Source organism: Polynucleobacter sp. 31A-FELB, from assembly GCF_018882405.1.
Classification (GTDB): Bacteria; Pseudomonadota; Gammaproteobacteria; order Burkholderiales; family Burkholderiaceae; genus Polynucleobacter.
The window spans coordinates 56,073-111,344 of sequence record NZ_JACVOO010000002.1; the positions used below are offsets into that span (position 1 = coordinate 56,073).

General features: G+C 46.5%; 62 protein-coding genes (2 of these 62 running past the window's edge). 42 read left to right on the forward strand and 20 right to left on the reverse strand.

Features of this window, described 5'->3' with window-relative positions:
- On the forward strand, window positions 1-294 hold the final stretch of the coding sequence (locus ICN30_RS01850; protein ID WP_216229693.1) for a complex I NDUFA9 subunit family protein. 615 nt of this gene lie to the left of the window's left edge; only the last 294 of its 909 coding nucleotides appear in the window; its start codon lies off the left edge, out of view; its stop codon occupies window positions 292-294.
- A 4-nt stretch (window positions 295-298) separates the two neighbouring features.
- Window positions 299-1,438: a polynucleotide adenylyltransferase gene (locus ICN30_RS01855; protein ID WP_216272828.1), complete on the forward strand. Its 1,140-nt coding sequence runs from the start codon at window positions 299-301 to the stop codon at window positions 1,436-1,438.
- A 4-nt stretch (window positions 1,439-1,442) separates the two neighbouring features.
- On the opposite strand, the gene ICN30_RS01860 is transcribed toward ICN30_RS01855, so the two are convergent.
- A complete protein-coding gene (locus tag ICN30_RS01860) occupies window positions 1,443-2,630 on the reverse strand; it encodes a class I SAM-dependent methyltransferase (RefSeq protein WP_216272829.1) in 1,188 nt (395 codons plus the stop codon).
- A 25-nt stretch (window positions 2,631-2,655) separates the two neighbouring features.
- On the opposite strand from ICN30_RS01860, the gene ICN30_RS01865 reads away from it, so the two are divergent.
- The 12 genes from ICN30_RS01865 (at window position 2,656) to ICN30_RS01920 (ending at window position 16,662) form a co-directional block, all read left to right on the forward strand.
- The gene (locus ICN30_RS01865; protein ID WP_370623610.1) at window positions 2,656-3,477 is read left to right on the forward strand and encodes an SDR family oxidoreductase; all 822 of its coding nucleotides are present in this window, start codon (window positions 2,656-2,658) and stop codon (window positions 3,475-3,477) included.
- A 14-nt stretch (window positions 3,478-3,491) separates the two neighbouring features.
- Window positions 3,492-3,887: a dihydroneopterin aldolase gene (locus tag ICN30_RS01870; RefSeq protein WP_216229696.1), complete on the forward strand. Its 396-nt coding sequence runs from the start codon at window positions 3,492-3,494 to the stop codon at window positions 3,885-3,887.
- A gap of 29 nt (window positions 3,888-3,916) precedes the next feature.
- Complete coding sequence (ttcA, locus tag ICN30_RS01875; RefSeq protein WP_215386946.1) at window positions 3,917-4,825, forward strand: tRNA 2-thiocytidine(32) synthetase TtcA; 909 nt, start codon at window positions 3,917-3,919, stop codon at window positions 4,823-4,825.
- Window positions 4,822-6,297, forward strand: a complete 1,476-nt coding sequence (gene glmU, locus ICN30_RS01880) for a bifunctional UDP-N-acetylglucosamine diphosphorylase/glucosamine-1-phosphate N-acetyltransferase GlmU (RefSeq protein ID WP_216229697.1) — start codon at window positions 4,822-4,824, stop codon at window positions 6,295-6,297. The genes ttcA and glmU overlap by 4 nt, the downstream gene beginning before the upstream one ends.
- On the forward strand, window positions 6,297-8,129 hold the full coding sequence (gene glmS / locus ICN30_RS01885) for a glutamine--fructose-6-phosphate transaminase (isomerizing) (RefSeq protein ID WP_216229698.1): 1,833 nt from the start codon (window positions 6,297-6,299) through the stop codon (window positions 8,127-8,129). The genes glmU and glmS overlap by 1 nt, the downstream gene beginning before the upstream one ends.
- Before the next feature lie 157 nt (window positions 8,130-8,286).
- The gene (locus ICN30_RS01890) at window positions 8,287-8,703 is read left to right on the forward strand and encodes a MarR family winged helix-turn-helix transcriptional regulator (RefSeq protein ID WP_216135427.1); all 417 of its coding nucleotides are present in this window, start codon (window positions 8,287-8,289) and stop codon (window positions 8,701-8,703) included.
- Window positions 8,704-8,738: 35 nt separating this feature from the next.
- A complete protein-coding gene (locus ICN30_RS01895; RefSeq protein ID WP_216229699.1) occupies window positions 8,739-9,149 on the forward strand; it encodes a DoxX family protein in 411 nt (136 codons plus the stop codon).
- A gap of 24 nt (window positions 9,150-9,173) precedes the next feature.
- A complete protein-coding gene (locus tag ICN30_RS01900; protein ID WP_216135421.1) occupies window positions 9,174-9,731 on the forward strand; it encodes a flavodoxin family protein in 558 nt (185 codons plus the stop codon).
- Window positions 9,732-9,761: 30 nt separating this feature from the next.
- The gene (locus ICN30_RS01905) at window positions 9,762-10,625 is read left to right on the forward strand and encodes a pirin family protein (protein WP_216229700.1); all 864 of its coding nucleotides are present in this window, start codon (window positions 9,762-9,764) and stop codon (window positions 10,623-10,625) included.
- A 149-nt stretch (window positions 10,626-10,774) separates the two neighbouring features.
- Window positions 10,775-12,310 (forward strand): efflux transporter outer membrane subunit, encoded by a 1,536-nt coding sequence (locus ICN30_RS01910; RefSeq protein WP_216229701.1) that lies wholly within the window; start codon window positions 10,775-10,777, stop codon window positions 12,308-12,310.
- Between the two features lie 169 nt (window positions 12,311-12,479).
- The gene (locus ICN30_RS01915; protein ID WP_215291894.1) at window positions 12,480-13,619 is read left to right on the forward strand and encodes an efflux RND transporter periplasmic adaptor subunit; all 1,140 of its coding nucleotides are present in this window, start codon (window positions 12,480-12,482) and stop codon (window positions 13,617-13,619) included.
- 7 nt (window positions 13,620-13,626) lie between these two features.
- Window positions 13,627-16,662, forward strand: coding sequence for an efflux RND transporter permease subunit (locus tag ICN30_RS01920; RefSeq protein ID WP_215289534.1), 3,036 nt, complete (start codon window positions 13,627-13,629; stop codon window positions 16,660-16,662).
- Between the two features lie 67 nt (window positions 16,663-16,729).
- Here ICN30_RS01920 and ICN30_RS01925 read toward each other — a convergent pair whose 3' ends face one another.
- From ICN30_RS01925 to ICN30_RS01935, 3 genes are read right to left on the reverse strand one after another with little or no spacing between them, the layout of a single operon-like run.
- Window positions 16,730-17,392, reverse strand: coding sequence for a glutathione S-transferase family protein (locus tag ICN30_RS01925; protein WP_216272831.1), 663 nt, complete (start codon window positions 17,390-17,392; stop codon window positions 16,730-16,732).
- Window positions 17,393-17,414: 22 nt separating this feature from the next.
- On the reverse strand, window positions 17,415-17,903 hold the full coding sequence (locus ICN30_RS01930) for a flavin reductase family protein (protein ID WP_216272833.1): 489 nt from the start codon (window positions 17,901-17,903) through the stop codon (window positions 17,415-17,417).
- Window positions 17,904-17,924: 21 nt separating this feature from the next.
- Window positions 17,925-18,227 carry a hypothetical protein gene (locus ICN30_RS01935; RefSeq protein WP_216272836.1) on the reverse strand — a complete coding sequence of 101 codons (303 nt, stop codon included), beginning with the start codon at window positions 18,225-18,227 and terminating at the stop codon, window positions 17,925-17,927.
- 87 nt (window positions 18,228-18,314) lie between these two features.
- Here ICN30_RS01935 and ICN30_RS01940 point away from each other — a divergent pair, with 87 nt between their 5' ends.
- A complete protein-coding gene (locus ICN30_RS01940) occupies window positions 18,315-19,298 on the forward strand; it encodes an MDR family oxidoreductase (RefSeq protein WP_216272839.1) in 984 nt (327 codons plus the stop codon).
- 14 nt (window positions 19,299-19,312) lie between these two features.
- Here ICN30_RS01940 and ICN30_RS01945 read toward each other — a convergent pair whose 3' ends face one another.
- Window positions 19,313-19,489, reverse strand: a complete 177-nt coding sequence (locus ICN30_RS01945) for a DUF1289 domain-containing protein (protein ID WP_216272841.1) — start codon at window positions 19,487-19,489, stop codon at window positions 19,313-19,315.
- 22 nt (window positions 19,490-19,511) lie between these two features.
- On the opposite strand from ICN30_RS01945, the gene ICN30_RS01950 reads away from it, so the two are divergent.
- Window positions 19,512-20,597, forward strand: coding sequence for an MBL fold metallo-hydrolase (locus ICN30_RS01950; RefSeq protein ID WP_216272843.1), 1,086 nt, complete (start codon window positions 19,512-19,514; stop codon window positions 20,595-20,597).
- Here ICN30_RS01950 and ICN30_RS01955 read toward each other — a convergent pair.
- Window positions 20,509-20,958, reverse strand: coding sequence for a PhaM family polyhydroxyalkanoate granule multifunctional regulatory protein (locus ICN30_RS01955; protein WP_216272845.1), 450 nt, complete (start codon window positions 20,956-20,958; stop codon window positions 20,509-20,511). The genes ICN30_RS01950 and ICN30_RS01955 overlap by 89 nt on opposite strands.
- 78 nt (window positions 20,959-21,036) lie before the next feature.
- Here ICN30_RS01955 and ICN30_RS01960 point away from each other — a divergent pair, with 78 nt between their 5' ends.
- Together ICN30_RS01960 and metH are read left to right on the forward strand one after the other, a co-directional pair.
- Window positions 21,037-22,101 (forward strand): homocysteine S-methyltransferase family protein, encoded by a 1,065-nt coding sequence (locus ICN30_RS01960; RefSeq protein WP_216229708.1) that lies wholly within the window; start codon window positions 21,037-21,039, stop codon window positions 22,099-22,101.
- Window positions 22,098-24,845, forward strand: coding sequence for a methionine synthase (gene metH / locus ICN30_RS01965; protein ID WP_216229709.1), 2,748 nt, complete (start codon window positions 22,098-22,100; stop codon window positions 24,843-24,845). The genes ICN30_RS01960 and metH overlap by 4 nt, the downstream gene beginning before the upstream one ends.
- A gap of 21 nt (window positions 24,846-24,866) precedes the next feature.
- Here the strand turns inward: metH and ICN30_RS01970 are convergent, their stop codons facing one another.
- Entirely contained in the window at window positions 24,867-25,184 is a 318-nt protein-coding gene (locus tag ICN30_RS01970; RefSeq protein WP_216229710.1) for a DUF1840 domain-containing protein, read from the reverse strand.
- Window positions 25,185-25,219: 35 nt separating this feature from the next.
- On the opposite strand from ICN30_RS01970, the gene argS reads away from it, so the two are divergent.
- The 3 genes from argS to ICN30_RS01985 are packed head-to-tail and all read left to right on the forward strand — an operon-like array spanning window position 25,220 to window position 28,271.
- Window positions 25,220-26,947 (forward strand): arginine--tRNA ligase, encoded by a 1,728-nt coding sequence (gene argS / locus ICN30_RS01975; protein WP_216272847.1) that lies wholly within the window; start codon window positions 25,220-25,222, stop codon window positions 26,945-26,947.
- A gap of 50 nt (window positions 26,948-26,997) precedes the next feature.
- Window positions 26,998-27,612, forward strand: a complete 615-nt coding sequence (locus tag ICN30_RS01980; RefSeq protein WP_216272849.1) for an SPOR domain-containing protein — start codon at window positions 26,998-27,000, stop codon at window positions 27,610-27,612.
- Window positions 27,609-28,271 carry a thiol:disulfide interchange protein DsbA/DsbL gene (locus tag ICN30_RS01985; protein WP_216272852.1) on the forward strand — a complete coding sequence of 221 codons (663 nt, stop codon included), beginning with the start codon at window positions 27,609-27,611 and terminating at the stop codon, window positions 28,269-28,271. Before ICN30_RS01980 ends, ICN30_RS01985 begins: the two co-directional genes overlap by 4 nt.
- Window positions 28,272-28,280: 9 nt before the next feature.
- Here ICN30_RS01985 and ICN30_RS01990 read toward each other — a convergent pair whose 3' ends face one another.
- From ICN30_RS01990 to ICN30_RS02010, 5 genes are read right to left on the reverse strand one after another with little or no spacing between them, the layout of a single operon-like run.
- Window positions 28,281-29,057 (reverse strand): SDR family oxidoreductase, encoded by a 777-nt coding sequence (locus ICN30_RS01990; protein ID WP_216272854.1) that lies wholly within the window; start codon window positions 29,055-29,057, stop codon window positions 28,281-28,283.
- Entirely contained in the window at window positions 29,054-30,349 is a 1,296-nt protein-coding gene (locus tag ICN30_RS01995; protein ID WP_216272856.1) for a cyclopropane-fatty-acyl-phospholipid synthase family protein, read from the reverse strand. Before ICN30_RS01995 ends, ICN30_RS01990 begins: the two co-directional genes overlap by 4 nt.
- Window positions 30,346-31,131, reverse strand: coding sequence for a DUF1365 domain-containing protein (locus ICN30_RS02000; protein WP_216229715.1), 786 nt, complete (start codon window positions 31,129-31,131; stop codon window positions 30,346-30,348). The genes ICN30_RS01995 and ICN30_RS02000 overlap by 4 nt, the downstream gene beginning before the upstream one ends.
- Window positions 31,132-32,520, reverse strand: coding sequence for an FAD-dependent oxidoreductase (locus ICN30_RS02005; RefSeq protein ID WP_216229716.1), 1,389 nt, complete (start codon window positions 32,518-32,520; stop codon window positions 31,132-31,134).
- Window positions 32,520-33,098: a glutathione peroxidase gene (locus ICN30_RS02010; protein WP_216229717.1), complete on the reverse strand. Its 579-nt coding sequence runs from the start codon at window positions 33,096-33,098 to the stop codon at window positions 32,520-32,522. Before ICN30_RS02010 ends, ICN30_RS02005 begins: the two co-directional genes overlap by 1 nt.
- A 90-nt stretch (window positions 33,099-33,188) precedes the next feature.
- Between ICN30_RS02010 and rfaE2 the strand changes: the two genes are divergently transcribed.
- Entirely contained in the window at window positions 33,189-33,680 is a 492-nt protein-coding gene (rfaE2, locus tag ICN30_RS02015; RefSeq protein ID WP_216229718.1) for a D-glycero-beta-D-manno-heptose 1-phosphate adenylyltransferase, read from the forward strand.
- Here rfaE2 and ICN30_RS02020 read toward each other — a convergent pair.
- Both ICN30_RS02020 and ICN30_RS02025 read right to left on the reverse strand, forming a co-directional pair.
- Window positions 33,677-34,498 (reverse strand): type III pantothenate kinase, encoded by an 822-nt coding sequence (locus ICN30_RS02020; RefSeq protein ID WP_216229719.1) that lies wholly within the window; start codon window positions 34,496-34,498, stop codon window positions 33,677-33,679. The two genes, rfaE2 and ICN30_RS02020, sit on opposite strands and share 4 nt — an antisense overlap.
- Complete coding sequence (locus ICN30_RS02025; RefSeq protein ID WP_216272858.1) at window positions 34,495-35,295, reverse strand: biotin--[acetyl-CoA-carboxylase] ligase; 801 nt, start codon at window positions 35,293-35,295, stop codon at window positions 34,495-34,497. Before ICN30_RS02025 ends, ICN30_RS02020 begins: the two co-directional genes overlap by 4 nt.
- A gap of 46 nt (window positions 35,296-35,341) precedes the next feature.
- Between ICN30_RS02025 and ICN30_RS02030 the strand changes: the two genes are divergently transcribed.
- The 7 genes from ICN30_RS02030 to ICN30_RS02060 are packed head-to-tail and all read left to right on the forward strand — an operon-like array spanning window position 35,342 to window position 40,039.
- A complete protein-coding gene (locus ICN30_RS02030; protein ID WP_216229721.1) occupies window positions 35,342-36,436 on the forward strand; it encodes a VanZ family protein in 1,095 nt (364 codons plus the stop codon).
- A 12-nt stretch (window positions 36,437-36,448) separates the two neighbouring features.
- Window positions 36,449-36,757: a ferredoxin gene (locus tag ICN30_RS02035; protein ID WP_216229722.1), complete on the forward strand. Its 309-nt coding sequence runs from the start codon at window positions 36,449-36,451 to the stop codon at window positions 36,755-36,757.
- Window positions 36,758-36,780: 23 nt separating this feature from the next.
- Window positions 36,781-37,497 (forward strand): alpha/beta hydrolase, encoded by a 717-nt coding sequence (locus ICN30_RS02040; RefSeq protein ID WP_216229723.1) that lies wholly within the window; start codon window positions 36,781-36,783, stop codon window positions 37,495-37,497.
- 25 nt (window positions 37,498-37,522) lie between these two features.
- Window positions 37,523-37,792 (forward strand): YbeD family protein, encoded by a 270-nt coding sequence (locus tag ICN30_RS02045; RefSeq protein WP_114654086.1) that lies wholly within the window; start codon window positions 37,523-37,525, stop codon window positions 37,790-37,792.
- 9 nt (window positions 37,793-37,801) lie between these two features.
- Window positions 37,802-38,446 carry a lipoyl(octanoyl) transferase LipB gene (gene lipB, locus ICN30_RS02050; protein WP_216229724.1) on the forward strand — a complete coding sequence of 215 codons (645 nt, stop codon included), beginning with the start codon at window positions 37,802-37,804 and terminating at the stop codon, window positions 38,444-38,446.
- A complete protein-coding gene (gene lipA, locus ICN30_RS02055; protein ID WP_216229725.1) occupies window positions 38,443-39,459 on the forward strand; it encodes a lipoyl synthase in 1,017 nt (338 codons plus the stop codon). The genes lipB and lipA overlap by 4 nt, the downstream gene beginning before the upstream one ends.
- Complete coding sequence (locus ICN30_RS02060) at window positions 39,452-40,039, forward strand: hypothetical protein (protein WP_255533055.1); 588 nt, start codon at window positions 39,452-39,454, stop codon at window positions 40,037-40,039. The genes lipA and ICN30_RS02060 overlap by 8 nt, the downstream gene beginning before the upstream one ends.
- Before the next feature lie 25 nt (window positions 40,040-40,064).
- On the opposite strand, the gene ICN30_RS02065 is transcribed toward ICN30_RS02060, so the two are convergent.
- Window positions 40,065-40,319, reverse strand: a complete 255-nt coding sequence (locus ICN30_RS02065; RefSeq protein ID WP_015422110.1) for an accessory factor UbiK family protein — start codon at window positions 40,317-40,319, stop codon at window positions 40,065-40,067.
- Between the two features lie 261 nt (window positions 40,320-40,580).
- Between ICN30_RS02065 and ICN30_RS02070 the strand changes: the two genes are divergently transcribed.
- The 8 genes from ICN30_RS02070 (at window position 40,581) to ptsP (ending at window position 48,086) form a co-directional block, all read left to right on the forward strand.
- Window positions 40,581-41,405 carry a TorF family putative porin gene (locus ICN30_RS02070; protein WP_216229726.1) on the forward strand — a complete coding sequence of 275 codons (825 nt, stop codon included), beginning with the start codon at window positions 40,581-40,583 and terminating at the stop codon, window positions 41,403-41,405.
- Window positions 41,406-41,430: 25 nt separating this feature from the next.
- Complete coding sequence (locus tag ICN30_RS02075; protein ID WP_011903792.1) at window positions 41,431-41,769, forward strand: P-II family nitrogen regulator; 339 nt, start codon at window positions 41,431-41,433, stop codon at window positions 41,767-41,769.
- 13 nt (window positions 41,770-41,782) lie between these two features.
- Window positions 41,783-43,246 carry an ammonium transporter gene (locus ICN30_RS02080; RefSeq protein WP_216229727.1) on the forward strand — a complete coding sequence of 488 codons (1,464 nt, stop codon included), beginning with the start codon at window positions 41,783-41,785 and terminating at the stop codon, window positions 43,244-43,246.
- A 105-nt stretch (window positions 43,247-43,351) separates the two neighbouring features.
- Window positions 43,352-44,650 carry a glutamate--cysteine ligase gene (gshA, locus tag ICN30_RS02085; protein WP_216272860.1) on the forward strand — a complete coding sequence of 433 codons (1,299 nt, stop codon included), beginning with the start codon at window positions 43,352-43,354 and terminating at the stop codon, window positions 44,648-44,650.
- A gap of 25 nt (window positions 44,651-44,675) precedes the next feature.
- Entirely contained in the window at window positions 44,676-45,617 is a 942-nt protein-coding gene (gene gshB / locus ICN30_RS02090) for a glutathione synthase (RefSeq protein WP_216229729.1), read from the forward strand.
- 2 nt (window positions 45,618-45,619) lie between these two features.
- Window positions 45,620-46,054 (forward strand): PTS sugar transporter subunit IIA, encoded by a 435-nt coding sequence (locus ICN30_RS02095; RefSeq protein ID WP_216229730.1) that lies wholly within the window; start codon window positions 45,620-45,622, stop codon window positions 46,052-46,054.
- An 8-nt stretch (window positions 46,055-46,062) separates the two neighbouring features.
- Complete coding sequence (locus tag ICN30_RS02100; protein ID WP_015422104.1) at window positions 46,063-46,332, forward strand: HPr family phosphocarrier protein; 270 nt, start codon at window positions 46,063-46,065, stop codon at window positions 46,330-46,332.
- Between the two features lie 2 nt (window positions 46,333-46,334).
- Window positions 46,335-48,086 (forward strand): phosphoenolpyruvate--protein phosphotransferase, encoded by a 1,752-nt coding sequence (gene ptsP, locus ICN30_RS02105; protein WP_216229731.1) that lies wholly within the window; start codon window positions 46,335-46,337, stop codon window positions 48,084-48,086.
- 4 nt (window positions 48,087-48,090) lie between these two features.
- Here ptsP and ICN30_RS02110 read toward each other — a convergent pair whose 3' ends face one another.
- Genes ICN30_RS02110 through gpmA form a run of 3 tightly spaced genes read right to left on the reverse strand, consistent with a single transcriptional unit; the run spans window position 48,091 to window position 51,003 of the window.
- The gene (locus tag ICN30_RS02110; RefSeq protein WP_216229732.1) at window positions 48,091-48,843 is read right to left on the reverse strand and encodes a molybdopterin-synthase adenylyltransferase MoeB; all 753 of its coding nucleotides are present in this window, start codon (window positions 48,841-48,843) and stop codon (window positions 48,091-48,093) included.
- Window positions 48,844-48,865: 22 nt separating this feature from the next.
- Entirely contained in the window at window positions 48,866-50,299 is a 1,434-nt protein-coding gene (locus ICN30_RS02115; RefSeq protein WP_216229733.1) for a S41 family peptidase, read from the reverse strand.
- A gap of 14 nt (window positions 50,300-50,313) precedes the next feature.
- A complete protein-coding gene (gpmA, locus tag ICN30_RS02120) occupies window positions 50,314-51,003 on the reverse strand; it encodes a 2,3-diphosphoglycerate-dependent phosphoglycerate mutase (protein ID WP_216272862.1) in 690 nt (229 codons plus the stop codon).
- A gap of 22 nt (window positions 51,004-51,025) precedes the next feature.
- Here gpmA and ICN30_RS02125 point away from each other — a divergent pair, with 22 nt between their 5' ends.
- Genes ICN30_RS02125 through ICN30_RS02140 form a run of 4 tightly spaced genes read left to right on the forward strand, consistent with a single transcriptional unit; the run spans window position 51,026 to window position 53,304 of the window.
- A complete protein-coding gene (locus tag ICN30_RS02125; protein ID WP_216272864.1) occupies window positions 51,026-51,439 on the forward strand; it encodes a rhodanese-like domain-containing protein in 414 nt (137 codons plus the stop codon).
- Between the two features lie 17 nt (window positions 51,440-51,456).
- Window positions 51,457-51,711, forward strand: a complete 255-nt coding sequence (grxC, locus tag ICN30_RS02130; RefSeq protein ID WP_216272866.1) for a glutaredoxin 3 — start codon at window positions 51,457-51,459, stop codon at window positions 51,709-51,711.
- 22 nt (window positions 51,712-51,733) lie between these two features.
- On the forward strand, window positions 51,734-52,255 hold the full coding sequence (gene secB / locus ICN30_RS02135; protein WP_216272868.1) for a protein-export chaperone SecB: 522 nt from the start codon (window positions 51,734-51,736) through the stop codon (window positions 52,253-52,255).
- 26 nt (window positions 52,256-52,281) lie between these two features.
- Window positions 52,282-53,304 (forward strand): NAD(P)H-dependent glycerol-3-phosphate dehydrogenase, encoded by a 1,023-nt coding sequence (locus ICN30_RS02140; RefSeq protein WP_216272870.1) that lies wholly within the window; start codon window positions 52,282-52,284, stop codon window positions 53,302-53,304.
- A 5-nt stretch (window positions 53,305-53,309) separates the two neighbouring features.
- Here the strand turns inward: ICN30_RS02140 and trmL are convergent, their stop codons facing one another.
- Together trmL and ICN30_RS02150 are read right to left on the reverse strand one after the other, a co-directional pair.
- Window positions 53,310-53,780 carry a tRNA (uridine(34)/cytosine(34)/5-carboxymethylaminomethyluridine(34)-2'-O)-methyltransferase TrmL gene (gene trmL, locus ICN30_RS02145; protein WP_216272872.1) on the reverse strand — a complete coding sequence of 157 codons (471 nt, stop codon included), beginning with the start codon at window positions 53,778-53,780 and terminating at the stop codon, window positions 53,310-53,312.
- Window positions 53,773-54,351, reverse strand: a complete 579-nt coding sequence (locus ICN30_RS02150) for a ComF family protein (protein WP_255533057.1) — start codon at window positions 54,349-54,351, stop codon at window positions 53,773-53,775. The genes trmL and ICN30_RS02150 overlap by 8 nt, the downstream gene beginning before the upstream one ends.
- Window positions 54,352-54,557: 206 nt before the next feature.
- Here ICN30_RS02150 and ICN30_RS02155 point away from each other — a divergent pair, with 206 nt between their 5' ends.
- Window positions 54,558-55,272, forward strand: the 5' portion of a protein-coding gene (locus ICN30_RS02155; RefSeq protein WP_255533058.1) for a methyltransferase domain-containing protein. Its footprint extends 89 nt past the window's final position; only the first 715 of its 804 coding nucleotides appear in the window; it begins with the start codon at window positions 54,558-54,560; its stop codon lies off the right edge, out of view.

Sequence of the window (55,272 nt, forward strand, 5' to 3'; positions counted from 1 at the left end):
ATGCCATCAACCATTCATCAATCTTATGATTTGGTGGGGCCCACCGTTTACACCATGAAAGAAATTGTGGAATTTGCTGCACATAAGGTCAACACAAAATGCGCGATCATTCCTGTGCCTGCTTTTGTTGGCTATCTTCAAGCTTTGGCTTTTGAGTTCCTGCCCGTTCCAACCCTGATGTCTCGCGACAATATTGCTTCAATGCAGTTGCCAAATATCTTGCCACTGAATGGTGTGGATGCTTTGACTAAAGTTTTTGGTATCAGCCGCCGCACCCTAGAAGGCATGAAATAAGCTCATGAAGATCTACGCTGTTGGTGGCGCCATTCGGGATACCCTCATGGGTTTGCCGGTGCATGACATTGATTATGTGGTGGTTGGTTCTAGCGTAGAAGAGATGATTGCCCAGGGCTATCGTCCAGTGGGCAAAGATTTTCCAGTGTTCTTGCATCCAGATACCCAGGCTGAATATGCCTTAGCTCGCACAGAGCGTAAGACGGGCAAAGGCTACAAGGGCTTTATGTTTTATGCCGACCCGACCGTCACGCTAGAGCAAGACTTAGAGCGTCGTGATCTGACTATTAATGCAATGGCGCAAGAGGTTGGTGCTGATGGCAAATGGGTGGGACCTATTTTGGACCCCTACAACGGTCAGCAAGATCTAGCGGCTAGAGTATTTCGTCATGTGTCCGATGCATTTGCTGAAGATCCTTTGCGTCTATTGCGTATCGCGCGTTTTGCAGCGCGCTTTCCAGAATTTACTGTTGCGCCAGAAACCATGGCTGCTTTGCAGGCTATCGTTCAATCCAATGAATTATCAGCGCTCTCAGCTGAGAGAATCTGGCAGGAGTTGGCCAGAGGCTTTACTGCCGATAAGCCCATGCGAATGTTCCAAGTTCTACTAGATGCTGATGCAGCCAGGGTATTGCTGCCGGCAACGCTGACATCCCATTTGGCTAAAGAAGAATTCCGCGGGCAACTCATTGCACATTTGCATGCAGCAGACAACCGTATCGAAGATCGATGCGGCGTCACTCTCATGCATTTACCTGCCAGTGAAATTCGCTCGTGGGCAGAGTGCGTCAAGATGCCAAATGAGGTGCGTGATTTCAGTGAAATATTTAGTGAGCTTAATGTACTCATCGAGAAATCGGTCAACGATGTAGGTATTAGCTATCAGCCTGCAGATATATTGGCCTGGTTTAATCGTGCAGACGTTTGGCGTAAGCCTGAGCGTGGAAATGCTTTGTTGAATTTAGCAAAGCGTATTGGCTTGAATGTCAGCGCTTTAATTTCAGCAATGCAAAATGCTCAATCGCTCAACACGGCCTCAATTATTGAAAGTGTTCCTGCAGACCAGAGATCTAACGGTGAAAGAATTCGCAGTGCAGTAGATGCTGCGCGACTCTTAGCTATTACTACAGCCGTAAGCATTTAAAAACTTACAGCCGATTTCTGCCCCGAAGGCCCGGTAGGTCTTCTAAGACGTGGTCTGGCAATACCTCAGACAGTTTCTTTGAGAATGCAAAGACTTTGAATAGCTCGCCCATCTCCGCTTCAGATAATAGTTTTTGCAGCGAGTTCGAAATAGGTAAGAAGGTTTCTGGGTTGCTAGGGTCGCCAATCTCCAATGCAATATCGCCAATGCCCGCATCTAGCAAATAAGATGCCTGATTGCTGAGATAGACATCATCAACTTCTTCCTCGAGTGCACTGCGGGCAATCTGCGACCATTCCACATGCGTTGTTAAATCACATAGTCCCGGAAGGTGAAATGGATCTTGAATAGCATGATGGCGATGATGCGCCATGAGCGTGCCCTCTAGGCGTTGTGCATGGTAATACTCGCTCTCCGGAAATCCGTAATCAAAAGTGAGGAAGAGTCCGGTATCGAGATGCTTGGCTACTTGGCGCATCCAAGCATTTGCGGGCGCATGTAATTCAGTAAGGTAGCCTTCAGAAAAGTTTCCGGTGAGTAAGGTCTCTGGAAGCAGTGACTGCTCAACGGGTTGTCCTGTTGACCAAGCAAGCTTGCCATCAATTACAGCGACGCCTTGTTGATACCAAAAGCCATTTTGAAAAATGATGGCGTCACAAGGGATGGCATCAATTACCTCGTTGGCCAGAATGATGCCCTTGAAGTTGCTAGGTAAAGAGCTTAACCAATTGCATTGAGTAGATAGAGCTAGTTTCTCGGTAAGTTGCTTGAGGCGTTCTTCTTGTCTTTGAGCTAGGTCTGGCGAGATCTCGATGATGTCATAGTGATCTAAGGAAAATTCAAGATCGTGAAGTCGGGTAAGAATGGATTCAGCCAACTTACCGGTCCCGGCGCCAAACTCCAGAATCTGGGTAGGAAGCCCTTGAGCTTCAAGGCCCTCCAGAATCGGTAAAAGGGTTTCTACGATGGCAGCGCCAAATAGGGGGGAGAGCTCTGGGGCTGTCGTGAAATCACCGCCAGTACCCAATTTGTGGGCTCCAGCGCTGTAATAACCCATACCTGGCTCATATAAAGCCATTTCCATATACCTTGAAAAGGGCATCCAGCCGCCATTAGAGGCGATTTCGCCCATTATTTTTTGGCTAAGAAGCTCGGTATGAGCCGTTTCAAGGCTGGTCAAGGTAATATCCATAGCTCGCTAGTCTAAGAGAATTTAAGTGAACTTGAGTTCAAACCTACAACCTCAGCAAAATAAAGCAGTTTTAGTGACCGGCGCTGCCAAGCGTCTTGGCCGAGAAATTGCCTTGGAATTTGCTCGTCAGGGCTGGGATATTGCGATTCATTATGGCAAGTCTGCCGCAGATGCCCAGGCTACCGTTGCGGAAATCCAGGGCTTAGGGCGTAAGGCCGTGGCATTTAAGGCTGATCTCGCTAGCGAAGTAGAAATTCATTCTCTGTTTGCCGCAGTTGTTGCTGAGTTTCAAGACCTCGAGTGTCTCGTGAATAGCGCTTCAATCTTTGAATATGATCGCGCTAATTCAGACACCCCGCTCAGCGGTAAAAGTTTGCAAGACCACATGCAAGTCAATTTGGCTGCACCTATCTTGCTGTCTCAATTAATGTTTGACTATCAAAAGAGCCAGACAAAGAAAGCAAGCGAGAGTAATTTATCAATTCCCTCGGTAATTCAGCTGCTCGATCAAAAATTGATTAATCTCAATCCAGATTATTTGTCTTACACATTATCTAAAGCTGCACTACTCACTTCAGTTGAGGTGTTAGCAGTAGATTTTGCTCCGCACTTACGGGTGATTGGTTTGGCTCCCGGTATTACGCTGACTTCAGGCGATCAAACTGAATCAGGTTTTACTAAGGCGCATCAGATGACGCCATTGGGTAAGTCATCAACACCAAGTGATATTGCAAAAGCAGCCGTATTTTTAGCAAGCTCAAATGCGATCACTGGCACCACCTTATATGTGGATGGCGGACAACATCTATTGCCATCATCACGCGATGTGATGTTTAAAACAAACTAAAAGTTAAAAAATTTATGCACGCTATTCTTTCTCATCCCGCTTTAGTTGATTGCCGTCGCTTATTTCTGCGTGACTATGAAATCTATATCAATATCGGTGTGCATGATTTTGAGAAGAAGGCTGAGCAGCGCGTCATTCTCAATGTTGATCTCTACATTCCTTTGAATATGAACACTCCTTCTAAAGACTTGTTGGAAGAGGTTGTGGATTACGACTTCATGCGTGAAACCATTAAGGCACGGTCTTCCCAGGGTCATATCCACTTACAGGAAACCTTCTGCGACGACATCGTGACTGCGATGCTCTTGCATCCGAAGGTCATTGCGGCTCGCGTTAGTACAGCTAAGCCTGATGTCTATCCAGATTGCCACTCTGTTGGCGTTGAAGTATTTCGGATTAAGCAGGCTTAAAGAGAAATTTCGGAAAAGATTTAGTAGCCATGAGTGATATTCGTAAAGTCGTCTTCGAAGAAAACAAGCTTGAGAAAAAGCTCTGCCGTTTAGTTGGCCAAGCAATTGGTGACTTTGGCATGATCGAAGATGGTGACAAAGTAATGGTTTGTCTATCGGGTGGTAAAGATAGTTATGCCATGCTCGATATTCTATTGAAGTTGCGCGAGCGTGCCCCAATTGATTTTGAAATTGTTGCTGTCAATTTGGATCAAAAGCAACCAGGATTCCCAGCAGAGATTTTGCCGAACTATTTAAAAGCTTTGGGTGTTCAGTACCACATTGAAAACCAAGATACCTATAGCATTGTCAAGCGTGTCGTTCCAGAAGGAAAAACGACTTGTGGTCTTTGCTCTCGATTGCGTCGTGGCATTTTGTATCGTGTTGCAGATGAGTTGGGTGCTACCAAGATTGCTTTAGGTCATCATCGTGATGACATCTTAGAAACATTGATGTTGAATATGTTCTTTGCTGGCAAGCTCAAGGGTATGCCGCCAAAGTTGCGATCTGATGATGGCAAGCATATTGTCATTCGTCCCCTCGCATATGTTCCTGAAAAGTTACTTGAACGTTACGCAGTAGATATGAACTTCCCAATTATTCCGTGCAATCTCTGTGGCAGTCAGCCCAATCTCCAGCGCGGTGCCATGAAAGAGATGCTGCGCGAGTGGGAGAAAAAGCACCCAGGGCGTGTCGAGAATCTATTTCGCTCAATGCACCATATCGTGCCATCCCATTTAATGGATGGAGAGGCCTTTGATTTCAAGAATCTCGAGATTTCTACAGAGCTGTCGGGTATTGCTGCCAGATCGGCTGGTGACAAAGCGATTGATGAGACAGAAATCGATGAAATAGCCTGCGGAACGCTGATTCAGGGGTCTTATAATCCCTCTTTATGAACATCGTTATTTTGGCTGCTGGGCAGGGAAAGCGGATGAAGTCCGCATTACCCAAGGTTCTCCAAACCTTGGCCGGGAAACCCCTTCTCCAGCACGTTCTCAATACCGCTCTAGATCTACAAGGCAAGAGCGCTAAAACTGGCCCCATCGTTGTTGTTGGTCACGGCGCAGCCGATGTTAAAGAGTTTCTTCAAGCAGTCGGCGAGCAAGATTCTCGCTTCGGCAAAGTGGGCACTGCACTGCAGGCCGAGCAAAAAGGAACAGGACACGCTTTATTACAAGCACTGCCTAAGCTAGATGTAAATGAACCTACTTTGGTTCTCTATGGTGATGTGCCACTTACAAGTAAAAAGACGCTCTCTAAATTAGCTAAATTGGCTGATGGTGTGCGTGGTCAAGATTCTGCATTAGCACTTCTGACTCAAAATCTCAGCAATCCAACGGGCTATGGTCGTATCGTGCGAGATATCGACGGCTCTGTAAAGGAGATTGTTGAAGAAAAAGATGCATCGCCAGAGCAAAAGCGTATTCAAGAAATCAATACCGGCATCATGGTTCTACCAACCAATTCACTCAAGAAATGGTTGAAGTCTTTGCGAGCGAGCAATGCCCAGGGTGAATACTATTTAACTGATGTCATCGCGATGGCGGTTAAAGATGGTGTGCCCATTCGCACTGCGCAAGCTGATGCTGAATATGAAACTGTTGGCGTTAACAGTCGCGATCAGTTGGCTGCTTTAGAGCGCGTGCATCAATTAAACCAAGCAAACGTACTAATGGATGCCGGTGTTTCATTGGCTGATCCAGCACGCATTGATATTCGCGGAACGTTGGAGTGCGGTACCGATGTCTTTATTGATGTGGGTTGTGTATTTGAAGGTTGCGTAACTTTAGCTGCGGGCACAAAAGTTGGCCCGTACTGCATCATTCGCAATAGCGTGATTGGTAAGAATGTCACTATTCACCCATACAGCCATATTGACGGTGCAAAAGTTGGCGCAAGTTCGCTGATTGGGCCTTATGCTCGCTTACGCCCAGGTGCTGACTTGGCGAATGATGTGCACATTGGTAATTTTGTAGAAGTGAAGAACAGCAAGATTGCCGCCAATAGCAAAGCTAATCACTTAGCTTACGTTGGCGATTCCATTGTGGGCTCTAGAGTCAATATCGGTGCAGGTACGATTACTTGTAACTACGATGGTGTGAATAAGCACCAAACCATTATTGAAGATGATGTCTTCATTGGTTCGGACACTCAGTTGGTTGCCCCAGTGCGTGTTGGTCGTGGCGCCACATTGGGTGCAGGCACGACTCTGACTAAAGATGCGCCCCCTAATCAACTTACCGTGTCGCGCGCTAAGCAAATCTCTTTACAGTGGCAACGCCCAGTAAAGAAGGAAAAGAAAGTGGCAGATAAGAAGGTAGCAATAAAGAAAGTAGCTGCTAAAAAATCCGTGAAGGCTAAAAAATAATGTGCGGAATCGTTGGCGCAGCATCGCGTAAGAATATTGTTGAGGTATTGATCGAAGGCCTGCGTCGCCTTGAGTACCGTGGATATGATTCCTGTGGTTTTGCCGTAATTAATGGTGATGATGCCAAGCACCCCATTGAACGTGCTCGCACGACAGCCCGTGTTTCCGAGTTAGCGGAGCAGGGGAAAGATTTTCATGGCACTTTAGGTATTGCGCATACCCGCTGGGCAACGCACGGCAAGCCTGATACACAAAATGCACACCCCCATATTTCTGGTGGATTAATCGCTGTGGTGCATAACGGCATTATTGAAAATTACGAGTCACTGCGCACCGAGCTGAAATCTGCTGGCTACGTATTTACTTCAGAAACAGATACTGAAGTGATTGCGCATTTAATTCATCAAGCTTATGTAGCAAGCGAGCAGGTTGATTTAGTTGCTTCAGTGCGATCTGTATTGCCGCGCTTACATGGTGCCTATGCGATCGGTGTGATTGCGCAAGATCGTCCAGATATTTTGGTCGGTGCACGCGTTGGATCGCCCTTGGTTGTAGCGCTTGGCGAGAATGAAAATTTCCTTGCTTCTGATGCACTGGCTTTGGCCGGTCGCGCACATTCAATGATGTATCTCGAAGAAGGTGATGTTGCTATTCTTAAGGCGGATAGCGTTGAGATCATTGATCAGTTAGGTAAGACAGCGCAGCGTGAGCAAAAATCAATGCCAGCTCAAGCTGACTCCGTAGATCTAGGTCCTTATCAGCACTACATGCAGAAAGAGATCTTTGAGCAACCAAGAGCAATTAGCGACACGCTTGCCAATATTGCTAGCTTTGGTCCAGAACTCTTTAATGCAAATCCTGAGCAATGGAAAAAGTTTGATCAAATTTTGATATTGGCTTGCGGCACTAGTTACTACTCCGCTTGCGTTGCTAAATACTGGTTAGAAGATTTAGCAGGCATACCGACGCAGGTAGAGATTGCTAGTGAGTATCGTTATCGCACAACTGTTCCTAACCCGAATACATTAATTGTGGTGGTCTCCCAGTCTGGTGAGACTGCGGATACTTTGGCGGCCTTACGTCATGCCCAGGCTTTAGGACATCAATACACGTTGGCAATTTGTAACGTTGCAAGTAGCGCCATGGTTCGCGAAACGAATTGGAATTTCTTAACCAAGGCTGGCACTGAGATTGGCGTGGCCTCTACTAAAGCCTTCACTACTCAATTGGTTGCCCTATATCTGTTAGCTGTTTCATTGGCTAAGCGTGCTGGCAAAGTAAGTCCTGAGCGAGAGAAAGAGCTCTTGCGTGACTTGCGCCATTTGCCAAAAGCTTTGCATGCAGTGTTAGCGCTTGAGCCGCAGATCATGGCTTGGAGCACTGCATTTGCTAAATGTGAAAATGCTTTGTTCTTGGGTCGTGGCATGCATTACCCAATTGCCCTTGAAGGTGCGCTCAAGTTAAAAGAGATTTCTTATATTCATGCTGAAGCTTATCCAGCGGGCGAGTTAAAGCACGGACCATTAGCCCTGGTTACTGAAAAGATGCCAGTGGTAACAGTAGCCCCAAAAGATGACTTGCTGGAAAAGCTCAAATCCAATATGCAGGAAGTCAAAGCCCGTGGCGGTAAGTTGTACGTCTTTGCAGACCAAGATACCGAAATTACTAGCAGTGAAGGCATCAACGTGATTCGTTTGCCTGAGCACTATGGAAATCTTTCCCCAATCTTGCATGTAGTTCCACTGCAACTACTGGCGTATCACACCGCTTGCGCCCTGGGTACTGATGTAGACAAGCCGCGTAATCTCGCAAAGAGCGTTACCGTCGAGTAATTTCTCTGGGGTGGATTCACCTCAAAATTCCAAGTAACTTCATTAACCCAGGCGTAATCCAATCAACTGGGTTTATTCCCTTGATTCTGTAGGGTCTTGCAATTAGTACGAACTAGTACTAAACTAGTACGCATACAGACTAAATTGAGGTAATGAAATGAATCACCTATCGCTCGTTAAGGAATTGGTTCAGGCCTATCAGGCCTTTGAGGCTCACTCTGGAGCGCATATTAAAGAGATGGGCTTAACCACAACCCAGTTTGACATTGTGGCGACCTTAGGTAATCAGCCCCCAATGACTTGTAAGGAATTGGGTGAGAAGACGCTAGTTTCTAAAGGCACTATGACGGGTGTTTTAGAAAGGCTCGAGGCGAAAGGCTTAATTGAAAAGTTTCTGAACGTTGAAGACGGCCGTAGTTACAAGATTGGCCTCTCAAAGTCTGGCGACAAATTATTTAAGAAGGTATTTCCGGAGCATGTGGAATACCTCGGCAAGGCGTTTAGCAAGCTCACCAAAAAAGAATTAGAACAAGCGGTAATGGTTTTAAAAGAAGTAAAAGCAATTTTTAATTAAACAATTTTTCAGTAAACATTACAAAGGAACATTACATGAACACATATCAAAGCATACTTAACCTCGTTGGTCGATTGCTTATCGTTGCACTATTTTTACCGGCAGGTTTGGGAAAGATTGCTGGATTTGAGGGAACATTAGGCTACTTCGCTTCTTTGGGTATTCCAGCTCCAGTATTCGCATTGGTAGCAACAATTGTGATTGAAGTTCTGGGAAGCATTGCATTGATCGTAGGTTTTCAGACACGTATCGTTGCAGTGATCATGGCGATCTTTACTTTAATCGCTGCTGCTACTGGGCATGCATTTTGGGCTGCTCCAGCAGATGCAGTATTTATCGCTCAATTGCTATTCTTTAAGAACATTGCGGTAATGGGTGGTTTATTGGTGTTGGCTTCTACTGGTGCTGGTAGATTCAGTATTGATGGTCGTAAAGCAGCGAAGTAATTCCATTCATTAAAGGAAAAGATCATGACTAAAGTAGCCGTTGTATTTCATAGTGGGTATGGCCACACAGTTAAACAAGCTGAAGCCCTATCTAAGGGAGCAAATGGCACGCTAATAGCCATTGATTCCGAAGGCAATATTACTGATGCGCAGTGGGAAATTCTCAATACTGCTAATGCCATCGTATTTGGTTCGCCAACCTATATGGGCACAGTAAGCTGGCAGTTTAAGAAGTTCGCTGATGCCAGTTCTAAGCAATGGTTTTCACAGCAGTGGAAAGACAAAGTATTCGGTGGTTTCACAAACTCTGCCACGATGAATGGTGATAAGCACTCCACCTTGCATTACTTCTTCACTCTGGCAATGCAGCATTCAGGTATCTGGGTTGGCACTGGTTTAATGCCTTCGAACTCCAAAGCCGCGAAGCGTGATGATGTGAACTATGTTGGCTCTTCTGCTGGTGCGATGATGCAGACTCCTTCAGACGCAAGTACTGATGAGGTAAATGTGGGCGATTTAGAAACAGCACGTCTCTATGGTGAGCGTATTGCCAAGATTGCCGCTGAACTTAAAGCTAAGTAAGCTTTTTATCTGAAAGAAATTGGGGGAATCATGAAAAAACTCATTGGTTTACAAGGAAATGATCGAGGTCACTGGGTAGGCGACGGTTTTCCTGTGCGCACCTTGTTCTTCTATCAAGACCTCGGCAATCAAATGAGTCCATTCTTGATGCTGGACTATGCAGGTCCAGCAGAGTTTCTCCCAACATCTGAACGTAAGGGTGTGGGTTCACATCCACATCGTGGTTTTGAGACGGTCACCATTGTTTATGAAGGTGAAGTAGCGCATAAAGATTCCACAGGTCAGGGTGGAACGATTGGCCCTGGAGATGTTCAGTGGATGACGGCCGGCTCTGGCATCTTGCATGAAGAATTTCACTCAGAGGGTTTTGCTAAAAATGGCGGAACTCTGAATATGGTGCAGTTGTGGGTGAATTTGCCAGCAAAGCTCAAAATGACCAAGCCAGGCTATCAAGCCATTCTGGATAAACAGATTCCTACGATTGAGTTGAAGAGCGGCGCAGGACAAGCACGCATCATTGCTGGAGATTTTGATGGCCATACAGGCCCAGCCAATACTTTTAGCCCTCTCAATGTGATTGACCTGAAGTTAAAGAAGGGCTCAACAACTATTCCTGTGCCTGAGAGCTGGAATACCTCCCTGGTTGTCCTGAGGGGCGCCGTTGAGGCGGGTGAGGGCGTGGTCGCCAAAGATGCCCAGATGCTGATGTTTAGCAATCAAGGTCAAGATATTCAAGTGAACGTGCTGGAAGACACCATTGCCTTGCTGCTGAGTGGTGAACCTATTAATGAACCTATTGTGGGTTACGGCCCATTTGTCATGAATACCAAAGAAGAGATTGCTCAGGCAATGCAAGATTTCAATAGTGGTGGTTTTGGAAAAATTACTCACTAAGAATGTGGCTGTAGCCTAAAAAAATCCGTTTGACTTCTACACTCAGCTGTGTACAAAAAAATTCATTAGTTAAATCAAGGCTTTACATAGACTGGATTAGAAAAGTATGTTCAAATATCTGCTGTAGAAAAGGAAATTTGTCACAGTACATGTTTGGTTCAAAAGAATTCTTTATTTTGCGTTGGCTTCCGTTGTTATCCGCGGGGTTTCTCTCTGCATGTGCCGTTGGCCCTGACTTCAAACAGCCTGATTCTCCTAATACCTCTACCTATACCGAGACTACGCTTTCTAAAAAACTAGCTACTGCGCCTGGTGTTCCAGGCGGTACTGATCAAGAGTTTGTTGAGGGTGCGGATATTGAGGCTCAGTGGTGGGAATTATTTAAGTCTCCAGAGCTTGATGTATTGATCAAAAAAGCTTTGCAGCAAAACCCAAATTTAGGCGCTGCTGATGCGGCCCTGCGCGCTAGCCAAGAAAATGTCAGCGCACAAATTGGTGGACAGTATTTTCCGGCGATTGGTTTGAATGGTGGCGTAGTTCGTCAGCTCCAACCCTCCGCTATTTATGGCTTGCCATATGGTTCAGATACCTACAACCTCTATAACGCTTCTGTAAACGTCACTTATAAGCTAGATGTTTTCGGTGGTGCGCGCCGAGCAGTTGAGGGTGCGAGAGCGCAAGCAGAGATTGCTCAGTTTCAGTTGGAGGGCGCATATCTCTCCTTGACAGCCAACATTGTCACTAGCGCTGTGCGTGAAGCAGCTTTGCGCGCACAAATGCAAGCCACAGAAGAAATTCTTAAGGCGCAAACTAATTTAGCCGAAGTTACTGAGAAGCAATTGGTCATTGGTACTGTCTCTAAGGTGGACGTAACATCGCAAAGAACTTTAGTGTCTAACTCGCAAGTAGATTTATTTACTTACGAACGCAATCTTTCATTTGCGCGCAATCAGTTAGCGGTCTTGGTGGGTGAGTTGCCTAGTAATGCCAACATCACTAAGTTTGATTTGAGGTCTCTACATTTGCCAGAGAAGTTGCCACTGTCAGTACCTTCAAGTCTTGTTCGTCAACGTCCAGATGTACGTGCGGCAGAAGCACAACTCAAGGCGACGAATGCTTTGGTAGGTGTAGCTACCGCTAATTTATTGCCACAATTTAATATTACGGGTGCCATTGGTTCTGCGGCACTAACTAGCGCAGCCTTGTTTGGGCCGAACGCTACTCTATGGTCTATTGCTGGCGGCATCTTCCAGCCGCTGTTTCAGGGTGGTCAGTTATTGGCACAACGCCGTGGAGCGATTGCTAATTACGAGCAAGCGGTTTATCAATATCAAGCAACTGTGCTTAAGGCGTTTCAAGAGGTTGCAGATTCCTTGCGCGCTTTAGAGACAGGTGCCCAAGCATTGAAGTCTGCATCAGACGCAGAGCGTTACGCTTATGAAACTTTAGAGTTAGTGCAGCAGCAATATAAGTTGGGCACTGCAAGTTACTTGGCTGTTCTCTATTATCAAAATCAATATCAAATTGCTAAAGTCAAATCAGTGTCTGCACAAGCGACCCGATTCTCTGACACGGCAGCATTATTTGCAGCACTAGGCGGCGGCTGGTGGAATCGTACCGGCCCAGCCTTTCAACCAAAAGCCATAGCGAACAAAGATCAAAATGAAACTTCTGGAAACAATTAAAACCAAAGTGACTGCAGCAGCAGTTGCCTTGTGGGCTTGGATGCTTGTTAAAGCTGAAGAGTGGAAGCTACGCGATAAGGCGATTGCGCTTTGGGAAAAGGCAAAAGGTGTGTGGTTCCGCTTGCGCGAGCGCTTCTTGCGCAGTAAGGTCAACGCCAAATTGCAATCGATGACCCCTTTGGGTCGACGCATGACCATTATGTTGTGTGGCGTATTTTTGTTACTCGGCTTGATCTTTGGGTTTAATCAACTCAAGACCTTCATGATCAAACACTTTATTGCTGGTATGGGATTGCCTCCTGCAACCGTTTCCACGATGGTAGTAGAGACCACTGCATGGCAGCCTAAGCTCTCCAGCGTTGGTAATGTACGCGCATTTAGAGGCGTAGATCTTAGTACTGAAATCGGTGGCCTTGTACAAACCGTGCCTATTAAATCTGGCATGGATGTAAAAGAAGGCGACCTACTCATTAAGTTGAATGATGCTTCAGATGTTGCACAACTGAATTCATTAAAGGCTCAGGCAGATTTGGCTAAAGTCATTAATGAGCGTGATAGACAGCAGTTGGCGATTCAGGCGATTAGTAAGAACGTATTTGACACAAGTAAGGCGGACGCAAAGTCCAAGCAAGCTCAGGTAGAGCAGCAAACGGCTTTAGTTGCAAAGAAGAATTTGAAGGCCCCCTTTAGTGGCCGTGTGGGCATTGTGATGATTAATCCCGGTCAGTTTGTTAACCCAGGTGATAAGTTGCTCACCCTTCAAACCTTGGATCCTATTTTTGTGGATTTCAATCTCCCCCAAAGCAATGCTGAGCAGATTCAGGTTGGGCAAGAAATCGTAGTGACTACTGATGCGTTTAAAGATGCGAGTTTCACTGGCAAGATTACTGCAGTCAGTCCAAAGGTCGATACCAATACGCGCAATATTCAGATTGAAGCTCAATTAGCCAATCCGGATAAAAAGATTTTGCCGGGCATGTTTGCCAATGTGAATATCAAGCTGGGTGATGAAGTGAAGATGCTGACTTTGCCCCAAACGGCTGTAACTTATAACCCTTACGGCTCGACAATCTTTATTGCCAAGCCAACCGGTAAGAAGGATAAGCAGGGCAAGCCTACGCTTGAGGCCCAGCAAGTCTTTGTGACTACAGGACCAACACGTGGCGACCAAGTGGCGATTCTCAAGGGTGTTGAAGAGGGTGCTACGGTAGTTACTAGCGGTCAGCTCAAGTTGAAGAACGGTACACCACTGATTGTGAATAACAAAGTGTTGCCTTCGAATTCACCAAACCCGAAGCCACAGGAATAAGTCCTAGATGAATTGGACTGACATATTTATTCGTAGACCAGTGCTCTCACTGGTAGTGAGTGCGCTTGTCTTGGTGTTTGGTTTGAAGGCTGTTGGATCTTTGCCGGTCAATCAATATCCGCAAACCCAAAATGCGATTGTTACGATTACAACCGCCTACTATGGCGCCGATCCTGAGACGATTGCTGGATTTATTACACAACCATTAGAGACGGCAATTGCTCAGTCTCAGGGTATCGATTATTTGTCGTCAATGAGTGTGAGCGGCCTATCGACGATTACCGCTACTCTCAAACTTAATTACGATTCCAATGCTGCATTAACCCAAATTCAGACGCAGATTAGCTCGGTCAAGAATCAACTGCCACCCCAAGCTCAGCAACCGGTATTGACTGTGCAAATTGGTCAGTCGACTGCGGCGATGTACATGGGCTTTTATAGCGATGACATTCCGAACAATGCGATCACCGATTACTTGTTGCGGGTAGTTAAACCAAAGCTGGATGCTGTAGATGGCGTCCAAAATGCTGAAATCACTGGCGGCAGAAAGTTTGCTCTACGCGCTTGGCTGGATCGCGAGAAGATGGCTGGCCTTGGCGTAGGCGCGGATGATGTCTATAGTGCGATGGCCGCCAATAACTACCTATCAGCGGTGGGTAGTACTAAAGGCGACATGGTTGCCGTGGACTTAGTGGCTGGCACGGATCTACACACGCTCGATGAGTTCCGCAAATTGGTTGTCAAGAAAGATGGCATCAATATTGTCTATTTAGATCAAGTGGCAACCGTGAGCATGGGCTCCGAGGACTACAACACGAATGTTGCATTTAGTGGCAAGCGCTCAGTATTTATTGCCATCAAGGTAGCGCCTCAGGCGAACTTGCTTGATGTAGCTGAACGTGTTCGTGCCGCGGTGCCAGATATACAGAAGCAGTTGCCAACCGGTATGTCGGGCAAAGTAGTTTATGACTCCACTAAGTTCATTACTACTTCGATTGATGAAGTGGTGGCTACCTTACTAGAAGCGCTATTGATTGTGACAGTGGTGATCTACCTATTCTTGGGCAGTGCGCGTGCAGTTGCAGTTCCTGTGATTGCGATGCCACTCTCTTTAATTGGCACATTCTTCTTAATGCAGGTATTGGGTTACTCCATTAATTTACTGACGCTGTTAGCCCTAGTGCTTGCAATTGGCTTGGTAGTGGACGATGCCATCATTGTGGTTGAGAACGTTGACCGTCATATGAAGGAAGGTAAGTCGCCATTAGAAGCCTCCTTAATTGCTGCGCGTGAATTAGGCGGTCCAATTTTGGCAATGACGATTGTGTTGATCGCGGTCTATATTCCAATTGGCTTCCAAGGCGGCTTAACGGGGGCGCTCTTTACCGAGTTTGCCTTTACTTTGGCTAGTGCGGTGGCTGTATCAGGGTTGATTGCATTGACGCTTTCTCCGATGATGTGCTCACGCATCTTTACTGAAGAGCAAGAAGCCTCCTCCTTTGTACAAAAGATCGATCGTATTTTTGATAAGGTGCACCACAGTTATCAAACCACTTTGCGTGAACTCTTGAGTACTTGGCAGGTCATCATTGTGATGGGCGTGATTTTGTTGGGTGGAGTTGCTTACCTTTACGCCACAGCGCGTGCTGAATTAGCACCAACAGAAGACCAGGGCATTGTGTTGATGCAGGCTTCAGGCCCACCCAATAGTACCGTTAATCAGATGCAGACTTACGCTGATCAGATTTATCAAATATCAGCAGCAGAGCCTGAGTATGAGCAGATGTTCCAGATCACCAGTCCAACCAGTAGTTTTGGTGGTGTATTGCTTAAGGATTGGGATCAACGCAGTCGTAATGCCACGAAGTTTCAAGAAGATATGCAAAGCAAGTGGAATACGATCGCAGGCGCTCGCGTAGCAGCCTTCCAGTTCCCAGCTTTGCCTGGTGCGCAGGGATTGCCGGTTCAGGTGGTCATCAACACTACTGAGTCTTACGAGCAGCTCAACGAAGTATCCCAGGCAGTTTTAGATAAGGCTCGTCGCAGTGGAAATTTCTTCTTCGTGGATTCAGATTTGAAGATTGATAAGCCGCAAGACGTTTTAGAAATTGATCGTGAAAAAGTTGCCGCACTAGGTATGACTCAGCAGCAGGTGGGTAGCGCGCTATCTGCTGCTTTGGGTGGCGGTTACGTCAATTACTTCTCTGTAGCTGGCCGCTCCTATCGCGTTATTCCACAAGTAAAGCAAGTGGACCGCTTAAATCCGGATCAGATCTTGGATTACTACATCCGTACGCCTAGTGGACAGATGATTCAGGCGCGCACGATTGCAACGATTAAGCAAAAAGTAGTTCCACAATCTATCAATCACTTTCAGCAACTTAACTCTGCAACGATCTCCGGTGTGAGTACGCCATTTATTTCTCAAGCGGATTTACTTGAGTTTATGCGTCAAACTTTGAAAGAAGTCGCCCCCAATGGTTACACCATGGATTACGCCGGCCCATCCCGCCAGTTCATGGCGGAGTCAGGCGGTTTCTTGGTGACGATGTTCTTTGCGATCTTGATCGTGTTCTTAGTCTTAGCTGCACAGTTTGAAAGCTTCCGTGATCCGATCGTGATTTTGGTTTCGGTGCCACTTGCCTTGTTTGGCGCCCTTATCTTTATCAACCTTGGATTTACAACCTTGAACGTGTATACCCAGGTTGGACTTGTCACATTGATGGGCTTGATCAGTAAGCACGGAATCTTGATTGTGGAATTTGCCAATGAGCTGCAAGAGGCTGGCCGCAGTAAGTTGGACGCTATCGTAGAAGCAAGTAGTGTGCGTTTGCGCCCGATTCTGATGACTACTGCAGCGATGGTCTTGGGTGTCGTGCCTCTAGTGATCGCCTCTGGCGCCGGCGCTGCTGGCCGTCAATCGATGGGTATCGTGATTTTTACTGGTTTATCGATCGGCACTCTGTTTACGCTCTTTGTAGTGCCAGCGATGTACTTGTTTATTGGTGCAGATCACCATCAGAAGAAATTTAAGCAACAGTAATTTATTCCGCAAATGGTTAAAGAAAAAGGGTGAACTCAGTTCACCCTTTTCAATCGGAGCTTCTGACTTACTTCACAATATTGAGCTCTTTTTCTGCAACTACGCTGTACTTTGTTTCCGCCTCTATGCGTTGCATCCATGCTTCGACGTTCTGCAAAGAAAGACGTGGCCCAGTTTGCTCTGGAAAGGTTTCATTTAATAGAATCCATCTACTTACACAAAGTGCCAGTGGAATATCCCCAATGTTGAAAGAGTCTTCTGAGCAATAACGTTGATTGGCCAGCTGTTGATCAAGTAATGCGAGGAAAGCATTGGTATCTTGATATGCCTTGCGAATGACTTCGTAGTTTCTTTCGTTTTCAGGCGTCCGAGTTAGCCCAAGAAATGCAACGCGCAAACTTGGCCACATCGTACCTAGTTGCCAATCCATCCACTTCTCAGATTGGTACTGACTAGCGATGTCTGTTGGAAAGCGCTTCGACTTATCGTACTGACGAACCAGATATCGCAAGATGGTGTTGGATTCCCAGAGTACAAGATCACCGTCTTGCAGAGTCGGGACTAAGCCATTGGGGTTGAGTGCTAGAAATTCAGGGGTGCGATTTTTGCCAAAGTGAAGGCCTGCATCAATGCGCTCAAAATCTTTACTCTCTTCTAGCCCTAGCTCCGCAAGGCACCACAAGACCTTTTGCACATTGATGGAACTTTTTCTTCCCCATAAGCGAATCATGAGAATTCCTATTTTGGTATTTTTAAAGTGATGAATCTAAGCCCATAAATTTGCTGTGTGCAAATATGAGCGGGTGACTTTCTGGGGTGTGCTTTAGGTTAAGTACTTTAGCGACGATGATGTTGTGATCGCCACCGGTATGAACAGAAACAGTTTCACACTCAAAGTATGCGCAGCATCCTTCAATTTGGGTAAGCCCGCTTTCTGCAAGCTTATGGGGGATGTTCACAAATTGATTTTCTTTTACGGTGGCAAAGTGCATTGCCATTGCTTCTTGTGAGCGCTCCAAGACATGAATTAACTGCTTGTGACCCACTTCAAAATTGGGCATTAAGCGTGAATGCTTTTTGAGGCTCCACAAGATAAGTGGCGGTTCTAGTGAAACAGTATTGAATGAGCTGATGGTGATGCCGTGAGCATTCTGGTTAGCATCTAAGCAGGTAATGACTGTGACCCCAGTTGCAAAGGAGGAAAAGCCTTTGCGGAGCTCTTGGGAAGTAAATGGGGTCATCTTATTTGCTTATTTAGCGGCTTACTTTGCTGCAGTCGGAGCGGGCACATCTACGGGAATAGTTGTGCCTGGAATTGGGTTCATGATTTCATTCTCTTCAGGTTTAACGCATTTAAAGCGATATTCCTTGCCGGCCTTGGAAAGGAAGCTTGCGCCTTGGTAGAAATCATTCTTACAAGTCGTATTGGCAAAGTCCATCACGTCTTGAGGTGCTGCGCTGGAGGTAATGAGGCGCATATTGCCCATAGACATATTAATTTGGCTTGAGGAGCATCCGACTAGCGCTAAGCCAGAAACCGCAGTTAATAGTAGAATTTTTTTCATGGAAACCTCCATAATCAGCAATGCTCGTTAGGATAAACCTATTACGTACTTGCTGTGGAGAATGCAGCGCTTTTAAAAGGAAGAGATATGTTCAAGGCTATTTTGGTAAATAAGGATGATCAAGGCTATCGCGCTGAGATTGCTCAGGTCGATGAGGCAAGTCTTCCGGAGGGCGATGTCAGAGTTAAGGTGCTCTATTCCACGCTAAATTACAAAGATGGTCTAGCCATTACCGGCAAGGGTCCGGTGGTGCGTAGCTTTCCCATGGTTCCAGGTATTGATTTCGCTGGAGAAGTTTTAGAGAGCGCTAGCCCAGAATTTAAGGCTGGTGACATGGTGTTACTCAATGGTTGGGGCGTTGGTGAAGGTCATTGGGGTGGATTGGCTCAGCAAGCACGCGTGAAGTCGGACTGGCTCATTCCTTTGCCAAAGGGATTTACTGCTAAGCAGACCCTGGCTATTGGTACTGCTGGCTACACAGCAATGCTGTGTGTGATGGCTTTGCAAAAGCATGGATTGAAGCCAAGTGATGGCGAGGTCTTAGTGACTGGCGCTGCAGGTGGGGTAGGTAGCTTTGCCATTACTCTTCTAAGTAAGTTGGGCTTTACGGTTGTTGCCAGTACTGGACGCATGTCTGAGGCTGATTACCTGAAGAAATTGGGTGCGAGTGAAGTGATTGATCGTGCCTCACTCTCGGCTCCTGGTAAGCCTTTAGCAAAAGAGCGTTGGGCAGCAGTAGTCGATAGCGTTGGTAGTCATACATTAGCAAATGCCTGCGCTCAAACCAAGAGCGATGGTGCGGTTGCCGCTTGTGGTCTTGCGCAGGGGATGGATTTTCCATCAACTGTTGCGCCATTCATTTTGCGTGGTGTAACTTTGTATGGCATTAATAGTGTGACAGTGCCAAAAGCAAAACGCATTGCTGCTTATGAACAATTGAGTAAGTTGGTTGATCTCAAAACTCTAGAGGAGATCTCTCACGAAATTAGTTTAGAGGATTCCATTAAATATGCGGCAGAGCTGATGGCGGGCAATGTGCGCGGCCGCTTAATTGTGAATGTCAATAAATAAGCAATTAATAATGCTTACTCTGGTGCTTGAGGTTTGCGCGTTTCCAGTTTTTCCCAGACCTCAAGCTTGTCAGAGTTAGAAAGTTCCGACCAGTCTGCAATCTCCGATAGTGTACGATAGCAGCCACGGCAAAAACCGTTTTCAGGGTTAATGTCGCACCAGTTGATGCAAGGTGATGGAACTGTTGTCAAAGCAAACCTAAAATAGAAAAAGATGAATACCAAAAACCAATCCAGCGATCTTAGTTCTATTCATTATCCCTTAGCCGATGCTTTGCCGGAAGTGGGGAGTTCGATGGAGGTTGCACCTGGTGTTCGTTGGTTGCGGATGCGTCTACCGTTTGCCTTAGACCACATCAACTTATGGCTGCTACGTGACGAGTTTGAAGGCGTTCAGGGCTGGACCATCGTGGATTGTGGGATTGCTAATGATGAGACAAAAGCAGCTTGGAATCAGATCTTTACTACGCAGCTAGATGGCTTGCCGGTGCTGAGGGTGATCGTGACTCATATGCATCCAGACCATGTGGGACTCTCTCAATGGCTTTGCGAAAAATGGAATGCGCCGCTCTGGATTTCTATGACGGATTATTTAACTGCGCAATGGCTGAGTCATAAAGAGGGTGGTGCTGCAGTTGGTGCACGCGCTGGCGGCGGCGGTTCTGCGGATCACTTTCAGAAACACGGATTGATTGCACCAGAAGATTTAGAAAAAATTCGGGCGCGCTCCAATTACTACAGCAATATGGTTCCAGGTGTGCCACGGCAATATCGTCGCATCATTGATGGTGAAATGATTTTGATTGGTGGACATGAGTGGCAAGTGATCATGGGATTTGGTCATGCGCCTGAACACGCTTCACTCTTTTGCAAAGATCTCAGCGTATTAATCTCTGGAGATATGTTGTTGCCGCGCATCTCCACTAATGTCAGTGTCAACGATGCTGATCCAGATGCAGATCCTTTGGGTTTATATCTGAGCTCTTTAGATCGATATCTCCCGCTACCCGATGACGCACTCGTACTGCCATCGCATGGCAAGCCATTTACAGGAATGAAGCCGCGCATTGACCAATTAAAAGCGCATCATGATGAGCGCTTGGCAGAAACACTTGGAGCATGTGAAAAACCGGCAACTGCTCGTGAGATAGTGCCGGTTTTATTTAGGCGTGAATTAGATATTCACCAAATGACATTTGCTATGGGTGAGGCTATTGCTCATCTGAATTACCTACTTCGTCGAGGAAAGTTGAGTCGCCAGCTTTGCGACGACGGCGTGTTGCGGTTTTGCGTGGTTTAGAGGCCTTTGTTCCAGACTCTTCAGAAGATCCGCCAGTAGCGGCAGCAGCAGTTGCTGAAACGGCATCCCCGAATGATTTGAGGGCCATCATGGTGGCATGCTGTACTTCTAAGCCTTGAATCGTTGACTTCAGGATATTCAGATTGAGGTTGAGCCAGTTTTCAACGCTTTTCAGGTCCTTGATGCGCTTTTCTAGCTCATCGGTATCTAGCCCTGGAAATGCTGAGCCAAACCCCCCAGCAGCCTTGGAGGCGTCTGTAGTGAAGGGAAATTGCCCTGGCGTCGATCCGCCTGCTCCCTGGCCCCACATGGTTTTCATCATTTCTAAGCTTTGATTGAATTCAGGGATAGTTCCAAACATAGGGCGGGCTCCGGGTCAGATAAAAGTGGCTTAATGCCAATACAATAAGAGATTCTAGAGATTAATCCCGGTTAAGCAATGCAATCTAATGGTTTATCCCAGCCTTACACCCGTGGTCAGGCACTTCCCGAGCTACTGAAGCAGCGCATTCTGATTTTGGATGGCGCTATGGGCACCATGATTCAGCAATGCAAGCTCAATGAGGCGGATTACCGTGGATTGCCCACTAGCAAGCGCTTTGAGGCTCATCCTGGTGACATCAAGGGCAATAACGAACTCCTAGTTCTCACTCAGCCACAAATCATCAGCAAGATTCATGAGCAGTATTTGGATGCGGGTGCAGACATTATTGAAACCAATACTTTTGGCGCTACTTCTGTTGCGCAAGAGGATTACAAAATGGCTGGCTTGGCACGTGAGATGAATGTCATCTCTGCTCAATTGGCCCGTGCCGCCTGTGAAAAATACTCTACGCCAGATAAGCCACGTTTTGCGGCGGGCGCAATTGGACCTACCCCAAAGACGGCCAGCATTTCTCCGGATGTGAATGATCCAGGTGCTCGCAATGTAACGTTTGATGCATTGCGCGCTTCCTATCGCGAGCAGATTGAAGGCCTCTTTGAAGGTGGCGTTGATTTATTTTTAGTCGAAACCATTTTCGACACACTGAATGCTAAAGCTGCATTGTTTGCCTTGGATGAATTCTTTGAAGAAACTGGCGAGCGTTTGCCAGTGATGATTTCAGGTACGGTTACTGATGCTTCTGGCCGTATCTTGTCGGGTCAAACAGTCGAAGCATTCTGGAATAGTTTGCGCCACATCAAGCCATTAACTTTTGGTTTGAACTGCGCCTTAGGTGCTGCACTAATGCGTCCTTATATTGCTGAGCTTGCTCGCATTTGCGATGCCGCTGTATCTTGCTATCCCAATGCCGGCTTGCCCAACCCAATGAGTGATACCGGCTTTGATGAAACACCAGAAATTACATCCAGCCTTGTCGATGGCTTTGCAAAAGATGGCTTAGTCAATCTCGTAGGTGGTTGCTGTGGAACGACGCCGGACCATATTCGTGCCATTGCTAATGCGGTTGCTAAGCGCAAGCCACGTGCCTTCTATCGCGAGAGCGCAGAGGTGTCGGCATGAATAAGACTACGAAGGTAATGCCGCCAATGAAGCTCTCGGGCTTAGAGCCTTTTAATGTTACAGCCGATGTTGGCTTTGTGAATATTGGTGAGCGTACTAACGTCACAGGCTCCAAAGCATTTGCACGCATGATTTTGAATAATCAATTTGATGAAGCCTTGGTAGTTGCAAGACAGCAAGTTGAGAATGGTGCTCAAGTCATTGATATCAATATGGATGAGGCGATGTTGGATTCGGAAGCGGCGATGACGCGCTTCTTGAATTTGATTGCTTCAGAACCAGATATTGCTCGTGTACCAATCATGATCGACTCTTCTAAATGGAGTGTGATTGAGGCGGGTCTGAAATGTATTCAAGGCAAGCCGATTGTTAACTCAATTTCTCTCAAAGAGGGCGAAGAGCCTTTCAGAAAACAAGCGCGTCTAATTCGTCGTTACGGCGCAGCTTCTGTAGTGATGGCATTTGATGAAGTAGGTCAAGCGGATACTTTTAAGCGCAAGACTGAAATTTGTCAGCGCTGCTATCAAATTCTTGTGAATGAGATTGGCTTCCCAGCAGAAGATATTATTTTTGATCCCAATATCTTTGCCATTGCGACTGGTATTGAGGAGCATGACAACTACGCGGTAGATTTCATTAACGCCACCCGTTGGATTAAAGAAAATCTACCGGGCGCGAAGGTGAGCGGTGGCGTCTCTAATGTGAGCTTCTCTTTCCGCGGTAACGATCGCGTACGTGAAGCCATTCATACCGTGTTCCTGTATCACGCTATTCAAGCGGGTATGGACATGGGTATTGTCAATGCGGGACAGCTTGGTGTTTATGCAGACTTGGATCCAGAATTACGTGAGCGCGTTGAAGACGTGGTGCTCAATCGCTTTAAAGAAAAAGACGGTAAGACTCCAACTGAGCGCTTGCTGGATATTGCCGATCAATTTAAGGGCGGTGGCGCCAAGCAAGTAGAGAACTTGGTGTGGCGTGAAGCACCCGTGCGTGAGCGTTTAACCCATGCTTTGGTGCATGGCATCACTACTTTTATTGAAGAAGATACTGAAGAGCTGCGTGCCCAAATTATGGGTGCGGGCGGTCGTCCTATCGAGGTTATCGAAGGCCCTCTAATGGATGGCATGAACGTTGTTGGCGACTTGTTTGGCGCTGGCAAGATGTTCTTACCGCAAGTGGTTAAGAGTGCGCGTGTCATGAAACAAGCGGTAGCGATTTTGATTCCCTATATTGAGGAAGAAAAGCGCCTGCATATTGCTTCTGGAGGCGAAGCCAAGGCCAAAGGCAAGATTGTGATGGCGACTGTTAAAGGTGACGTGCACGATATTGGTAAAAACATTGTGACAGTAGTGCTGCAATGTAATAACTTTGAAGTTGCCAATATGGGCGTGATGGTGCCTTGCGCAGAAATTCTGAAACGTGCCAAAGAAGAAAAAGCAGACATTGTTGGGCTATCTGGTTTGATCACTCCATCCTTAGAAGAGATGACTTACGTTGCTCAAGAGATGCAGCGTGATGATTATTTCCGTGAGCGTCAAATTCCATTGATGATTGGTGGTGCTACCACTTCTCGTGTGCATACCGCGGTGAAGATTGCACCTCATTACGATGGCCCTGTGGTCTATGTGCCTGATGCGTCCCGCTCAGTATCCGTTGCATCAAGCTTGCTATCCGATGAAAGCGCCAAGAAATTTATTCAAGATCTGCGCGATGACTATGTCCGTATTCGTGAGCAGCATGCCAACAAAAAAGCATCACCAACGATCTCTTTAGAAGCAGCACGTAAGAATCGCGAGCTGATTGATTGGGCTAGTTATGTGCCTGAGAAGCCGAAGTTTATTGGGCGCCGTGTTTTCAAGAATTTTGCTTTAAGTGACATTGCTAAATACATTGATTGGACACCATTCTTTCAGACCTGGGATTTGGCTGGTAAGTTCCCAGCAATCTTGGATGATGAAGTCGTTGGCGTAGAGGCTCGCAAAGTATTTGAAGATGGCCAGGCTCTATTAGATAAATTAATCAAAGGTCAGTGGTTGCAGGCTGATGCAGTAGTCGCTTTCTATCCAGCAAGCACGATAGGTGATGACATCGTCTTATACAGCGATGAATCGCGTGAGCACCCCTTATTTGTTTGGCACAACTTACGTCAGCAGTCTGAGCGCCCAGTAGTTGATGGCGTTCGTCGACCTAATCGTTGCTTGGCAGATTATGTGGCGCCAAAAGATTCTAAGGTGGCTGACTACCTTGGTTGCTTTGCTGTGACGACTGGTCATGGTGTTGAGAAAAAAGTTGCCGAGTTTCATGCAAAGCATGATGACTACAGTGCAATCATGTTGCAATCCTTGGCCGATCGTTTGGCAGAAGCATTTGCAGAGTTGATGCACCATCGCGTTCGTACGGATCTTTGGGGTTACGCAACTGATGAGATTTTGACGAATGATCAAATGATCAATGAGGAATACCGTGGTATCCGTCCGGCGCCAGGTTATCCAGCTTGTCCTGCACATGAAGTGAAAAAAGATTTATTGCGCGTCATTGGTTCAGAAGATATTGGTATGACCTTGACTGAGTCGATGGCTATGAACCCAGCTTCTAGTGTCAGTGGTTTTTACTTGGCACACCCAGATGCGCGTTATTTCAATGTGGGCAAGTTGTCAGCAGACCAGATTGAAGATCTTGCTAAGCGCCGTAATGAATCTGTTGAAGACATCCGTCGCCAGCTGGCTAGCTCGATCGACTAAGAACTTCCTTGATGTGGTGCTTTAAACGCCCCACATCACTGGTTCATCTTTGGCTTTAGCCTGCTTCATGAGCTCTAGGAAGGGATAGGCGCGCTGCCCCAGCCTGTCGGCCAGCTTCGGTTTCTCAGTATTTTCTTGATCAGCCGCATTACTTTTAGCTCGCTCTTCCAGGTCTTTCAGAATGGCGGTTTCTAGGGCGATGATGAGGGCTGGCAATTGCTCAACCGTCAAAATACCCCTAGGCTCTAATGGGCGGCCCAAAATTTCGAAGATTCGCTGGGTCAGATCAGCTAGCATGATGACGTCAGGACCCGCTTTGGAGCGAAATTGATAGATCATTTCGATAGCTTACCACCTGATAAACTCACTTATCTATGTTGTTAACTAATAAAAATCGTTTAATTGAAATGCTGAGCGCAGCCCTGCAGGGTTTAGCTCAGGAGCGTAGTTTGGGCGATGCCCCTGCGCCACGTTTAGAGCGCCCTAAGGCGGTAGACCATGGCGATGTCGCTTGCAATATTGCGCTCCAGCTCTCCAAAGCTTGGAAGCTAAATCCTAGGGAGTTGGCACAAGCCTTGGTTGAGCGCCTAGAGCAGCAGCCTGGCTATGGCGATCTCATTGCCTCTTGCGAAATCGCTGGTCCTGGATTTATTAACTTTCGCCTGAGCAATGCCGCTAAAACTGCGGTGGTGCAAGAGGTTCTCACGGCAGGATCCCAGTTTGGTCAGCTAGCTCCAGAGGCGGCCCCAGTTTCCAACGCCATGATTGAGTTTGTGTCTGCCAATCCCACTGGACCACTACACGTTGGTCATGGTCGTCAGGCCGCACTCGGCGATGCCTTGGCAAACTTATTAGCAACTCAGGGCATTAAGGTGCACCGCGAGTTTTATTACAACGATGCTGGAGTCCAGATTGCGAATTTGGCGCTCTCAGTGCAAGCTCGCTTAAATGGACTTAAACCAGGTGATGCCACTTGGCCAGAGAGTGCTTATAACGGTGAATACATCGCCGAGATTGCGACCGCTTTTAAGGCTTCATCTGAATATAAAGATGATCTTGAGGCCATCCGTCAATTTGCTGTTGCGTATTTGCGCAATGAACAAGACATTGATTTAAAAACATTTGGCGTGAAGTTTGATTGCTACTACCTGGAATCTTCTTTGTATACCGATGGTAGCGTTGCAAAAATTGTTGAAGAGCTACAGAGCATTGGTAAGACCTATGAGTCTGAGGGCGCACTTTGGCTCAAGACAACAGATGATGGTGACGATAAAGATCGCGTCATGCGAAAGTCTGATGGCAGCTTTACCTACTTTGTGCCTGATGTTGCTTACCACACCAGCAAATGGAATCGTGGCTTTGAAAAAGTGATTAATGTCCAAGGCAGCGATCACCATGGCACGATCGCCCGTGTGCGCTCAGGCTTGCAGGGCGTGGCTCAGAAGCGTGGTTGGGATATTCCGAAAACATATCCTGAGTATGTATTGCATAAGATGGTGACAGTGATGCGCCATGGCGAAGAAGTCAAAATCTCTAAACGTGCAGGCTCCTATGTGACTGTGCGTGACTTGGTTGAGTGGTCTGGTGGAGTTACACCAGAGATGACTGCAGATGAGCGCGAGCTTGCTCTGCAGCGCGGACGAGATGCCGTGCGTTTCTTCCTCATCTCTCGCAAAGCTGATACAGAATTTGTATTTGATGTTGATTTGGCATTGCAGCAAAATGATGAGAACCCTGTGTTCTATGTGCAATATGCGCATGCTCGCATTTGCTCAATCTTGACTCAATGGGGCGGAAAAGTTTCTGACCTGAAGGGCGCGGACCTTTCTTTGTTGCAAAGCAAAGCTTCCGATCATTTATTGCGGCGCCTAGCTGAATACCCAGAGATGCTCACTGATGCAGCAGCGGACTTGGCGCCACATGCTTTAGCTTTCTACTTGCGTGATTTAGCGGGAGACTTCCATACTTTCTATAACGCAGACCGCGTTTTGGTGGACGACCCTGCATTGAAATTAGCTCGCCTCGCCTTACTCTCGGCGACTCGTCAAGTGCTTGAAAATGGATTAAAAGTATTGGGTGTATCAGCACCCGCTAAGATGTAAGCTGTAGTACTTGCTAGCGCTTAAGAAGTAAAAAGAAGGATGGGGACACGATGAAAAAAAACAATCAACACACCAGCTTCGCTCCAAAGACACAGTCTTCGAGCCCCGAGTATGGCGGCACTATTCTTGGTTTTATCTTAGGGCTTGGAGTTGGCCTAGGGGTTGCTTTTGTGATCGCCTTTTACCTTTCAAAAAATACACCCCAAGAGCGTCCTGGAGTTAGGGCACCCAATCTTCCCTTAACCATTAAGTCAGGACCGGTACCTGCCGAAGGAGAGGCTGCTACCCCAGCAGAAGCGCTTGATCTGAATAAGCCTTTGCAAGGTAAGTCTGCTGCACCTGCTGCTAGTGCGCCAGATCCCATCGCTGATTTGGCCAATGGCAAGAAGCCAGTGGATGCTGCTCCAGCCCCTGCCGCAAAATCCGATGCTATCTATTTCTTACAAGTTGGTGCGTTTAATAAGCGCGCGGACGCAGATGCCCAAAAGGCTAGCTTGGCTATTCAGGGTATTCAGTCTCAATTGAGTGAGATTAGTAGTGAAGGCAATACACTCTGGCGTGTTCGCGTTGGACCGTACAACAGTGTTGAAGAAAGCAATCCTGTGCGAGATAAGTTAAATGGCATGGGCATTAAACCGAGCGTTATTAAATCTAGCAAATCATGATTACATTATCTAAGTCTAAGAGAGCCCTTTTATCTGCGACCATTCTTGGTCTGGCCTTTTCTTTTTCAGGCCTTGCTACTGCGCAAAGTCCTAAGATCGAAGAGGGATTTGATTACCGCATTCTGCCTACTCCTCAGCCAGTTGAATCTAAAGGCAAGGTCGAGGTCATCGAGTTCTTTTGGTATGGCTGCCCGCATTGCTATGACTTTGAGCCAGAGTTAAATGCTTGGCTTAAGCGCCAACCAAAGGACGTGACCTTCCGCAAGGTGCCCGTTGCTTTCCGCGATGACTTCATGCCACACAGCCAATTGTTCTATGCCTTAGAGGCTATGGGCAAGGGTGAGGCGATGAATGACAAAGTCATGTACGCCATGCATAAAGAAAATAAGCGCCTCATGACAGAAAATGAGATAGCAGATTGGGTCGCTTCTCAGGGTATTGATCGCAATACTTTCTTGGCTACTTATCGTTCATTTGCAGTTGTTTCTAAAGCCCGTGCAGCAAGACAGATGGCTGATGCTTACCGCATTGATGGTGTGCCAACTATTGTGATGCAGGGCCGCTATGTGACCTCTCCATCAATTGCTGGAACCAAAGCTAAAGCGATTGCAGTGATGGATTACTTGGAGCAAAAAATCCGCAAGGACAAGTACAAGTAATTCAGGGTCTTAGATTTTGACGAAGCGTCTTACTATCCAAAAATAGAGTGGGTAAGGCAGGATTCTGAGGAACTTTAAGAATCCTGAAAACCGCTTAGGGAAGTTAATATCAAATTCTCCAGCCTGTAGTCCTGAGAGAATTTCTGTTGCAGCCTCCTCAGCAGTAATGAGTGCTGGCATTTCAAAATCATTCTGTGCAGTCGCTTCAGTTGCTACAAACCCTGGTGAAATCATGTGCACGCTCACACCCTGCGGTAGCAAGTCGTAGTACAGGGTTTCGCAGAAGTTAATAATTCCTGCTTTGCTAGGTCCATAGGCCAAGGCTTTTGGCAATCCACTGTATCCAGCTACGCTACCAACGATGGCAATATGACCAGCATGCTCTTTGAGCATATTGGGTAAAACAATGCTGACCGCTCTCATGGGGCCAAGTAGGTTTGCATCAATTGTTTTCTGCGCAACTTCAAACTCAAAATTATCGGCGCGTAATGGTGTGTATACGCCCGACACAAATAGCAATAGGTCTAAGCCACCCCAGGCTTCAAGGATGGTCTGGTAGGCGGAAATGAGCTGTTCTTGCTGAGTGACATCTAGCGGCAGGACTAAGGTCTGCCCCAGTGCTGCGGATTGTGCGATGGTATTGAGTTTCTCAGCGCGACGACTAGAAAGAGCAACTCTTGCACCTGCCTTGATAAAGGCTTGTGTACAGGCCTCACCAATTCCGCTGGAAGCGCCAATGATCCAAATACGTTGATTTACAAATGAATCAAATCCTTTTTGTTTCATGGGCGCAGGGCATCGTTCGAGTGGGTAACATCTGAATGTTTGAGGGTGTATTGCACGACATCAATATTCTTTTCGGAGAATCCAGCAGCGCAGTACATAAGATAGAAATTCCACAGTCGAATAAAAGCCTCATCAAATCCAAGGCGATAGATTTCTTCAATCTTGTGATTAAAGCTGTCGCGCCATAGACATAAGGTTTTGGCATAGTCAGCACCAAATGCAAACTCTGCCTCAACCTCTAAACCAGCATTAGCTGCAGCAGCCTTGAATTTAGATGGTGAGGGAAGCATACCGCCTGGGAAAACGTATTGTTGAATAAAGTCGGTGCTATGACGATAGCGATCAAACAAGTCTTCTGCAATGACGATAGTTTGGATGCAGGCTCGGCCACCCGCTTTCAGTCGCTTAGCAACTGTTTGGAAGTATTCGCCCCAATGGTTCTCGCCAACTGCTTCAAACATTTCAATGGAGGCAATGCCATCAAATTGCTCTGTGCAGTCCCGATAGTCCTGAAGTCGTACCTCAAATTTCTGTTGATTACCCACCTCTGTATTAACTTTTTGAAGTCTAGTATCTGCAAAGGCTTTTTGCTCTGTGGATAAAGTTAAGCCTGTAACTTGATTGCCATTGCGTAAGGCCTCTTCCATAAATCCACCCCAGCCACATCCAATTTCTAGTAGTTGGTCGCCCGGTTTAGCGTGGATGGAGTCTAGTATGAGTTTGATTTTGGCGCGCTGTGCATCCATCAGGGATTGCTTGTCTCCCTCAGAGAACCAAGCACTTGAATAGCTCATTGACGGATCTAGCCACAGGGTATAGAACGCATTGCCTAGGTCATAGTGCGCATGAATATTTTTACGACTTCCAGATTTGGAATTGTCTCTAAACCAATGCTTCAAGCGATACGCTATAGAACCTAACCAGCTTCCATAGATTGCTTTTTCTAAAATGTTGCGATTTCGAATGGCTAATTCCAGCAAGGCTTTAAGGTCAGGCGTATTCCATTCGCCTCGAATATAGCTCTCGGCAAAGCCAATATCGCCATGAGATAAAACTTGCTTAAATACTGACCAGTCTAAAACTTGAATTTCTGCATGCAGTTGGTCTGAGCTATTTCCAAACTCCCTTACTTCCTTGTTTGGTAATGTAAGAACCAAATGCCCGCTACGCAATTCCGCTAGGAGACTTAATAAAGTCTGTGTGCTTGCACGGTATTGTTGTTGCTTAGACTCCCGCTTCTCCGGACGGGAGAATGTGAGTCGAGATAGCAGGGATTGACCGGGGCGATTCATCTAGTAATTTCAAGTTCTGGTGGTTTAGGTTTTGAATAAAAGGGTACTCCTTTTAGCCACAATTTCAATGCCTGCCAGTGAATCCGGCCGATGACACCTAGGCTCATCAGCGGGTACCGCAAGAAGGCACGATAGAGGGCGCTTTTACTCAGTGCCTGAGCAAGACCGCTGATACTGGTGTTGATCAATGGGGCTCCATCTTCATGGAGCTCAATTCGGCAAACGATATTTCGCTTTGAATGACTATCCTGGGGAAATAAGAAGCGGAAGTGATATTCCCCTCGAACATCACAGAAAGGTGATACGTGGAAGACCTTCTTGCTCACCAGAGTCTCTCCAGATTGCACGGCTTTTCCAGAGTCATGATGAAGTAAGTAGCAGTGTCGTTCGCCAAAGGTGTTATTCACCTCGGCTAGCACTGCTTGAACCTGACCATTGGCTCGGGTACAGATCCAAAAACTGACAGGATTGAAGACATAGCCTAGTACGCGTGGGAAGGTTTGTAGCCAAATCTCGCCATCAATATTCTGGATGTTGTTTTCTTCAAGAATTGTTTCGATCCAGGACAGGCTATCCTGACTTCCTAGGCCATGGTCTTGATCGAAGAATGAAAACAGTCCAAACCGATTGTCTCTAAGACCATGTTTACTGAGTAACGCTGGATCATTCCTACGCGCACGCATTGGAATAGACAAAGTAAATACACCATAGCCAAACGCATTTTTAGCGGGACGAAAACGCCGATGCTTAACCGCTCCGAAATTAATCGTTGGCAAATTCATTTACTGAGCATCTTTAATGGAGCTAGATTTAACGCGATGAGAGATGCTTTCCATTAGATCCATTGCGACCAATTCGCCTGATCGCAGACCATCTTCATGAAAGCCAAAGCCAGTCCATGCGCCGCAATACCAAATTGAGGAGTTGCCCTGAATTAAAGGCAGTGCCTTTTGGGCCTGGACTGCGCGCATATCAAAGACTGGATGCGAGTAATGAATTTCTTCATGCACTAAGCTTGGCTTGGGATCAGTCAGTGGGTTCAAGCTCACAATAATCTGCGTGCTCTCGAATGCCTTAGGCAGAGGTTGCAAGCGGTTAATTAAATAATTAACGCTAACGTGTTGTTGTGCAGTTGGTGTTGCACCCGATTTTGCAGTGTAGTTCCAGGCCGCCCAGCAGCGCTCGGTAGTTGGCAAGAAATTGATATCAGTATGCAAAATCGCACGATTCTTTTGATAAGGAACCGAGGCTAAAATATTACGAGCATCTTGGTCAATGCCATGAACTAAGTCTAAAGTTTGATCGCTATGACAAGCCATGACTACTTCATCAAACCAGTGTGACCCAGATGCGGTAATGACTTCAGCCTGAGAGTTTTCAGTTTGACTTGCATTAACTCGGGTTGCGGATTCGCGCACAAATTGGACTTGATGTTTCTCAAGGGCCGCCACTAAAAGCTTTACATATTCTCTTGAACCGCCTTTAACAGTAAGCCATTGCGGGCGATTCTGAATTTGCAAAAGGCCGTGATTATGGCAGAAACGCACCATAGTTTGAATTGGAAACTCTAGCATCTGCTCAACAGAGCATGACCAGATAGCACCAATCATCGGTAAGAAATAATTCTCTCTGAAGCTGGTGCTAAAGCGGTTGCGATCTAAAAAATCTTTAATACGCTCATCAGGTTCTGAGTATTCAAGCTTAGAGGTGATTTGTTCTTCGGCAAGCTGAGTAGCAAGACGATTGAAGCGCAAGATGTCATAGGCCATTCTCCAAAATGAAAGCGAGAATAAATTAGATCGTTGGCCAAAGAAAGAATTGAGGTCGTTACCAGCCCATTCTATTTTTTTGTTGTGCCCAGTTTTTTCGCTGGCATCAATCGATACTGAGAAAGACATTTCTGATGGAGCAATCGGCACTCCAATTTCTTCAAATAGACGAACTAAGCGAGGATAGGTTTTGCGATTAAATACTAAAAATCCAGTATCCACTCCATGAGTAGTCTTACCTTGAGGGGTTTCGAGCGTTAGGTCTACGGTATTGCTATGACCACCAATATGATTGCCGCCTTCGAATAGGGTGATGTCTAAATCTGGGTGCTGTCTTAATGCATATGCGCAGCCTAAGCCAGATATACCAGCGCCAATGATGGCAACTTTTTTCTTACCCACTAAATTTTCTCTCCAAGAAGTTTTTCTATCTCGCCAGTAATGCTGCTACTCGATGGTTTAGTCATGCTGCCATAGGAGTCCACAACATTGCCGTTGCGATCAATGAGGTATTTATAAAAATTCCACTTAGGAGTTGTACCAGTTTTAGCAATCAACATCTTAAATAAAGGATTGGGATTGCTGCCGCTGACTGAGCTCTTGGCAAACATGGGGAACTTCACGTCATAGGTATTTTTACAGAAGTCAGCAATCTCTTTGTTGCTACCCGGCTCTTGTTGTCCAAAATCATTGGATGGAAATCCCAGTACAACTAAGCCACGATCTTTATATTTGGCATACAGCTTCTCAAGACCTTCATATTGGCTGGTGAAGCCACAAAAGCTGGCTGTATTGACGACCAGAATGACTTTGCCTTGATATTGGCATAGATTTTGAGGTGCCTCATCCTGTAGTCTGGGGAAGGTGTGTGACAAGAGGGGGCTGCAGCTGGCCGAAGCTGGAGGAGCTGCCTTTGCAAATTGCATTGCCGGCAGCAGCAAAAATAGTGCTAGTAAGTAGCTAGGCATATTGCGAGTCATCTTGAACCTTAGGGTGGGACTGGGATGTCCAAGTCTAAGACATTCTGGCAAATATCGTTGAGCCTAGCGCAATGCCATTAATATGACGCTATGAGCTCTTTACCTTTACCTTCTTTTGAGTCTAAAGTCTGCCCCCCGGCAGAGTTAGAGGCCCGCATTGCGGCGCTCCCAAGGCCCCTGGTATTTACGAATGGAGTCTTTGATATTCTGCATCGCGGACATGCCAGTTACTTGGCTCAAGCACGTGCCTTAGGTGCTAGCCTTGTGGTGGGGGTGAACTCAGATGCCTCAGTGAGGATGTTGGGGAAGGGTGATGACAGGCCTATTAATACCGAGGCTGACCGCCAAGCTTTATTGGCGGCGCTGGAGAGCGTGGATTTAGCTGTGATGTTTACAGAGCAAACCCCAGTCAATCTGATTGAAAAAATTCATCCGGATATCTACGTTAAGGGTGGAGATTATGAAATCGATACTCTTGAAGAAACTCGCTTGGTGAAGACTTGGGGCGGTAAAGCAGTCGCTATTCCATTTCTGTATGAGCGCTCTACGACAACCCTGTTAGGCAAGATCCGAACTAGCTAAAGATTTTGTAAGAGCCAAGCCCAAAGCCCGCGCAGTACCAAACCTTCAATCGGTTCAACAGGAAGCGCTGACAACTCTGGAAACCGTTTGATTTCATTTGCCAAAATTTTGGCGTTGCCACCATCAAGCCAAATTCGCTCGACAGGATGATTCATGGCCTTAGCTAAATAAGCCGCGCGCAGTATCGCTCCTATTTGCGCCGCATCACAACCACCAGTAATAGCTTCATCCGTCGTTGTGCCAAAGCTTGCTTGAGCCTCAGAATTGCTAGTGCGAACCGCAAGTGGAAGTTGGGCTGTATTTTGTTGAAGGCTTTCTTGCATCAGGCTAAGGCCCGGCAAGATCCAGCCGCCGTAATGAACGCCGTTGCCACCCAATAAGTCAATAGTGGTGGCTGTTCCTGCATTAATCACCAGTGTGTTCGTATTTGAGAGTGCTCTTGCACCAATGAGTGCTGCCCATCGATCTGCACCCAGCTTGTTTGGATCTTGATAGAGTGTGCGCACACCATCGTAAGCACTGCTACCTGTAAATTGCTTCCACTCAAGGTCTTGCCACTGCGGAAAGAGGCTACGTAGATTTTCAATGGCAGCATCACCTGCTACACAGCAAAATGCAATCGCATCTGGCTTTGGCAATGTTTTAGAAATGTAGTCAGATAGTTCGGCGCGTAGCTCGGGCGATTGGAAAGACTTAGTACTAATCGATCCAGAGTATGCCCACAGTTTTTTATTCCTGTCCGCAATATTCTGTGTGGATTCAACGGCGGCCCATTTAAGCCGAGTGTTGCCAAGATCAAATACTAAATACAGACTCATGATTGAACTCGCAAAGAAACATCGCCTGCATGAATGGCAATCAATTTGTCATGCTGTTTTAGGAGGAGCGCGCCAGTGTCATCAACTCCGGAAGAAATTCCAATGATGGGATCCGTGCCTGTGCCTGATATGCAAACTGACTGGTCATTGAAGGCATCCCAGCGTTCCCAGGAATTTTTAAAATAGCCAAATCCATATTGCTCAAATTGAGTCAAATGCTTTTCAAATGACTCAATTAGTTTTAGCCAAATAAATTCCGTATCGGGAATTGAGGTTTGATGCGGTATGAGTTGATCCAAGGCGGCAACATTAAGAGAGGATTGATCTTTCAAACCTTTTTGAATGAGTGCTGAATTACGTAAGTTCAGGCCTAGTCCGATCACCATCCAAGTAGGTGAATTTGGATTGCTCTGTCCACCTTCAATCAAGATGCCGCCAAGCTTGGCATTGTTCAGCAATAAATCGTTGGGCCACTTCAGTCGTAGACCTTGTTGATGAAGTGCATCTTCGCTAAGTCCTAGTGCTTTCGCAATTCCGGAAATAGCTGCCAAGCCGATAACTAGACTGAGCCCACTCAGTTCATTGGGGCGCTTGTGGAATGGGTAGGCCAAGGAAAAACATAGAGTGTCTTCAGGGTTGGAGAGCCACACTCTTCCAGCCCTACCCTTGCCGGAGGTCTGCTCGTGGGCAATTCGAGCAACGGGGTCAATTAATTCCCCGGAACGCCAACGCGCCAATAAATCATCATTAGTCGATTTGGTGGTGGCAACGCGCTCTAGGATGCAATTCGGACTCATTTTCCTATTGTAGAAAGATCTGGCCTAGCTGACCTAGAATGATGGAATGCATCACGAAGATCAGCGTCCTCGCAAGTTTGTTTGGCCACTCCAAGCAATGCCTTTGGCCAGAGCCATCAGCTTGAGCTATGCGCTTTTAATCGTCTATGTCAGTCTCAACCCCTTTGATTTCAACTTTGACAATGGAATTGCTGCTTGGGCGTGGTTAGATGCTCCTTTACCCCGCTTTATTACACTCTTTGACGTTTCGGTCAATATTTTGGCCTACATCCCCTTGGGATTTTTATTGGTCTTTGCCTGCTATCCACGATGGCGTAATTTCGTTGCTCTGGGTATCGCCTTGAGCTTTAGCGCGGCATTGGCTTTTAGCGTCGAGTCATTACAAACTTGGTTGCCCACTCGCATTCCCAGTCAAATGGATTGGTGGGCCAATGTTTTGGGTGGATTGATGGGCGGCCTCTTGGCGATCCCTTTGGGGCCTCAGTGGCTCTCTGGTAGCGCAGTACGCCGTCGTTTTGACCAGTGGTTTGGTTTGAACTGGGCAGCTTGCGCCTTATTTTTACTTTTTCCTTGGGCTCAGATCTATCCCCAGAGTTCGTGGTTGGGGACTGGGGTGTGGGGTCATGCGATTTTTGCCTCAGTCGACTGGGGAACGATGGTGGTGAATCATTTCGTCCAAGAATCCATCATTACGGCGGTTTGCTGGTTAGGAACCGGACTCCTACTATCTCTAGGTATGCGCGCAAAAGCGCCCCAGTGGAAAATCTTGAATAGCCTGCTTTGCTTCACCGTTTTGGTCAAAATTACCTTTACCGCATTGCAATTCGGGGCAGAATTCAGTTTTTCATGGCTTACCGCAGGCGCTATTTGGGGGATGGTATTGGGAACCCTGTTGCTGAGATGGGCACTTCAATTGCCTGTATCCAGTAAAGCTTGGCTTGCAATCGCTTGTTTGGTCAGCGCCACCCTGGCAATTAATCTCTTGCCGGACAACCCTTATTTCATTTTGACATTACGACACTGGTACCAAGGCCGACTATTACACTTTAATGAATTAATGCAATGGGTTTCCGTAGTATGGTTGCCATTAGCTTTGCTTTGGGCGCTCCGAAATAGAGCCACCTTTAATTTAAAACCTTGATTGAGATTTTTTATGAGTTTTAAGTACCATGTTTTTTTCTGTCTAAACCAGCGCAGTAATGGCGAAGACTGCTGCGATCGCCATAATGCTTTTGCATTATTTGACTATGCAAAAAAACGCGTGAAAGAGTTGGGACTGTCTGGCCCTGGAAACATTCGCATTAATAAGGCGGGATGTTTAGACCGTTGTGCTGATGGCCCTGTAGCGGTGATTTATCCAGAGGGTATTTGGTACACATTTGTGGATACCGAAGACATCGAAGAAATAATCCAGTCACACTTAATACAAGGACGCCCAGTAGAGCGTCTGCAGTTAGCTTAAAAAGATTTGAGAAAGTTTGCCTCATGAATAGCCGTACAAAAATAATTCATATTGATGGTGTTGTTGGTCAAATCGAAATGTCGATTGATCTTCCTGATGAATTAAAAAACAACCCTGATTTTGTAGTGAGAGGTTTGGCCTTGGTTGCACATCCACACCCGCTAATGGGTGGAACAATGGATAACAAGGTTGCGCAAACGATGGCTCGCGCTTTTAATCAATTGGGTTACGTCAGTGTGCGCCCCAATTTTCGCGGAGTGGGTGCTACAGCTGGTGTGCATGATGACGGCGTTGGCGAGATGGAAGACTTGCTACACGTCACCGATTGGATGCGCACACCTTCCAGCTGGAATCAATTTGAGGCTACCTCGCAACAGGCATGGGTGCAGACTGCGAATACCTTACCTTTGGTGGTTTCTGGATTTTCATTTGGAAGTTTTGTCGGAACGCATTTAGTGCAACGCTTAGCGGAGCTAGGACGCCCAGCTGAGCGGCTTGTCATGGTAGGTAGCGCAGCTGGCAAGTGGGTCCTAGCACCCGTTCCTGCTGATACGATTTTGATTCATGGCGAAGTGGATGAAACCATTCCCCTAATTGACGTTTTAGATTGGGCGCGTCCTCAAGAGTTAACAGTGCAAGTGGTGCCAGGAGCGGATCATTTCTTCCATCGACGTTTACATTGCATTCGCAACATCATCACAGGCGCTTGGTTGGGAATGCCCGATCATCGTAATCAATAAAGAAAATTGAGAAAGAGAAAAAGACATGACTGAAGATAGAAAATCCCTTATTGAATATCCATCAGAATTTCCAATTAAGGTGATGGGCAAGACTAACCCAGAGTATTTGCCTGCGATCTTGCATATTGCGCGTCAATTTGACCCTACTCTTGATGAGAGCAAGGTTGAGCAACGACCTTCTAAAGATGGAAATTATCTCGGTATTACTTTGCCAATTACTGCGACCAGCCGTGAGCAGTTAGATGAGTTGTACCGCACTCTATCGACACATCCTTTGGTGAGCGTTGTTCTCTAAATTATTTGCATGAGTTTTTTAGTAAAACATTTAGGGGTGGCTGACTACGAGTCAACTTATCAAGCGATGCGAGAATTTACGCAGCAGCGAGATAGCGATACTCCAGATGAAATCTGGATTCTGGAGCATCCTCCAGTATTCACATTGGGTTTAGCGGGAGATGCAAGTAATTTGCATTCCCCTAGCGATGAAATCCCGTTGGTACAGGTCGATCGTGGTGGCGAGATCACTTATCACGGGCCTGGGCAAATTGTGGTGTATCTACTGCTCGATCTGAGGCGATTGGGGATTTTTGTAAAAGAGCTTGTATCCCGAATTGAGCAGGCTTTGATTAATACTCTTGGTGACTTTGGAATTCAGGCAGAAAGACATGCTGGTGCACCCGGTATTTATGTTGCTCGGGAGAGTGCGATGCCATTGGAGTATCGGGGCGCCAAGATTGCTGCTTTGGGCCTCAAAGTCTCCAAGGGATGCTCCTATCATGGGCTTGCTTTGAATGTATCGACCGATTTAGCAGCTTTTGCCCGTATTCACCCATGCGGGTATGAGGGCTTAAGGACGGTGGATATGCAAACCCTTGGGATCAAGGACAATATAGACATTATTAGCCAAACCCTTTTAGGGCATTTGCAAAAGCAACTAAGTTCATCATGACCACCAATAAGCCGGATCTCGATATCACCGCCACTGGCAATAGTCGCCAGGACCTTAATTACGATGCTTCCCGTAAGCAGAAGTCGAGTGAAAAAACTGCGCGTATTCCGATCAAGATTGTTCCATTGGAGCAAGTGCTCAAAAAACCAGATTGGATTCGAGTTAAAGCTGCCTCTGGAAATTCTCGTTTCTCTGAGATTAAAAAGATTCTTCGTGAGAATGAGTTGGTCACAGTTTGCGAAGAGGCAAGTTGTCCCAATATTGGTGAATGTTTCGGCAAGGGCACTGCTACCTTCATGATCATGGGTGACAAATGTACCCGTCGTTGTCCATTTTGTGATGTGGGTCACGGTAGACCAGATCCGCTAGATACCAAAGAGCCTGGTAATTTAGCGCGTACGATCGCTGCTCTCAAATTAAATTATGTTGTGATTACTAGCGTAGACCGCGATGATTTGCGTGATGGCGGCGCTATGCATTATGTGGATTGCATATCTCAGTCACGAGACCTCTCCCCAAGCACTCGGATTGAAGTCTTGGTTCCAGATTTTCGGGGTCGCTTAGATAAAGCTTTGGATATTTTTTCAGAGCATGCCCCGCAAGGTTTGCCTGACGTGATGAATCACAATTTAGAAACAGTTCCACGCTTATACAAAGAGGCGCGTCCCGGTGCTGACTACGCACATTCTTTAAAGTTGCTGAAAGATTTCAAAGAGCGCTTCCCGCATATCCCAACTAAGAGCGGTTTAATGGTTGGCTTGGGAGAAACTGATGAAGAAATTTTAGAAGTCATGCGCGATATGCGTGAGCACAATATTGATATGCTGACTATTGGTCAGTATCTAGCTCCTTCAGGACATCACCTGCCAGTTCGTCGTTATGTGCATCCTGATGTCTTTAAGCATTTTGAGGAAGAGGCTTATGCTATGGGCTTCTCACATGCTGCCGTGGGCGCGATGGTTCGCTCTAGTTACCATGCTGACCAACAAGCGCATGGGGCTGGCATTGTCTAAACGTATTCTTAAAAAGTTTGGTGTAGCTCTAGCGTTTGGATTTCTACTATCTGCTTGTAGTCCTAAATTAGACTGGCGGACTGTGCAGTCTCCACAAGAAGACTATAGCGCTTTGTTCCCAGGCAAGCCCGAAAAGATTGAGCGAAAACTCCCATATCAAAACCAAGAAATTCCACAAACCTTAGAGGCAGTAAAAATTGAGGATGATATTTATTCGGTGAGCACAATTCACTTGGGTAAAGATCAAGTCGCGCTAGCGCCTAAGTTATTAGAGCAATTACAAGGCAACCTATTAAATCGTGCAAATGCTAATTTTGAAAATGCGGTTACTGAAGATGCTTCTTATCAAGCGGCTAATCGTCAACGCTTGCCTACTAAAGATTATTTTTTAGAATTCAAATCCACTGGTGCGATAGAGCAGTCAATGCGTGTGCGTTGGATCACCAGGATTGTGCCAGACAATGGAGCTTGGATTTATCAAATTTCGGTTTTACATACTGCGCCAGCGCGAGTAGCTGCAAAACAATTTTTTTCTGAAGAGGCCTACTCTAATTTCTTTGATGAGTTTCATCCAGAATAGTTTCCGGACGAAACTAAAATTCTGATTAAGACTTTTCTAAAGCCGCTACTTTAGCTTCGAGGGCTTCTAGTTTTTCTCTGGTCTTAGCAAGCACCTTAGATTGCAGATCAAATTCTTCGCGAGTAACCAGATCCATTTTCTGAAAACCCTGATTCATCATCGCGCGGACATTCTTTTCAATCTCTTGCGCAGGTGAATTACGAATAGCATCTCCAACCTTGTTTTGCATATCGCTAGCAATGCGTTGGATTTGTTCTAGGATTTCGCCTGGTTTTTGCATAATGCGGCCCGCCGTTCTATTGAAAGTTGCTTAAAAGATACAGATCGTATTTTAAGTTGTAGAGCCAAAAACAGGCAAAACCAGCCAAAAATGCTGCAATTGCACCAAAATGAACGCAAATGGTGCAAATATAAGCACCAAAATTGGGCATAAGCCTTATTTAGGGGAATCGCCCCAAATTGAGATGACTCCCGAGATTCATGATCACTCCATGCAATAAAGCATTTATCCCTTTTTTTCATGACCACCAAGGAGTTTTATATGAAAACTATTCAAAAGACAGCCATCGCTCTAGCGGCATCTGGCTTATTTGCAACAGCGGCATTTGCGCAAACAGCACCCGCAGCTGCTCCAGAGGCTCCTGAGGTGAGTCCAATTACAGCTAACGTGACAGTAACAAATAACTATATCTACCGCGGTATTTCGCAATCAAATTTCAAGCCTGCGATTCAAGGTGGATTTGACTATGCCCATGAAAGTGGCCTCTACATTGGTAACTGGAACTCATCAATAAGTTGGGTGTCAGATGGTGGTGCCGCCACTAGCGCCCCTATAGAGATGGATTTTTATGGCGGCTTTAAAAAGGATTTAATAGCAGAAGGCTTTGCTTCTGATATTGGTCTTTTACAGTACTACTATCCAACCAGTGGAATCATCGCTGGATTTACAAATCCAAATACAACGGAAATTTATGCTGCACAAAATGCAACATTCGGACCGGTTACGGGCTTCTTGAAATTTTCATATGCCCTCAGCAATACTTTCGGATTTGCTAACAGTACGGGATCAAGCTACCTTGATTTAACGGGGAACTACGATACTGGTTTCTATGGCATTTCATTAAATGCACACGTGGGTATGCAAAGAATTGCAGGCCAGTACTACACGGCTGAGCAGGCTACTGTGAGTTATACCGACTGGAAGCTGGGCCTTACAAAAGACTTTGGTGGTGGCTTATCCGCATCAGCAGCTTATGTTGGTACCAATGTCAAGCAGGGTAGTGGAGGTTCATACGCTTACTATTCACCAACAGGAAGAAATCTTGGCGGTCAAACAGGTTTAGTGTCTCTCACAAAAACTTTTTAATTCTTTCCTCTGAACGGAGAAACCTATGAAATTAATTACCGCAATCATCAAGCCCTTCAAGCTTGACGAAGTGCGCGAAGCTCTCTCAGAAGTGGGAGTTTCGGGTATTACCGTCACTGAAGTTAAAGGCTTTGGCCGTCAAAAAGGTCACACCGAGTTGTATCGCGGTGCTGAGTATGTTGTCGACTTTTTGCCTAAAGTAAAAATTGAAGCTGCTGTTGAAGATGGCATCTTGGAGCGAGCGATTGAAGCAATTGAAAAATCTGCTCGTACTGGAAAAATTGGTGATGGCAAGATTTTTGTCTCCCCAGTTGAACACGTCATTCGCATTCGTACCGGTGAAACCGGCGCGTCAGCACTTTAAAGAGAGGTTCAAAATGTTAACTTGGATGAAAAAACTCCTTGCTAGCGGTGCGGTAGCTTTGGCTATTGGTGCTACTGGCGTTATGGCGACTTCATCAGCTTTTGCTGAAGAGGCTAAGCCAGTTGCCGCTGCCGCTGCTGCTGCGGTTGCTGCTGCTCCGGCATTGGTCCCAAATAAGGGTGATACAGCCTGGTTGCTAGTGTGTACCGCACTAGTAATCTTGATGACATTACCTGGTTTGGCTTTGTTCTACGGTGGTTTAACACGTAGCAAGAACATTCTTTCTGTACTCGTACAGTGTATGTTTGTGTTCGCGTTGATCACAGTGTTGTGGTCCCTCTATGGATACAGCTTTGCATTTACTGAAGGTGGTGCATTCATTGGTGGACTCGATCGCTTGTTCTTGCAAGGCATTACTCCTGACTCAGTTGCCGCTACATTTAGTAAAGGCATTGTGATTCCTGAGTATGTATTTATGGCCTTCCAAGCTGCGTTTGCAACTATTACTTGCTGCTTGATCATTGGTTCATTTGCTGAGCGCGCTAAGTTTTCTGCAATCGTTGTATTTGTAATCCTTTGGTTCACATTTAGCTACTTGCCAATCGCTCACATGGTTTGGTTCTGGCCTGGTCCTGATGACATCAAAGATGCAGCATCACTTGAAGCAATCACAGCGCGTGCTGGTTGGTTGTGGCAGAAGGGTGTTCTCGACTTTGCTGGTGGTACCGTTGTTCATATCAACGCTGCTATCGCTGGCTTGGTAGGTTCATTCGTGATCGGCAAACGTTTAGGTTACGGTAAAGAAGCAATGAAGCCGCATAACCTAGTGTTTGTAATGATCGGCGCTTCACTATTGTGGTTCGGTTGGTTTGGTTTCAATGCCGGTTCTGCTTTAGAGGCAAACGGTAGTGCAGCCTTGGCATTCGTAAACACATTGTTGGCAACAGCTGCAGCAGTATTGAGCTGGTCAGTTGCTGAGTGGGTTCACAAAGGTAAGCCTTCCATGTTGGGCGGTGCATCTGGTTGCGTAGCTGGTTTGGTTGCCGTTACTCCTGCCGCTGGTTTTGTAGGCCCGATGGGCGCGCTAGTTATCGGCGCTGCTGCTGGTGTAGTTTGCTTGTGGGGTGTTTCTGGTCTCAAGAAGATTTTGGGTTCAGACGACAGCTTGGATGTATTCGGCGTGCATGGCGTTGGCGGTATCTTGGGTGCTTTGTTGACTGGCGTGTTCGCAGATCCAGCCTTAGGCGGAACAGGTATTTGGGACTATGTAGCGAATGCTGCAGCTCCTGATTATTCTATCGCTAGCCAATTATGGATTCAGAGCCAAGGCGTCATCGTTACCCTAATTTGGTCTGGCGTAGTTTCTTATATTGCCTACAAATTGGTTGATATGGTGATTGGCCTGCGCGTTAAAGAAGATGCAGAGCGCGAAGGTTTGGACATCACTTCCCACGGTGAGTCTGCTTACGAGTCTTAATTAGCGTTTTTACCCCTCACTGGGCGGCTTTTGTTAGCTGCCCGGTTTTTAAGCGCGGGATCCTCGGATTCCGCGTCTTTCTTTTAAAAATCTTACAATGGTGAAATGGTTCCACATCTCATCACTGCCCTTAGCGGCCCTCTTCTCGATCTCGAGTCGAAGGTATTAGAAGCAACCCCAACTATTGAGCGCTGGTTCAGGCTTGAATGGCAGGAGCACACTCCGCCGTTCTACTGCTCAGTTGATCTGCGTAATGCTGGCTTTAAGCTAGCTCCAGTCGACACTAATCTCTTTCCGGGTGGATTTAATAATCTCTCACCACAGATGTTGCCTTTGGCAGTGCAGTCTGCAATGGCTGCAATTGAGAAAATTTGTCCTGAAGCAAAAAATTTACTGTTGATACCTGAGCGACACACTCGCAATACTTTTTACTTGCAGAATATTGCGCGCTTATCCTCGATTTTGCGTCAAGCAGGCCTTAATGTGCGCCTCGGTACTTTGTCGGATGAAATTAAAAAGCCAACGTGGATTGATTTGCCAGATGGCAATCGCCTCTTGATGGAGCCTTTATCTCGTCTGGGCCTCAAGCAGCAACGTCTTGGCTTAAAAGATTTTGATCCATGCTCAATTTTGTTGAACAATGATTTATCAGCAGGCATTCCTCCAATCTTAGAAAATCTGCATGAGCAGTATCTCTTGCCGGGCCTGCACGCAGGATGGCATGTGCGCCGCAAATCAAATCACTTTGCTGCCTATGACGAAGTTGCAAAGAAATTTGCAAAGGTGGTGGACATTGATCCTTGGATGATTAATCCTTACTTTGCTAGTTGCTCTAATGTGAACTTTCATGAGCGCAAGGGAGAGGAAGAATTGCAAGCAGCTGTAGAGAAAGTTCTCAAGAAAACTGCCAAGAAATACCGTGAGTACGGCATCAAAGAAAAACCATACGTTGTTGTTAAAGCTGATGCTGGAACATACGGTATGGGCGTAATGGTAGTGAATGATCCTGCCCAGCTCAAAGGCTTGAATCGTAAAGACCGCAATAAGATGAGTGTTGTCAAAGAAGGTCTTGAGGTAAGTGATGTATTGATTCAGGAAGGTGTTTACACCTTCGAGAAAGTGAATGAAGCTGTCGCTGAACCAGTGGTGTACATGATTGACCGTTATGTAATCGGCGGCTTCTATCGCGTACATACTGACCGTGGCCCCGATGAGAATTTGAACGCGCCTGGCATGCATTTTGTACCTTTGGCATTCGAGCAAAACTCCATGCCAGATCTGGCTGCTAAGCCTGGTAGCGCACCGCCCAATCGCTTTTATCTCTATGGCGTTGTCGCTCGCCTAGCTTTATTGGCCGCTTCTTTAGAACTGGAGCGTTCCGATCCTAATGCTGAAGCTGCTTAACTTTATTTGAATGCTCGGACATAAGATGAATCTCCTTTTCATTGCTGACCCTTTGGAGTCTTTCAAGATTAGTAAAGATTCCACCTTGGCAATGATGCGAGTTGCACAAGAGGCAGGGCATCAATTGTGGTTTTGTCAAAGTCGCAATATCCTTTGGAGGGATGACTTTGTAGTAGCGGATTGTCAGTCTCTCGACATTAAGCCAAGCGGTACTGCATGGTTTGAATTGGGCCCCGTTGAAGATCGCCCATTAAATACTTTTAACGCAGTCATGATGCGTACTGATCCACCGTTTGATATTGAGTATCTCAATACCACTTGGTTGTTATCTGCTGCAGTTCGTCAGGGTGCAAAAGTATTTAATAACCCGATGGCTATTCGGGACCATTCTGAAAAAATATCTATTACTGAATTTCCAGAGCTTATTCCGCCAACTTTGATTACGCGCGAACTTAGTGCAATCGAGGTATTTCATCAAGAGCATCAGGATATTGTGATTAAGCCTTTAGATGGCATGGGTGGTATGGGCGTGTTTCGTGTCGGGCTGGATGGCTTGAACCTTGCCAGTATTGTGGAGACGCTTGGCGAGAACGGCGCACGTACTTTGATGGTGCAAAGATTCTTGCCTGAAATAGCTCAAGGCGATAAACGGGTCTTGCTGATTGGTGGCGAGGTAGTGCCATTCGCATTGGCTCGCATTCCACAGGGTAGCGAAATCCGAGGTAACTTAGCTGCTGGTGGCAAAGGAGTGGCTATGCCACTGACGGATGCCGAGCTTAAGGTTGCAGAGCGCCTTGCCCCAATTTTGAATGCCCGGGGCTTGTTCTTGGTAGGATTAGATTTAATTGGTGCTTATGTCACAGAAATTAATGTGACCAGCCCAACATGTTTTGTAGAAATTACTGAGCAAAGCGGATTTGATGTCCCGAAATTTTGGTTAACAGCGCTTGAAAAGGCATTGGCATAAACATGGTTGGAATCGTAATAGTTGCCCACACCCCAGTGGCAAGCGCGATGCTCGGTTTTGCTGAGCATGCATTTGGTGTAGTGCCCGAGAGGGTTAGGGCTGTCGATATTCCGCCCTATGAAGACACAAAGGCTAGCTTCGATCGAGTGTTAAGGGCGGCATACGGCGTCAATACTGGTCAGGGCGTTTTAATCCTCACTGATGTGATGGGCGCTACTCCAGCCAATGTGGCATCTAAGCTTGAAGCTCTAGGGCCATTATCTGGCCTGAATGCGCCAGTGATTGTGTTGGCGGGACTTAATTTACCGATGTTGATGCGTTGCATTTCTCATCGCGGAGAGGGCCTAGAGGAGCTGGCTCAGAAAGCGCTTCAGGGTGGCCAAAATGGCATCCTACGATTGGGTTCTAAAGCCCCACAAGCCACTACGGAGAGATAGGGCCCACTATGCCTGTTGCTGAAATTGAAATCATTAATAAGTTGGGCTTGCATGCTCGCGCATCTGCGAAGTTATCTCAACTTGCTGCAGAGTTTCCTTGCGAAATCTTCCTGTCCCGTAATGGCCGTCAAATTAATGCCAAAAGCATTATGGGCGTCATGATGCTAGCTGCTGGCATTGGCAGTACAGTCACTTTAGAGACTGTTGGTGAAAAAGAAGATGAGGCAATGCAGGCCTTAACGGCATTGATTAACGATCGATTTGGCGAGGGCGAATAAGGATGACTTTTGCTTTGCACGGAATAGCAGTATCTAAAGGCATTGCTATCGGCAAAGCCGTACTGATATCACGCGCAGCATTAGAGGTTAGTCATCACTTAATTGAAGCTGGTAAAGAAGAGGCTGAAGCCCAAAAGTTATTAGATGCTTTTGAGCAGGTGCGTCTGGAGTTGGCGCAATTGCGCCAAGGGTTGCCTAAAGATGCACCACAAGAAATGGCTGCGTTCTTGGATGTGCACGGCATGATTCTGGCAGACCCGGCTTTAGCTGAGAAGCCAATTAAATTAATTCGCACTCAAAGATTAAATGCTGCTTGGGCTTTAACAACCGAGCTGAATGATCTTTTAGAGCAATTTGCTGATATTGAGGATGCGTATTTAAAAGAGCGTGCCAACGATATTCGGCAGGTAGCTGAGCGCGTAATTAAGGCTTTGAATGCTCAGAAAAAAGATCCTTTACACGATGCCGATTTTTTGCCTGCAAGCGATATCGGCATAGAGTCGATTATTGTTGCCCACGATATTGCTCCCCATGACATGCTGCGCTTCAAAGAGCATGCCTTTACGGGGTTTGTAACGGATCTTGGCGGTAAGACCTCCCATACCGCCATTGTTGCGCGAAGCATGGAAATCCCCGCAGTAGTCGGTGTGCGCCATGCCAGCGAAATGATTCGCCATGGTGATTGGCTGATATTGGATGGCGAGCATGGGGTTGTCGTAGTTGCGCCCGATGAACAACTCCTTGCTGAGTATCGAAAGCTACAAGCCCAAGCCTTAAAAGAGGCCCGCAAATTAAAACAGTTAAAGCATGCCAAGACAGAGACGGCTGACCGCGTTGAGATTGAGTTATTTGCCAATATTGAGTTGCCTGAGGATGCTATTCAGGCAGTGAAGTTGGGTGCTGTAGGCGTTGGCTTATTCCGCTCCGAATTTTTATTTATGGATCGCAAGCAAGCCTTGCCCGATGAAGAGCAGCAGTATCAAGAATATCGCCGTGTAGTTGATTTAATGCATGGTCTGCCTGTCAATATTAGAACTATTGACGTTGGTGCCGATAAGGCATTGGGTGGTGGAGGCGATGTTTCTCAAACTGGTGCATCACCACTGGGATTGCGAGCGATTCGCTGGTCTTTGACCGAGCCTGAAATCTTTCTAACGCAACTTAGGGCCATCTTACGTGCATCGGCCCATGGTCAGGCGCGCATCATGATTCCGATGTTGGCCCATGCTAAAGAAATCGACGAAACATTTAGATTAATTGAAAAAGCAAAGCAGCAATTGCATCAGCGTGGCAAAGCATTCAATCCGAATATTCAAGTTGGTGCCATGATTGAAATTCCAGCGGCTGCATTGATGCTACCCTTGTTTATTAATCGATTTGATTTTCTTTCGATTGGTACGAATGACTTAATTCAGTACACCTTGGCAATTGACCGCGCAGATCATGCGGTAGCGCACCTGTACGATCCTTTGCATCCTGCTATTTTGAATTTACTGGCAAGCATTATTGACCAAGCTAAACGCGCGGATGTGCCAGTTGCTGTTTGCGGAGAGATGGCGGGCGATCCTGCGTTAACAAAGCTATTGCTCGCACTCGGGCTAACGGATTTCTCAATGCACTTCAGTCAGCTGTTGTTAGTTAAGCGTGAGATCCTAAAGGCAAATGTGGGCCTATTAAAAGCCCGTGTTCCTAGGGTTCTGCGTGCTTACGAGCCCGAAGAGCAGGCCAAGGCATTGGAGCGATTGCTTTCTTAATTCCCTAATGTTGGGAGCCGCAAACTTTGCATGCGGGATTTCGAGAAATGCGAATCTCATCAATTTGAGTATTGAGCGCATTCCAAAGCAACATTCTTCCTACTAAAGGCTGACCAAAGCCAATCAATACCTGAAGGGCTTGGGCTGCTTGCATCGCGCCAATAATGCCAACCAAGGGCGAGAAGATACCCATGCTGGCACAGCTAACTTCCTCGAACTGTTCTTCCGGAGAAAAAAGGCAGGCGTAGCAGGGTGACGTTGCACTCCGAAAATCAAAGACGCTCAATTGACCATCAAATTTGAGGGCAGATCCAGAGATGAGTGGCACCTTGTGATTAAAGCAGGCTGCATTAATGAAGTGGCGGGTAGCAAAGTTATCAGTGCAATCTAGGACGAGGTTTACTGATGGCAAAAGATTGCTCAATAAATTCTTGGTCGCCTTCTCTGCGATTGCGTTAATCGTGAGGGTGGGATTAATGCTGTGCAAAAACTGTTTTCCTGACTCCACCTTACTTTTGCCGATGGAGTTTTGACTATGCATGATTTGTCGTTGCAAATTAGTGAGCTCGACTTTGTCATGATCAACTAGCGTTATTTTTCCGACACCGGCTGCGGCTAAATAGGGTGCAGCAGCGCTTCCAAGTCCACCTGCACCAATGATCAGGACGTGCGAGCCAAGAAGCTTTTCTTGGCCAGCAACATCAATTTCTTCTAGCAGTAAATGCCGCGAGTAGCGAAGTAGCTGCTCATCATTCATATGCATGCCTAGTTGCTAGAACTTACTCTAGCTTAGAGGCTGAGCGTTTAACTGGCTCACCATTGATAAATGCGACTGCCTGAGTAAGCATGAAATCATCTGCGCTACCGAGCTCGACAGGTTTTTTAGACTTGTCTTTTTCTTTCTCTTCAGGAGTCTTCTTGGCATTTTTTTCTTCAATGCGCTGAAGCTCCTCAAGGCGACGCTTTTCACGATCGGCAACCAGTTTTTCTTCTGATGATTGCTTGTTGCGCAAATGCTTCTCGCTATCAACTTCGCGGGTAATTAATACATCATCCGGATCGCCATCTTTATTTTGATCAACTGCGATATCCGGTTTGACGCCATAAGCTTGAATCGATTTACCACTCGGTGTGTAGTAATAAGCAGTAGTGATCTTCAGCGCAGAATCATTAGTCAGTGGGCGCACTGTTTGTACAGAGCCTTTACCAAAAGTAGTCTTACCAATGATGGTTGCGCGTTTGTAATCTTGTAATGCGCCAGCCACAATTTCAGAAGCGGAAGCGGAGTAGGCGTTTACCAAAACTACCATAGGTAATTTTTTATACATCGCTGGCACACCAGCTAAGGGATCACCAGGCTCACTGAGGCGATACATTGCAGGTGTTGCATTGAACACCTGCTTAGAGTCAGCTGTCTGACCCTTAGTGGAAACAATTACAGCATCTGCTGGCAAGAAAGCGGCGGCAACACCGACCGCACCTTGTAGCAAGCCACCACCATTGTTTCTGAGATCAAGAATGATGCCCTTCATTTTGGGATCTTGATTTGCCAGCTCGGTTAATTTTTTGGCTAGATCAGGAACAGTGCGCTCTTGAAAGCTAGTGACTCTTACCCAGGCAATATCGTTATCTAAAATTTTGGCTTTAACTGACTGCACTTTAATTTCAGCCCGGGTAATTGTTACTGGAAAGCTACGCTCTTCACTCTTACGGAAGACGGTCAAAGTAATTTTTGTGCCTGGCGTACCGCGCATGGTACGCACTGCTTTATCCAGCGACATCCCGCGAACAGGTTTGTCATCTAAGCGGGTAATCAGATCGCCAGCCTGTAAGCCAGCTCGCGCTGCGGGACTATCTTCAATTGGATTGAGTACTTTAACAACGCCATCTTCTGAAGTGATTTCAATTCCAAGACCAGCAAACTTGCCACTGGTTTGTTCTTGCATTTCAGAGAAATCTTTTTTATCAAGATACGTAGAGTGCGGATCAAGACTGCTCACCATCCCTTTGACCGCATCGGTCAGTAACTGTTTATCTTCAATCGGCTCAACATACTCACGTTTGATTTGAGCAAAGACATTTGATAATGTGCGCAGTTCATCCAAAGGTAGCGTCGCGCCTTGTTGGGCGGTGGCAGATAGTTGGATGGTGGCTGCAACCCCAGCGATGAGGCCGACAGAGACTAGGGCAAAGTTCTTGAAAAATACGCGCATGTTTCTGTTTTACCTTAATCCAAATAAAAATGCTGAATGGGCTTGAGGTTGTCATCGAGCTCATAAACAAGCGGGATGCCATTAGGAACGTTAATTTCCATAATGTCTTCGTCAGAAACCTGGTCGAGATACTTAATTAATGAGCGAATGCTATTGCCGTGTGCAACGAGTAATACGCGCTTGCCTGCTTTGAGAGCGGGCGCGATAGATTCATTCCAGAGGGGCAATACGCGCTCGACGTTATCTTTTAGACACTCACCCAAAGGAATATCGGAGTCGCTGAGTTTTTCGTAACGTCGGTCATTTTGCGGATTACGCTCATCATCTTTTTCTAGTAGTGGTGGGCGTACATCGTAGGAGCGTCGCCAAATGTGAACTTGCGCGTCTCCGTACTGTTCTGCTGTTTCAGCTTTATTTAGGCCAGTGAGGGCGCCATAGTGACGTTCATTCAACCTCCAGCTGTGGACTACAGGTAGCCACATGAGGTCCATAGTATCTTGAACATGCCACAGGGTGCGGATCGCTCTTCTGAGGACTGAGGTGTAGGCCACATCAAACTCATAGCCTGCTTTGCGAAGGTTTTCTCCAGCAGCTAGGGCCTGTTCAGTGCCTTTTGGGGTTAAGTCAACGTCCGCCCAGCCAGTGAAGCGGTTTTCAAGGTTCCAGGCGGATTCGCCATGACGAATAAGGACAAGTTGTTTCATAGAGCCATTCTATAATCCGGTGATGAACTTTCTCACGCAAATTGATAATTTAGCGCTTATCGCCCTCCTGCTTGTTTCGGGCGCAGCACTCTTCTTCCCCACATTATCTACGCTTATTAGCGGAAAAGGCTTATCGCCCACAGAAGCAACAATTTGGATGAATCGCCGTAAAGCCGCCGTTTTGGACTTGCGTCCAGAATCCGACTTTAAATCTGGCCACCTGCCGGGAGCAAAACATCTTTTGGCCGAGCAAATCACGTCCGGAATCGATAAGCTCAAGCTGGATCGTAAAAACCCTATTATTTTGGTTTGCCACTCAGGTATGAGTGCCCGCAAGGTTGTTCCGGAGCTCAAGAAGCTTGGATTCTCTGAGGTCGCAGTTCTGGATGGTGGCGTTCAAGGCTGGCAGGCTGCAGCCTTGCCATTGGTTAAATAATTCAGCGGATCTTCGATATGTCACCGGTCACGATGTATAGCACCCAAGTTTGCCCTTACTGCGTTATGGCTGAGAAGCTATTGCAGAAGAAGGGCGTTGCAAATCTAGAGAAGATCCTCATTGATCGTGATCCTGCGCAGCGCGAGATCATGATGACCCGTACAGGCCGCCGTACTGTGCCGCAAATTTACATTGGTGAAACCCATGTTGGTGGTTATGACGATCTGGTTGCGTTAGATCGTGCCGGCCAACTTGACCCACTCTTAGCTTAAAAATTTACTCAGAAAGTTTCCCATGACTGAACAAACTACTTCCGCTCCAGATGCAGCAGATAACTCAAAAGAGCCTGGTTTTCGTATTCAACGTATTTATCTCAAGGACCTGTCTTTAGAGCAGCCAAACGCACCACAAATTTTATTGATTGCCGCTGAGCCTCAAGTTGAGGTTGAGGTAGATGTTGCAGTTACACGCTTAAGCAATGAAATTTTTGAGGTTGCTTTAATCGCCACAGTAACCGCCAAAGTAGAAAGCAAGGTGCTGTTTTTGGTTGAAGCAAAGCAAGCTGGTATTTTTGAATTTAGCAATATTCCTCCCGAGCAAATTGATCCGATGTTAGGCATTGCTTGCCCAACGATTTTGTATCCTTATTTGCGTTCGAATATTGCCGACACCATTAGTCGTGCTGGTTTCCAACCAATTCATCTGAATGAGATTAACTTCCACGGTATGTACGAGCACCGCATCATGCAAGCTGCGCAAGCTGCTGCAACGGAAAGTGGCTCTACCGATGAAAGCAAAATCATTCTTCCTCACTAAGCCGATTTAATTAAAGCCCACAGATCATGAAAGTGACGCTGCTTGGAGCTGGTTCATGGGGTACTGCTATGGCCGCGCAAGCAGCACGCCATCTTCAGGCTGGCGATGTTTGCTTGTGGTCGCGAAGCGCTGAGCAGTTAGAGGGTATCCAGCAGTCTGGCGAAAATGCAGACTACCTGCCTGGCGTCATCTTGCCAAAGGGCTTGCAATTAGAAGTGAGTTTTGAACGGGCTATTGAACGCCTCTCTGAAGATGATCTTTTAGTAATTGCTACTCCGATGTCGGGTTTGTCGGAAACGGTGGCGCAGGTGCTGCGTCTTGCCGAACACCCACTCAATATTGTTTGGTTATGCAAAGGCTTGGAGCCCAGTACTACCTTGTTGCCGCACCAAGTAGTAGACCGGGAAGATAAGTTGCACAGTCATGGTCTGCACCATTCCTACGGCGCTCTATCAGGGCCAAGTTTTGCGCAAGAAGTGGGTAATGGTATGCCTTGTGCATTAACTATCGCCAGCAAATCGAATGCCTTGTGTGACATTGTTCAATGTGCTTTCCATCATGGCAATATGCGCATCTATGCCAGCGATGATTTGGTTGGTGTTGAATTAGGTGGTGCGATTAAAAACGTTTTAGCAATTGCTGCCGGTATTGGCGATGGCCTAGATCTTGGCTTAAATGCGCGCGCTGCGGTATTAACTCGTGGCCTTGCCGAAATGATGCGATTAGTAAAAGCTGCTGGTGGCAGACCAGAGACCTGCATGGGTTTAACCGGCGTAGGTGATTTGATTTTGACTGCCACTGGTGATCTTTCACGTAATCGCCGCGTTGGTTTGGCGCTTGCTGCAGGAAAACCTTTGCCCGAAATTTTGGGCAACTTAGGACATGTTGCTGAGGGTGTGCTGTGCGCCTCTGCGGTGGGTAATCTGGCGACACGCCTAGGTGTCGAGATGCCAATTACCGCCATGATGGGGGAGGTCTTATCTGGAAAACTTTCTCCGCATGAAGCTGTGAAAAAACTCATGGGGCGCGACCCCAAGGTCGAAGTTTAAGTTTCTTAACTTCCGCCAAGCAATCCGTTTTGGCGCCATGCTTCATAAACCACAATCGCTACGGTATTTGAGAGATTCAAACTACGGCTGCTATCTTGCATCGCGAGGCGAACTTGATTGGGTGTTGGGATTGAGCTTCTGACTTCTTCGGTGATGCCTTTGGTTTCTGATCCAAAAACAAAATAGTCTTCAGGCAAATATTTGCCATCATGAAACTTTCCTGAGCCTTTAGTGGTGAGAGCAAAAATCCGTTCCGGCTTAGGTTGTTCATCAATCAAAAATTGTGCCCAGTTTTTATGAACCTTTACCTTTGCGAACTCGTGATAGTCCAGCCCCGCTCTACGAAGTTTGGCATCCTCCATGGGGAAGCCAAGGGGTTCGATGAGATGTAACTTTGCACCCGTGTTTGCGCACAGGCGAATGATGTTGCCTGTATTGGGTGGAATTTCTGGTTCGAATAAAACAATGTTAAACATGCTCTGATCTTTGTGATGGGCGAAGTGTTCTTAGTAGAACCCAATTAATAACATGAGATACACCATTGTCCTTCAATACGCGGGCGATTTCATTTAAGGTTGCTCCGCTAGTCATGACATCATCAAACACAATCACTGATGCAGACTCTAGCTGACCCTGGTGCTGAGGGTTGATATAAAACATGTCTTGAATGGCTATCTGACGATTGGCGCGGTTCTCATTGGCTTGATGTTGGGTATGGTGATAACGCTTCAAAATGTGCGGGTTCTTATGAATGTGTTTGTCACAGTCAATCCGCCTAGCCAACTCCCAGCTTTGGTTAAAACCCCTTGTACAGAGTTTTTCTTGGCTTAGCGGTACTGGTAGAAGATAGTCTGCTTTGGTTGTTATTAAGCCCTTTGAAAGTAGTGCATTCCATGTTGCAGCTAGGCCATGCGCACATGCAAGTCGACATTGATATTTCAATTGATGTAAGGCGGACTGAAGTCTGCCATCGTATCTATCGAGGCAGTAAGTTTCATCAAAGTAGGGCGGGTTAGTGCTGCATTCTCGACAACGTTTTTCTTTCAACTCCGTTGCTTGTAGAGTAAGGCCGCATTGCTTGCAGCATTCGTAATTTGATAGTTGATCTGACTGCAGTTGGATTAAGCAATCAAGGCAGAGAGTGCGTTGCTGAAATACCCCGCAAACAATGCATGAGCTTGGTAATAGATGAGAACAAATGGATTGAAAAATATTCTCTATTGCGCGCATGGGCCGCTGAGTATACTGAGCCAATGACCCAATCAATCAGATGGCTTCAGGATGAAATTGCAGCTCGCATGTTGCAAAAATTAGACATCGTGAAGTTGGAGGCAAAAGACGTCCTGCTGATCCCAGATTTTCCTGGGGCACATGCCCCTTTTCTGACAAAGCGTTTTCCAGGAATTCGTTTTCACAGTGCACCAGAATGCGAGCTATCCGGTTTTGATTTGTTGAAACTGAGAGTGTCTCGTTTTTGGAATTCAAGAATGAAGTCGGCATCCCAGATTTCTCTTGATGACTACAAGAAAACAGGTCGCATTAATCTCCCTAGTAATTCTGTAGATTTAGTGGTCAGCGTTCTCTTGATTCAGGACTTGGCTGATCCCAAGCATTTCTTGCAAGAGTGCTGGCGAGTACTTAAAGAAGGTGGATTGTTGACGTTGAGTTATTTGGGCCCCGATACCGCCAAAGAGCTCAACTCTGAAGCTTTGGTGCAGCAATTGCCGCTTCAAAAGTTAGTCAGCCCCTGGGATATGCACGATATGGGGGATGCCCTGCTGGGTGAGCGTTTTTCGGACCCGGTAATGGATATGGAGTTTTTGAACTTGGATTACGACTCCGATGCGCTCTTATTGACTGATGCCAGAGCCCTCAATTTGCTTGTTTCTGAAGATCAAGACATCACCCAAATTACCCAATTACCCAAAAAAATGACCTTAGAGGTGGTTTATGGACATGCCTGGGCTT

Coding starts and splice junctions, on each gene's coding strand:
- ICN30_RS01855 (WP_216272828.1), top strand. CDS start 299: ATGAAGATCTACGCTGTTGGTGGCGCCATTCGGGATACCCTCATGGGT.
- ICN30_RS01860 (WP_216272829.1), bottom strand. CDS start 2,630: ATGGATATTACCTTGACCAGCCTTGAAACGGCTCATACCGAGCTTCTT.
- ICN30_RS01870 (WP_216229696.1), top strand. CDS start 3,492: ATGCACGCTATTCTTTCTCATCCCGCTTTAGTTGATTGCCGTCGCTTA.
- ttcA (WP_215386946.1), top strand. CDS start 3,917: ATGAGTGATATTCGTAAAGTCGTCTTCGAAGAAAACAAGCTTGAGAAA.
- glmU (WP_216229697.1), top strand. CDS start 4,822: ATGAACATCGTTATTTTGGCTGCTGGGCAGGGAAAGCGGATGAAGTCC.
- glmS (WP_216229698.1), top strand. CDS start 6,297: ATGTGCGGAATCGTTGGCGCAGCATCGCGTAAGAATATTGTTGAGGTA.
- ICN30_RS01890 (WP_216135427.1), top strand. CDS start 8,287: ATGAATCACCTATCGCTCGTTAAGGAATTGGTTCAGGCCTATCAGGCC.
- ICN30_RS01895 (WP_216229699.1), top strand. CDS start 8,739: ATGAACACATATCAAAGCATACTTAACCTCGTTGGTCGATTGCTTATC.
- ICN30_RS01900 (WP_216135421.1), top strand. CDS start 9,174: ATGACTAAAGTAGCCGTTGTATTTCATAGTGGGTATGGCCACACAGTT.
- ICN30_RS01905 (WP_216229700.1), top strand. CDS start 9,762: ATGAAAAAACTCATTGGTTTACAAGGAAATGATCGAGGTCACTGGGTA.
- ICN30_RS01910 (WP_216229701.1), top strand. CDS start 10,775: ATGTTTGGTTCAAAAGAATTCTTTATTTTGCGTTGGCTTCCGTTGTTA.
- ICN30_RS01915 (WP_215291894.1), top strand. CDS start 12,480: ATGACCCCTTTGGGTCGACGCATGACCATTATGTTGTGTGGCGTATTT.
- ICN30_RS01920 (WP_215289534.1), top strand. CDS start 13,627: ATGAATTGGACTGACATATTTATTCGTAGACCAGTGCTCTCACTGGTA.
- ICN30_RS01925 (WP_216272831.1), bottom strand. CDS start 17,392: ATGATTCGCTTATGGGGAAGAAAAAGTTCCATCAATGTGCAAAAGGTC.
- ICN30_RS01930 (WP_216272833.1), bottom strand. CDS start 17,903: ATGACCCCATTTACTTCCCAAGAGCTCCGCAAAGGCTTTTCCTCCTTT.
- ICN30_RS01935 (WP_216272836.1), bottom strand. CDS start 18,227: ATGAAAAAAATTCTACTATTAACTGCGGTTTCTGGCTTAGCGCTAGTC.
- ICN30_RS01940 (WP_216272839.1), top strand. CDS start 18,315: ATGTTCAAGGCTATTTTGGTAAATAAGGATGATCAAGGCTATCGCGCT.
- ICN30_RS01950 (WP_216272843.1), top strand. CDS start 19,512: ATGAATACCAAAAACCAATCCAGCGATCTTAGTTCTATTCATTATCCC.
- ICN30_RS01955 (WP_216272845.1), bottom strand. CDS start 20,958: ATGTTTGGAACTATCCCTGAATTCAATCAAAGCTTAGAAATGATGAAA.
- ICN30_RS01960 (WP_216229708.1), top strand. CDS start 21,037: ATGCAATCTAATGGTTTATCCCAGCCTTACACCCGTGGTCAGGCACTT.
- metH (WP_216229709.1), top strand. CDS start 22,098: ATGAATAAGACTACGAAGGTAATGCCGCCAATGAAGCTCTCGGGCTTA.
- ICN30_RS01970 (WP_216229710.1), bottom strand. CDS start 25,184: ATGATCTATCAATTTCGCTCCAAAGCGGGTCCTGACGTCATCATGCTA.
- argS (WP_216272847.1), top strand. CDS start 25,220: ATGTTGTTAACTAATAAAAATCGTTTAATTGAAATGCTGAGCGCAGCC.
- ICN30_RS01980 (WP_216272849.1), top strand. CDS start 26,998: ATGAAAAAAAACAATCAACACACCAGCTTCGCTCCAAAGACACAGTCT.
- ICN30_RS01985 (WP_216272852.1), top strand. CDS start 27,609: ATGATTACATTATCTAAGTCTAAGAGAGCCCTTTTATCTGCGACCATT.
- ICN30_RS01990 (WP_216272854.1), bottom strand. CDS start 29,057: ATGAAACAAAAAGGATTTGATTCATTTGTAAATCAACGTATTTGGATC.
- ICN30_RS01995 (WP_216272856.1), bottom strand. CDS start 30,349: ATGAATCGCCCCGGTCAATCCCTGCTATCTCGACTCACATTCTCCCGT.
- ICN30_RS02000 (WP_216229715.1), bottom strand. CDS start 31,131: ATGAATTTGCCAACGATTAATTTCGGAGCGGTTAAGCATCGGCGTTTT.
- ICN30_RS02010 (WP_216229717.1), bottom strand. CDS start 33,098: ATGACTCGCAATATGCCTAGCTACTTACTAGCACTATTTTTGCTGCTG.
- rfaE2 (WP_216229718.1), top strand. CDS start 33,189: ATGAGCTCTTTACCTTTACCTTCTTTTGAGTCTAAAGTCTGCCCCCCG.
- ICN30_RS02020 (WP_216229719.1), bottom strand. CDS start 34,498: ATGAGTCTGTATTTAGTATTTGATCTTGGCAACACTCGGCTTAAATGG.
- ICN30_RS02025 (WP_216272858.1), bottom strand. CDS start 35,295: ATGAGTCCGAATTGCATCCTAGAGCGCGTTGCCACCACCAAATCGACT.
- ICN30_RS02030 (WP_216229721.1), top strand. CDS start 35,342: ATGCATCACGAAGATCAGCGTCCTCGCAAGTTTGTTTGGCCACTCCAA.
- ICN30_RS02035 (WP_216229722.1), top strand. CDS start 36,449: ATGAGTTTTAAGTACCATGTTTTTTTCTGTCTAAACCAGCGCAGTAAT.
- ICN30_RS02040 (WP_216229723.1), top strand. CDS start 36,781: ATGAATAGCCGTACAAAAATAATTCATATTGATGGTGTTGTTGGTCAA.
- ICN30_RS02045 (WP_114654086.1), top strand. CDS start 37,523: ATGACTGAAGATAGAAAATCCCTTATTGAATATCCATCAGAATTTCCA.
- lipB (WP_216229724.1), top strand. CDS start 37,802: ATGAGTTTTTTAGTAAAACATTTAGGGGTGGCTGACTACGAGTCAACT.
- lipA (WP_216229725.1), top strand. CDS start 38,443: ATGACCACCAATAAGCCGGATCTCGATATCACCGCCACTGGCAATAGT.
- ICN30_RS02065 (WP_015422110.1), bottom strand. CDS start 40,319: ATGCAAAAACCAGGCGAAATCCTAGAACAAATCCAACGCATTGCTAGC.
- ICN30_RS02070 (WP_216229726.1), top strand. CDS start 40,581: ATGAAAACTATTCAAAAGACAGCCATCGCTCTAGCGGCATCTGGCTTA.
- ICN30_RS02075 (WP_011903792.1), top strand. CDS start 41,431: ATGAAATTAATTACCGCAATCATCAAGCCCTTCAAGCTTGACGAAGTG.
- ICN30_RS02080 (WP_216229727.1), top strand. CDS start 41,783: ATGTTAACTTGGATGAAAAAACTCCTTGCTAGCGGTGCGGTAGCTTTG.
- gshA (WP_216272860.1), top strand. CDS start 43,352: ATGGTTCCACATCTCATCACTGCCCTTAGCGGCCCTCTTCTCGATCTC.
- gshB (WP_216229729.1), top strand. CDS start 44,676: ATGAATCTCCTTTTCATTGCTGACCCTTTGGAGTCTTTCAAGATTAGT.
- ICN30_RS02095 (WP_216229730.1), top strand. CDS start 45,620: ATGGTTGGAATCGTAATAGTTGCCCACACCCCAGTGGCAAGCGCGATG.
- ICN30_RS02100 (WP_015422104.1), top strand. CDS start 46,063: ATGCCTGTTGCTGAAATTGAAATCATTAATAAGTTGGGCTTGCATGCT.
- ptsP (WP_216229731.1), top strand. CDS start 46,335: ATGACTTTTGCTTTGCACGGAATAGCAGTATCTAAAGGCATTGCTATC.
- ICN30_RS02110 (WP_216229732.1), bottom strand. CDS start 48,843: ATGAATGATGAGCAGCTACTTCGCTACTCGCGGCATTTACTGCTAGAA.
- ICN30_RS02115 (WP_216229733.1), bottom strand. CDS start 50,299: ATGCGCGTATTTTTCAAGAACTTTGCCCTAGTCTCTGTCGGCCTCATC.
- gpmA (WP_216272862.1), bottom strand. CDS start 51,003: ATGAAACAACTTGTCCTTATTCGTCATGGCGAATCCGCCTGGAACCTT.
- ICN30_RS02125 (WP_216272864.1), top strand. CDS start 51,026: ATGAACTTTCTCACGCAAATTGATAATTTAGCGCTTATCGCCCTCCTG.
- grxC (WP_216272866.1), top strand. CDS start 51,457: ATGTCACCGGTCACGATGTATAGCACCCAAGTTTGCCCTTACTGCGTT.
- secB (WP_216272868.1), top strand. CDS start 51,734: ATGACTGAACAAACTACTTCCGCTCCAGATGCAGCAGATAACTCAAAA.
- ICN30_RS02140 (WP_216272870.1), top strand. CDS start 52,282: ATGAAAGTGACGCTGCTTGGAGCTGGTTCATGGGGTACTGCTATGGCC.
- trmL (WP_216272872.1), bottom strand. CDS start 53,780: ATGTTTAACATTGTTTTATTCGAACCAGAAATTCCACCCAATACAGGC.